50 protein-coding genes and 1 tRNA gene (2 of these 51 running past the window's edge) are annotated in these 56,710 nt (G+C 62.8%); 26 read left to right on the forward strand and 25 right to left on the reverse strand.

Going from position 1 to position 56,710, the window contains the following annotated elements:
* Together purL and MHM97_RS04420 are read right to left on the reverse strand one after the other, a co-directional pair.
* Window positions 1-1,135, reverse strand: partial view of a phosphoribosylformylglycinamidine synthase subunit PurL gene (purL, locus tag MHM97_RS04415; RefSeq protein ID WP_239319910.1) — the 5' portion only. 1,031 nt of this gene lie to the left of the window's left edge; 1,135 of the gene's 2,166 nt are visible here — the first part of the coding sequence; the start codon lies at window positions 1,133-1,135; the stop codon falls past the left edge of the window.
* A 500-nt stretch (window positions 1,136-1,635) separates the two neighbouring features.
* Entirely contained in the window at window positions 1,636-2,541 is a 906-nt protein-coding gene (locus MHM97_RS04420; RefSeq protein ID WP_239319912.1) for a LysR family transcriptional regulator, read from the reverse strand.
* 150 nt (window positions 2,542-2,691) lie between these two features.
* On the opposite strand from MHM97_RS04420, the gene MHM97_RS04425 reads away from it, so the two are divergent.
* From MHM97_RS04425 to MHM97_RS04475, 11 genes are all read left to right on the forward strand, one after another.
* On the forward strand, window positions 2,692-6,129 hold the full coding sequence (locus MHM97_RS04425) for an indolepyruvate ferredoxin oxidoreductase family protein (protein WP_255729223.1): 3,438 nt from the start codon (window positions 2,692-2,694) through the stop codon (window positions 6,127-6,129).
* A gap of 140 nt (window positions 6,130-6,269) precedes the next feature.
* Window positions 6,270-7,148 (forward strand): lysophospholipid acyltransferase family protein, encoded by an 879-nt coding sequence (locus tag MHM97_RS04430; protein ID WP_239319926.1) that lies wholly within the window; start codon window positions 6,270-6,272, stop codon window positions 7,146-7,148.
* 30 nt (window positions 7,149-7,178) lie between these two features.
* Window positions 7,179-7,988: a glutamate racemase gene (locus MHM97_RS04435; RefSeq protein WP_239319928.1), complete on the forward strand. Its 810-nt coding sequence runs from the start codon at window positions 7,179-7,181 to the stop codon at window positions 7,986-7,988.
* Window positions 7,989-8,073: 85 nt separating this feature from the next.
* Window positions 8,074-9,102 carry an N-acetyl-gamma-glutamyl-phosphate reductase gene (argC, locus tag MHM97_RS04440; RefSeq protein ID WP_239319930.1) on the forward strand — a complete coding sequence of 343 codons (1,029 nt, stop codon included), beginning with the start codon at window positions 8,074-8,076 and terminating at the stop codon, window positions 9,100-9,102.
* A 13-nt stretch (window positions 9,103-9,115) separates the two neighbouring features.
* Window positions 9,116-9,559 carry a cytochrome c maturation protein CcmE gene (gene ccmE / locus MHM97_RS04445; protein ID WP_239319931.1) on the forward strand — a complete coding sequence of 148 codons (444 nt, stop codon included), beginning with the start codon at window positions 9,116-9,118 and terminating at the stop codon, window positions 9,557-9,559.
* 143 nt (window positions 9,560-9,702) lie between these two features.
* On the forward strand, window positions 9,703-10,311 hold the full coding sequence (locus MHM97_RS04450; protein ID WP_239319932.1) for a holin-associated N-acetylmuramidase: 609 nt from the start codon (window positions 9,703-9,705) through the stop codon (window positions 10,309-10,311).
* A 10-nt stretch (window positions 10,312-10,321) separates the two neighbouring features.
* Complete coding sequence (locus MHM97_RS04455) at window positions 10,322-10,858, forward strand: holin family protein (RefSeq protein ID WP_239319933.1); 537 nt, start codon at window positions 10,322-10,324, stop codon at window positions 10,856-10,858.
* A gap of 72 nt (window positions 10,859-10,930) precedes the next feature.
* A complete protein-coding gene (locus MHM97_RS04460) occupies window positions 10,931-12,895 on the forward strand; it encodes a heme lyase CcmF/NrfE family subunit (protein WP_239319935.1) in 1,965 nt (654 codons plus the stop codon).
* Complete coding sequence (locus tag MHM97_RS04465) at window positions 12,892-13,359, forward strand: cytochrome c-type biogenesis protein (protein WP_239319938.1); 468 nt, start codon at window positions 12,892-12,894, stop codon at window positions 13,357-13,359. The genes MHM97_RS04460 and MHM97_RS04465 overlap by 4 nt, the downstream gene beginning before the upstream one ends.
* Window positions 13,360-13,562: 203 nt before the next feature.
* On the forward strand, window positions 13,563-14,093 hold the full coding sequence (locus MHM97_RS04470) for a DUF2087 domain-containing protein (RefSeq protein ID WP_239319952.1): 531 nt from the start codon (window positions 13,563-13,565) through the stop codon (window positions 14,091-14,093).
* Window positions 14,094-14,165: 72 nt separating this feature from the next.
* Entirely contained in the window at window positions 14,166-14,945 is a 780-nt protein-coding gene (locus tag MHM97_RS04475; RefSeq protein ID WP_239319954.1) for an enoyl-CoA hydratase-related protein, read from the forward strand.
* Window positions 14,946-15,028: 83 nt separating this feature from the next.
* Here the strand turns inward: MHM97_RS04475 and MHM97_RS04480 are convergent, their stop codons facing one another.
* From MHM97_RS04480 to gltX, 3 genes are all read right to left on the reverse strand, one after another.
* Window positions 15,029-16,078: a calcium-binding protein gene (locus MHM97_RS04480; protein WP_239319956.1), complete on the reverse strand. Its 1,050-nt coding sequence runs from the start codon at window positions 16,076-16,078 to the stop codon at window positions 15,029-15,031.
* A 277-nt stretch (window positions 16,079-16,355) separates the two neighbouring features.
* The gene (gene gltA / locus MHM97_RS04485) at window positions 16,356-17,651 is read right to left on the reverse strand and encodes a citrate synthase (protein WP_239319967.1); all 1,296 of its coding nucleotides are present in this window, start codon (window positions 17,649-17,651) and stop codon (window positions 16,356-16,358) included.
* A gap of 140 nt (window positions 17,652-17,791) precedes the next feature.
* The gene (gene gltX / locus MHM97_RS04490) at window positions 17,792-19,192 is read right to left on the reverse strand and encodes a glutamate--tRNA ligase (RefSeq protein ID WP_239319969.1); all 1,401 of its coding nucleotides are present in this window, start codon (window positions 19,190-19,192) and stop codon (window positions 17,792-17,794) included.
* Between the two features lie 79 nt (window positions 19,193-19,271).
* Here gltX and MHM97_RS04495 point away from each other — a divergent pair, with 79 nt between their 5' ends.
* The gene (locus MHM97_RS04495; protein ID WP_239319971.1) at window positions 19,272-21,293 is read left to right on the forward strand and encodes a ComEC/Rec2 family competence protein; all 2,022 of its coding nucleotides are present in this window, start codon (window positions 19,272-19,274) and stop codon (window positions 21,291-21,293) included.
* A 68-nt stretch (window positions 21,294-21,361) separates the two neighbouring features.
* On the opposite strand, the gene lexA is transcribed toward MHM97_RS04495, so the two are convergent.
* From lexA to MHM97_RS04530, 7 genes are all read right to left on the reverse strand, one after another.
* Entirely contained in the window at window positions 21,362-22,060 is a 699-nt protein-coding gene (gene lexA / locus MHM97_RS04500; protein ID WP_239319973.1) for a transcriptional repressor LexA, read from the reverse strand.
* A 146-nt stretch (window positions 22,061-22,206) separates the two neighbouring features.
* Complete coding sequence (locus MHM97_RS04505) at window positions 22,207-23,379, reverse strand: molybdopterin molybdotransferase MoeA (RefSeq protein ID WP_239319975.1); 1,173 nt, start codon at window positions 23,377-23,379, stop codon at window positions 22,207-22,209.
* 3 nt (window positions 23,380-23,382) lie between these two features.
* Window positions 23,383-23,853, reverse strand: a complete 471-nt coding sequence (gene moaC / locus MHM97_RS04510; protein WP_239319978.1) for a cyclic pyranopterin monophosphate synthase MoaC — start codon at window positions 23,851-23,853, stop codon at window positions 23,383-23,385.
* Window positions 23,854-23,865: 12 nt separating this feature from the next.
* Window positions 23,866-24,675 carry an indole-3-glycerol phosphate synthase TrpC gene (trpC, locus tag MHM97_RS04515; RefSeq protein ID WP_239319980.1) on the reverse strand — a complete coding sequence of 270 codons (810 nt, stop codon included), beginning with the start codon at window positions 24,673-24,675 and terminating at the stop codon, window positions 23,866-23,868.
* On the reverse strand, window positions 24,668-25,372 hold the full coding sequence (locus MHM97_RS04520) for a uracil-DNA glycosylase (RefSeq protein WP_239319982.1): 705 nt from the start codon (window positions 25,370-25,372) through the stop codon (window positions 24,668-24,670). Before MHM97_RS04520 ends, trpC begins: the two co-directional genes overlap by 8 nt.
* Complete coding sequence (gene trpD / locus MHM97_RS04525) at window positions 25,372-26,394, reverse strand: anthranilate phosphoribosyltransferase (RefSeq protein WP_239319984.1); 1,023 nt, start codon at window positions 26,392-26,394, stop codon at window positions 25,372-25,374. Before trpD ends, MHM97_RS04520 begins: the two co-directional genes overlap by 1 nt.
* Window positions 26,391-26,972, reverse strand: coding sequence for an anthranilate synthase component II (locus tag MHM97_RS04530; RefSeq protein WP_239319985.1), 582 nt, complete (start codon window positions 26,970-26,972; stop codon window positions 26,391-26,393). Before MHM97_RS04530 ends, trpD begins: the two co-directional genes overlap by 4 nt.
* Before the next feature lie 194 nt (window positions 26,973-27,166).
* Here MHM97_RS04530 and MHM97_RS04535 point away from each other — a divergent pair, with 194 nt between their 5' ends.
* Complete coding sequence (locus MHM97_RS04535; protein WP_239319995.1) at window positions 27,167-28,723, forward strand: divergent polysaccharide deacteylase family protein; 1,557 nt, start codon at window positions 27,167-27,169, stop codon at window positions 28,721-28,723.
* 82 nt (window positions 28,724-28,805) lie between these two features.
* Here the strand turns inward: MHM97_RS04535 and trpE are convergent, their stop codons facing one another.
* The 5 genes from trpE to fabI form a co-directional block, all read right to left on the reverse strand.
* Entirely contained in the window at window positions 28,806-30,317 is a 1,512-nt protein-coding gene (gene trpE, locus MHM97_RS04540; protein ID WP_239319997.1) for an anthranilate synthase component I, read from the reverse strand.
* A gap of 21 nt (window positions 30,318-30,338) precedes the next feature.
* Complete coding sequence (locus MHM97_RS04545; RefSeq protein WP_239319999.1) at window positions 30,339-32,174, reverse strand: peptidylprolyl isomerase; 1,836 nt, start codon at window positions 32,172-32,174, stop codon at window positions 30,339-30,341.
* A gap of 158 nt (window positions 32,175-32,332) precedes the next feature.
* Window positions 32,333-33,508 carry an aminotransferase gene (locus MHM97_RS04550; RefSeq protein ID WP_239320001.1) on the reverse strand — a complete coding sequence of 392 codons (1,176 nt, stop codon included), beginning with the start codon at window positions 33,506-33,508 and terminating at the stop codon, window positions 32,333-32,335.
* Between the two features lie 150 nt (window positions 33,509-33,658).
* On the reverse strand, window positions 33,659-34,189 hold the full coding sequence (gpt, locus tag MHM97_RS04555) for a xanthine phosphoribosyltransferase (protein ID WP_239320003.1): 531 nt from the start codon (window positions 34,187-34,189) through the stop codon (window positions 33,659-33,661).
* Between the two features lie 5 nt (window positions 34,190-34,194).
* Entirely contained in the window at window positions 34,195-35,001 is an 807-nt protein-coding gene (gene fabI, locus MHM97_RS04560) for an enoyl-ACP reductase FabI (RefSeq protein WP_009179101.1), read from the reverse strand.
* A gap of 144 nt (window positions 35,002-35,145) precedes the next feature.
* On the opposite strand from fabI, the gene pdxH reads away from it, so the two are divergent.
* From pdxH to MHM97_RS04585, 5 genes are all read left to right on the forward strand, one after another.
* Window positions 35,146-35,751: a pyridoxamine 5'-phosphate oxidase gene (pdxH, locus tag MHM97_RS04565; RefSeq protein WP_239320005.1), complete on the forward strand. Its 606-nt coding sequence runs from the start codon at window positions 35,146-35,148 to the stop codon at window positions 35,749-35,751.
* A 129-nt stretch (window positions 35,752-35,880) separates the two neighbouring features.
* Window positions 35,881-36,423, forward strand: coding sequence for a cold-shock protein (locus MHM97_RS04570; protein WP_239320007.1), 543 nt, complete (start codon window positions 35,881-35,883; stop codon window positions 36,421-36,423).
* Window positions 36,420-36,893 carry a DUF192 domain-containing protein gene (locus MHM97_RS04575; RefSeq protein WP_239320010.1) on the forward strand — a complete coding sequence of 158 codons (474 nt, stop codon included), beginning with the start codon at window positions 36,420-36,422 and terminating at the stop codon, window positions 36,891-36,893. Before MHM97_RS04570 ends, MHM97_RS04575 begins: the two co-directional genes overlap by 4 nt.
* Window positions 36,894-36,936: 43 nt before the next feature.
* Window positions 36,937-37,013, forward strand: a tRNA-Pro gene (locus MHM97_RS04580).
* A gap of 809 nt (window positions 37,014-37,822) precedes the next feature.
* Window positions 37,823-41,476 carry a vitamin B12-dependent ribonucleotide reductase gene (locus MHM97_RS04585; RefSeq protein WP_239320012.1) on the forward strand — a complete coding sequence of 1,218 codons (3,654 nt, stop codon included), beginning with the start codon at window positions 37,823-37,825 and terminating at the stop codon, window positions 41,474-41,476.
* A gap of 323 nt (window positions 41,477-41,799) precedes the next feature.
* On the opposite strand, the gene MHM97_RS04590 is transcribed toward MHM97_RS04585, so the two are convergent.
* Entirely contained in the window at window positions 41,800-43,347 is a 1,548-nt protein-coding gene (locus tag MHM97_RS04590; protein ID WP_239320015.1) for a trimethylamine methyltransferase family protein, read from the reverse strand.
* 468 nt (window positions 43,348-43,815) lie between these two features.
* On the opposite strand from MHM97_RS04590, the gene MHM97_RS04595 reads away from it, so the two are divergent.
* The 4 genes from MHM97_RS04595 (at window position 43,816) to MHM97_RS04610 (ending at window position 48,408) form a co-directional block, all read left to right on the forward strand.
* Window positions 43,816-44,352 (forward strand): hypothetical protein, encoded by a 537-nt coding sequence (locus tag MHM97_RS04595; RefSeq protein ID WP_239320017.1) that lies wholly within the window; start codon window positions 43,816-43,818, stop codon window positions 44,350-44,352.
* A 291-nt stretch (window positions 44,353-44,643) separates the two neighbouring features.
* Window positions 44,644-46,017: a cysteine--tRNA ligase gene (gene cysS, locus MHM97_RS04600; RefSeq protein WP_239320019.1), complete on the forward strand. Its 1,374-nt coding sequence runs from the start codon at window positions 44,644-44,646 to the stop codon at window positions 46,015-46,017.
* Complete coding sequence (gene cimA, locus MHM97_RS04605; RefSeq protein ID WP_239320021.1) at window positions 46,014-47,642, forward strand: citramalate synthase; 1,629 nt, start codon at window positions 46,014-46,016, stop codon at window positions 47,640-47,642. The genes cysS and cimA overlap by 4 nt, the downstream gene beginning before the upstream one ends.
* Window positions 47,632-48,408 (forward strand): squalene/phytoene synthase family protein, encoded by a 777-nt coding sequence (locus tag MHM97_RS04610; protein ID WP_239320023.1) that lies wholly within the window; start codon window positions 47,632-47,634, stop codon window positions 48,406-48,408. Before cimA ends, MHM97_RS04610 begins: the two co-directional genes overlap by 11 nt.
* Window positions 48,409-48,430: 22 nt before the next feature.
* Here MHM97_RS04610 and MHM97_RS04615 read toward each other — a convergent pair whose 3' ends face one another.
* Window positions 48,431-49,654, reverse strand: a complete 1,224-nt coding sequence (locus MHM97_RS04615) for an MFS transporter (RefSeq protein WP_114963614.1) — start codon at window positions 49,652-49,654, stop codon at window positions 48,431-48,433.
* Between the two features lie 78 nt (window positions 49,655-49,732).
* Between MHM97_RS04615 and MHM97_RS04620 the strand changes: the two genes are divergently transcribed.
* Window positions 49,733-50,365: a DNA-3-methyladenine glycosylase family protein gene (locus tag MHM97_RS04620; protein WP_239320329.1), complete on the forward strand. Its 633-nt coding sequence runs from the start codon at window positions 49,733-49,735 to the stop codon at window positions 50,363-50,365.
* A complete protein-coding gene (locus MHM97_RS04625; protein WP_005659799.1) occupies window positions 50,362-51,027 on the forward strand; it encodes an alpha/beta hydrolase in 666 nt (221 codons plus the stop codon). The genes MHM97_RS04620 and MHM97_RS04625 overlap by 4 nt, the downstream gene beginning before the upstream one ends.
* A 2-nt stretch (window positions 51,028-51,029) precedes the next feature.
* Here the strand turns inward: MHM97_RS04625 and MHM97_RS04630 are convergent, their stop codons facing one another.
* Window positions 51,030-51,713: an rRNA large subunit pseudouridine synthase E gene (locus tag MHM97_RS04630; RefSeq protein ID WP_239320032.1), complete on the reverse strand. Its 684-nt coding sequence runs from the start codon at window positions 51,711-51,713 to the stop codon at window positions 51,030-51,032.
* Between the two features lie 245 nt (window positions 51,714-51,958).
* Between MHM97_RS04630 and MHM97_RS04635 the strand changes: the two genes are divergently transcribed.
* Window positions 51,959-52,543, forward strand: coding sequence for an HNH endonuclease (locus MHM97_RS04635; protein ID WP_239320034.1), 585 nt, complete (start codon window positions 51,959-51,961; stop codon window positions 52,541-52,543).
* A 50-nt stretch (window positions 52,544-52,593) separates the two neighbouring features.
* Here MHM97_RS04635 and MHM97_RS04640 read toward each other — a convergent pair whose 3' ends face one another.
* Genes MHM97_RS04640 through rocF form a run of 3 tightly spaced genes read right to left on the reverse strand, consistent with a single transcriptional unit; the run spans window position 52,594 to window position 55,492 of the window.
* Window positions 52,594-53,640, reverse strand: a complete 1,047-nt coding sequence (locus MHM97_RS04640) for an ornithine cyclodeaminase (RefSeq protein ID WP_239320036.1) — start codon at window positions 53,638-53,640, stop codon at window positions 52,594-52,596.
* A complete protein-coding gene (gene ctlX, locus MHM97_RS04645; RefSeq protein ID WP_239320037.1) occupies window positions 53,637-54,566 on the reverse strand; it encodes a citrulline utilization hydrolase CtlX in 930 nt (309 codons plus the stop codon). The genes MHM97_RS04640 and ctlX overlap by 4 nt, the downstream gene beginning before the upstream one ends.
* On the reverse strand, window positions 54,563-55,492 hold the full coding sequence (gene rocF / locus MHM97_RS04650; protein ID WP_239320039.1) for an arginase: 930 nt from the start codon (window positions 55,490-55,492) through the stop codon (window positions 54,563-54,565). Before rocF ends, ctlX begins: the two co-directional genes overlap by 4 nt.
* A gap of 109 nt (window positions 55,493-55,601) precedes the next feature.
* On the opposite strand from rocF, the gene MHM97_RS04655 reads away from it, so the two are divergent.
* A complete protein-coding gene (locus MHM97_RS04655; RefSeq protein WP_239320041.1) occupies window positions 55,602-56,033 on the forward strand; it encodes an Lrp/AsnC family transcriptional regulator in 432 nt (143 codons plus the stop codon).
* A 19-nt stretch (window positions 56,034-56,052) separates the two neighbouring features.
* Here MHM97_RS04655 and MHM97_RS04660 read toward each other — a convergent pair whose 3' ends face one another.
* Entirely contained in the window at window positions 56,053-56,517 is a 465-nt protein-coding gene (locus MHM97_RS04660) for a disulfide bond formation protein B (protein WP_239320042.1), read from the reverse strand.
* A protein-coding gene (locus tag MHM97_RS04665) for a YqaA family protein (RefSeq protein WP_239320044.1) crosses the window boundary here: on the reverse strand, window positions 56,514-56,710 show its final stretch. Its footprint extends 382 nt past the window's final position; only the last 197 of its 579 coding nucleotides appear in the window; its start codon lies beyond the right edge, outside the window — the gene reads right to left on this strand; the stop codon is at window positions 56,514-56,516. The genes MHM97_RS04660 and MHM97_RS04665 overlap by 4 nt, the downstream gene beginning before the upstream one ends.

A 56,710-nucleotide genomic window follows, 5' to 3' on the forward strand; every position in this document is an offset into this window, starting at 1 on the left:
TCCACGGGCGGTCATATTCCGGCGCGGAGGAGGAGAGTTTCGACAGCGGCAGGTCGGCCTTGACCTCGCCGTTGTGCATGATGAGGAAGCGGTCTTCGGCAATGGTCTCACCCACGATGGCAAAATCGAGGTCCCATTTCTCAAAGACGGCTTTGGCCTCGGCCTCCAGCTCGGGCTTCAGCACCATCAGCATGCGCTCTTGCGATTCCGAGAGCATCATCTCGTAGGCGGTCATGTGCTCTTCACGCTGCGGAACCTTTTCCAGATCCAGACGCACGCCAAGGCCGCCTTTGTCGCCCATCTCAACAGCAGAGCAGGTCAGACCCGCCGCACCCATGTCCTGAATCGAGATCACGGCACCGGTCTGCATCAGCTCCAGCGTCGCTTCCATCAGGCGTTTTTCGGTGAAGGGGTCGCCAACCTGCACGGTGGGGCGCTTTTCCTCGATGGTGTCGTCGAATTCGGCCGACGCCATGGTCGCACCGCCCACACCGTCGCGGCCGGTCTTGGCGCCGAGGTACACAACCGGCATGCCCACACCAGAGGCGGCGGAGTAGAAGATCATGTCGGTCTTCACAAGGCCCGCGGCAAAGGCATTCACCAGACAGTTGCCGTTGTAGGCCGGGTGAAAGCGCACTTCGCCGCCGACGCAAGGCACACCAAAACAGTTGCCGTAGCCGCCGACGCCCTCAACCACGCCGTTTACCAGCTGGCGGGTCTTGTGATGCGCAGGCTCGCCAAAGGACAGCGAGTTCATCGAGGCGATCGGCCGCGCGCCCATGGTGAAGACATCACGCAAAATGCCGCCAACACCAGTGGCGGCACCTTGGTAGGGTTCGATGTAGGAAGGGTGGTTGTGGCTTTCCATCTTGAAGACGACCGCGTCGCCATCGCCAATGTCCACGATACCGGCGTTTTCGCCCGGACCACAGATCACCTGCGGGCCGGAGGTCGGCAGGGTGCGCAGCCATTTCTTGGAGGATTTATAGGAACAATGCTCGTTCCACATGGCGGAGAAAATGCCGAGCTCGGTAAAGGTCGGCTCCCGGCCGATGATCTCCAGGATCAGATCGTACTCATCGGGTTTCAGTCCGTGGTTTTCGATCACTTCAGTCGTAATGGCTGGTTCCTGCATGGCGCTTAGATGGCCCCCCGGGTCGCTTCATGTTGTCGGCCTTTTAGAGCAAGGCCAACGGCGGGGAAAGGGGGCATGATACAGCATCGTGCCGATGCAAGCTGTGCCCGGAAATTGGGCAGGCGGGCCGTTGCCTGCCTGTCGGCACATCACATGGGGCGCGCGTCGTCTTATTGCGTCGGAAAAGCGATATTTTGTCTGGCCCCATCGGCGTGCCGCGGCCTAGATCATGTCCAACACCACGCGACAGCCGATTGCGGCACATGCGGCGCGCGGGAAAAATTTGGGCAAGATCCTCTGCGGCCAAAAAAAAGGCCGAGCACTAAGCTCGGCCGTAGTCCAACAGGGAGGTATGAAGTGCGGCGTGTGCCGCGTCTTCATGAGGGTCATTTAGGGTGCCTGCCGCGATGCCGCAAGGGTTTTGAAACACTTGTTAAATCAAGCCTGCCATGCGCTATGTGCATAGCTGGGCGGCTGCATGCATGCCGCCACGGCAGGTATCAGATTTTTCCAAGTTCTTTCATGTGTTTACGGTGTGCGATGATCTCATTCTGCACAAAGTCCCGAAAGGCGGAAACACGCTGCGAATGGCGCAACTCTTCCGGGTAGGCGAGGTAGACGGGCACACCATTGGTGTCCTCATTTGGCAACACCTGCACCAGATCGGGGAAATCCTCGGTCACATAGTCCGGCAGCACCCCGATGCCGAGATCCTGCAACACCCCCTGCAACACGCCGAAATAGTTGTTCACGGTCAAAAGCGACTTGGGGTTATGGGTCATCAGCTTCTGCACCATGACGGTGGCAGAACCCACCTGCGCCGAGCGCAGGCTCTGGCAGATCAGGCGGTGGTCGCAGATTTCCTCGATCGTTTCCGGCCAGCCGAACTTGTCGATATAGCCCCGCGACGCATAAAGCCGCATCTGCACCGTCATCAGCCGTTTGCGGATCAGGTCGGCCTGGCTGGGTTCCTTCATGCGAATGGCGACATCGGCCTCCCGCATCGGCAGGTCGAGCACCCGTTCCTCCAGCATCAGGTCGATCTTGAGGTTGGGATATTGTTCGTAGAGCTTCGCCAGACGCGGCGCCAGCCAGAGCGTGCCGAACCCGGTGGTGGTGGTCACCCGCAATTCGCCGAACACGCCTTCTTCGCTGTCTCGGATTCGCGCCGAGGCGGTTTCCAGGCGTTTGGCCATGGTGCGGGTGGCATCAAACAGCAACTCGCCCTGTTCGGTGAGAATCAGCCCCCGCGCGTGGCGGTGAAACAATGTTGCGTTCAGGCTCTCTTCGAGACCCCGGATCTGCCGCGACACCGCAGATTGGGACAGATTGAGGCGATCCCCCGCATGGGTCAGGCTGCCCGCGTCCGCAACTGCATGAAAGATCCTGAGTTTGTCCCAATCCATTGATTTTACTCTTTCTGCCTCTTTTAGACAAACTACCTTAGGAACAGCCTAAGTTTCAAACCTTACCGGAGTTTGACACGGATTCTTTCAAATACGGCTATACAGGTCAGCATCTATGACCTATTATTGGATCCAAAATGCAAGCAAGTCATGGTTGAGGAGGACCGGATGAGCACGCAAAAGATCTCGCTCAATGACCGTTACGATCTTGAAAAATCGCCGATTCTGCTGAATGGCACCCAGGCGCTGGTGCGTCTGATGCTGATGCAGAAGGCGCGCGACGTGGCCGCCGGCCTGAACACCGCCGGTCTGGTGACTGGCTATCGCGGCTCGCCGCTTGGCGCTGTCGACATGCAGATGAAGCGCGCGGAAAAGCTGCTGACGCAATCTGACGTGACGTTCCAATATGGTCTCAACGAGGATCTTGCCGTCACCGCGCTCTGGGGCGCGCAACAGGCAGAGATCCGTGGCGAGGGCAAATACGACGGTGTCTTTGGCCTGTGGTACGGCAAGGGGCCGGGGGTCGACCGCTCCGGCGATGCGCTGCGCCATGCCAATATGGCGGGGTCTTCGAAACATGGCGGGGTTTTGGTCGCCATGGGCGATGACCACACCGGCGAAAGCTCCACCGTGCTGCATCAGTCGGAATGGTCCCTGCTGGATTGCTACCTGCCGATCGTCAGCCCGGCAGGGGTGCAGGAAATCCTCGACTACGGCATCTATGGCTATGCGCTGTCACGGTTTTCCGGCCTCTGGGTGGGGCTCAAGACGATGAAGGACACCATCGAGGTGACCTCGGTTGTCGACGGCGATCCCGACCGGATGCAACTGGCCGTGCCGCAGTTCGACATGCCGGCGGATGGTCTGAACATCCGGCTGGATGATGACCGCTTCCGTCAGGAAGACCGTATCATCGACTACAAACGCTTTGCCGCCGAGGCCTTCAGCCATGCCAACAAGATGGACAAGCGCATGTGGGGCAAGCCCGGCGCCAAGATCGGTTTTGTCGCTGCGGGCAAGAACTGGCTGGATCTGGTTCACGCGCTAAGTCTCTTGAATGTCGACGAAAACATGGCCGAACGCCTCGGGATCACCACCTACAAGGTGGGTCAGACCTGGCCGATGGACATGAAAGGGTTCCACGACTGGGCCGAAGGGCTCGATCTGATCGTGGTGGTCGAGGAAAAGCGTAAGCTGATCGAGATCCAGATCAAGGAAGCGATCTTTGACGACCGGCGCGGGCGTCGGGTCTACGGCTGGTACAAGGGCGGTGCGGGCACCATGCACCGCGAGGAGCTGTTCCCGACCAAATATGCACTCGACCCCATCATGATCGCCGAGAAACTGGGCAATATCCTGATCGAGGAGGGCCGCGATACCGAGGCGATCCGCGCCGGTCTGGCCCAGCTCGATGATGCGAAACGGGCCGACAATGCCGAGGAAATCGCCGCGCGCCTGCCGTATTTCTGTTCCGGCTGCCCGCATAACTCCTCCACCAAACTGCCGGATGGCTCCCGCGCCTATGCGGGGATCGGCTGTCACTTCATGGTGCAGTGGATGGACCGCGAAACCGTCGGGTTCACCCATATGGGTGGCGAGGGGGCGAACTGGATCGGCGAGGCGCCGTTTTCCAAGAGAAACCATGTATTTCAGAACCTTGGCGACGGAACTTACAACCACTCCGGGGTGATGGCGATCCGCGCGGCACTCGCCGAGGGCACCAATATCACCTACAAGATCCTCTATAATGACGCGGTGGCGATGACCGGCGGCCAGCAGGCTGAAGGCGGCCTCACCGCGCCGCAGATCGCCCATGAGCTGACCGCCATGGGGGTCAAGACCATCGCCGTGGTCTATGACGAAAAAGAGGACGTGGTCGCCAGCCAATTCCCCTCCGGCATGCGGATGCATGAGCGGGGCGAGCTGATGAAGGTCCAGCGCGAGTTCGAGGAGGTGGGCGGCGTCTCCGCCATCATCTACATCCAGACCTGCGCGGCCGAAAAACGCCGTCGCCGCAAGAAGGGCCTGTTCCCGGATCCGGATCAGCGCGTGTTCATCAACTCTGATGTCTGCGAGGGCTGCGGCGATTGCGGGGTGCAGTCGAACTGCGTGTCGATCGTGCCGAAAGAGACCGAACTGGGCCGCAAGCGCGCGATTGACCAGTCCAGCTGCAACAAGGATTTCTCTTGTCTCAACGGGTTTTGCCCGTCGTTCCTCACCGTCGAGGGCGCCAAGATCAAGAAGAGCGCAACCGCCAGCCTGGAGCTGCCGGAACTGCCCGACCCGCAACTGCCCGCGATCGACGGCACCCATAACGTGGTGATCACCGGCGTTGGCGGCACCGGCGTGGTGACCATCGGTGCGGTGCTGGCGCAGGCCGCGCAAATCGACGGCAAGGGCGCGGGCATGATGGAAATGGCCGGCCTCGCGCAAAAGGGCGGCGCGGTGCATATCCATTGCCGCATCGCCGAGCAGCCTTCGGACATCAGCGCCATCCGCGTGGCCACCGGTGAGGCGCACGCGCTGATCGGCGGCGATCTGGTGGTGAGCGCGGGGGCCAAGACCCTTGGCCTGACCTCCACCGGGCGCACGGGCGCGGTTGTGAACAGCCACGAGATCATCACCGGGGAATTCACCCGCAACACCGATTTTGCGTTGCCAAGCGACAGGTTGCAGGTCGCGCTTCAGGCGCGATTGCGGGACCGGGTGGATCTGTTTGATGCCTCCGAACTGGCGCGCATCAGCATGGGAGATTCGATCTTTTCCAACATGATGGTCTTTGGCGCCGCCTGGCAGCGGGGGCTGATCCCGGTGTCCTATGAGGCGCTGAAACAGGCGATCGAGCTGAATGGCGCTGCGGTAGAGAAAAACCTCCGCGCCTTTGATATCGGACGCTGGGCGGTGCTCTATCCCGAGGACGCTGCCAAACTGCTGGCGCCGAGCGTCGTTGCGCTGCCCAAGACGCTTGATGAGAAAATCGCCTATCGCCGGGCGCAGCTGGTGGACTACCAGGGCGAGCGGCTGGCGAAACGCTACGAGAAACTGGTGGCGGGTGTCTCCGATCCGCGGCTCAAGGAAGCGGTGGCAAAAGGCTATCATAAGCTCCTGTCCTACAAGGATGAATACGAGGTTGCCCGCCTGCTGCTGAGCAGCCGGGAAAAGGCGGCGGCGGAGTTTGATGGCGATCTGAAGATCTCTTACAACCTCGCGCCGCCGATCCTGGGCGGCAAGGATGCCAATGGTCGTCCGAAAAAGCGCAAGTTTGGCCCCGGTACGGAACGGTTGTTGCGGATCCTGGCCAAGCTGAAGGGACTGCGCGGCACGCCGCTGGATGTCTTTGGCTATACTGCCGAGCGCAAGATGGAGCGGGCGCTGATCAAGCAATATGAGACCGATATGAAGGAATGGCTCGCCCAATCCGACGCGGTGGACATGGATGCGCTGGTGGCGCTGGCGGAGCTGCCGTTGCAGATCCGTGGCTTTGGCCCTGTCAAAATGAAGAGCGAACAGCAGGCTGCCAAGCGGCGCGAGGAACTGCTGGTGGCGCTGAAACAGGGGCCTGCGCCGCTGAAGGCTGCCGCCGAATAGTGGCCCCCACGCCACTGTGTCTTGGGGATGGCGTCATGAATGTGTTACCAAGGCTGGGCAATATGCGCGCCCGGCCTTAGGTAGCCGGGCACCTGCACCGCAGGCAGCGCATTCCCTGTCTTTACGGAGACCTCAAAGACATGCTTGAGCGTCGTCATATCGCTCGCGATATTTCCTATTCGCACTCGGCCGAGACACGGCCGGGTCGGATCATGATCCGCCTGATGGAAAACACCACCGGTCGTTTGCGGCTGATAAAGCGCGCCCGGGGCTATGATTCCGAGGTCGCCTCCGGGCGCAGTTTCTGGGACGTGATCGTCGAACGCTACGGTCTCAGCCTTGATGTGGTGGGCGGCAGTCTCGACAATATCCCGCGCGACAAGCCGGTGATCCTGATTGCAAATCATCCCTACGGTATCCTGGACGGGCTAATGATGGGGCACATCCTGTCGCGCACGCGGGGGGATTTCCGCATTCTGGCGCATCAGGTGTTTCGCAAGGCCGAGGATCTGAACAAGGTCATCCTGCCGATCGATTTTGCCGAGACCAAGGAGGCGATGAAGGCCAACCTCGAGACCCGGCGCGAGGCGCTGTCGTATCTGGGGCAGGGCGGTGCCATCGGGATCTTCCCCGGCGGGACGGTGTCCACCGCGGCGAAACCCTTTGCCCATCCGATGGATCCGGGCTGGCGCGGCTTTACCGCGCGGATGGTGGCCAAATCCGATGCGGTTGTGGTGCCCTTGTACTTCGACGGGCACACCTCGCGGCTGTTCCAGATTGCCTCGCATCTGCATTACACCCTGCGCATGGGCCTCCTGATCAAGGAGTTCAAGAAACGCGTCGGCACCCCGGTCCGGGTGGTGGTCGGCGATCCGATCGGCCGCGATGTGCTGGACCCGCTGGCCAAGGACTCCAAAGCAATGATGGATTTCCTGCGCAAAGCCACGTATGAGCTGTCTCCAACACCGCTCAAATCCTATGACTACGGGTTCGAGTTCGAAGAAAAACACCGGGCCTGAACGGGTCCGCACACCCAAAGGCAGTGTGACATGGCAGTTGGTATTTTTGATTCCGGTCTTGGTGGTCTGACGGTTCTGGACGCGGCGCAAAAGCGCCTGCCGGATGTGGATTTCCTCTACTATGGCGACAACAGCCACGCGCCTTATGGGGTGCGCGATGCCGAAGACATCTATCAGCTGACCCACAAGGCCGTGCACGACATGTGGGATCGCGGCTGCAATCTGGTGATCCTGGCCTGCAACACCGCCTCGGCGGCGGCCCTGCGGCGCATGCAGGAGGCGGGCGTGCCCGAGGGCAAGCGGGTGCTTGGCGTGTTTGTGCCCTTGATCGAGGCGCTGACCGAACGCCAGTGGGGCGACAATTCGCCCCCGCGTGAGGTGGCCGTGAAACATGTGGCGCTGTTTGCAACCCCCGCCACCGTGGCAAGCCGCGCGTTTCAGCGCGAGCTGGCGTTTCGCGCCATTGGCGTCGATGTGGAGGCGCAGGCCTGCGGTGGCGTGGTCGATGCCATTGAAGAGGGCGACATGATCCTGGCTGAGGCGCTGGTCAAAAGCCATGTCGACGCGCTGTTGCGCAAGATGCCCCGTCCCGAGGCGGCGATTCTGGGCTGTACCCATTATCCGCTGATGGAGGACATCTTTCAAAAGGCGCTGGGGCCGGATGTGCAGGTGTTCAGCCAAGGCCGTCTGGTGGCCGACAGCCTCGCGCATTATCTTGAGCGTCGCCCCGATATGATCGGCGGCGGTGCCGCAGGCTATGTGACCACGGGCGATGCCGGACGTGTCAGCAGCCGCGCGACGCAGTTCTTGCGACGAGAAATCACTTTTGACGCGGCCTGAGGGGTTATACCCTCACGTCCAACCTGATTTCCTGTCTGCGACTGACGCAGGCCCTCCTGATACATGAACAATTCGAGGTCTCGACATGACCCATAACGTGGCAATCCTTGGTGCGTCCGGCTACACCGGCGCAGAGCTGATCCGGCTGATCTCTCAGCACCCGAACATCACCATCAAAGCCCTCGCCGCCGAGCGCAAGGCAGGCATGGAGATGGCAGATGTGTTCCCGCACCTGCGTCATCTTTCTCTGCCAACCCTTTGCAAAATCGAGGAAATCAACTTTTCGCAGATCGATCTGTGCTTCTGCGCGCTGCCGCATAAGACCAGCCAGGAGGTGATCGCCAAACTGCCGGGCGATCTGAAAATCGTCGATCTTTCGGCGGATTTCCGGCTGCGCGATCCTGACGCCTATCAGAAATGGTACGGCAACCCGCATGCGGCGCGGGAGCAGCAAAAAGAGGCGGTCTATGGCCTCACCGAATTCTACCGCGACGAGATCAGATCGGCGCGGCTGGTGGCGGGCACCGGCTGCAACGCCGCAACCGGGCAGTTCGCCTTGCGGCCGCTGATCGCAGCGGGCGTCATCGATCTGGATGAGATCATTCTCGATATGAAATGCGCGGTCTCCGGCGCCGGGCGGGCGCTCAAGGAAAACCTGCTGCACGCGGAACTGAGCGAGGGCTACAACGCCTATGCCATTGGCGGCACCCACCGGCATCAGGGCGAGTTCGATCAGGAATTCTCTCTGCTGGCGGGGCGTCCCGTGCAGGTTCAGTTCACACCGCATCTGCTGCCCGTGAACCGGGGGATCTTGGCGACCACATACGTCAAAGGCGATGCGCAAAAGATCCACGAGACCTTTGCCAAGGCCTATGCCGACGAGCCCTTTATCGAGCTTCTGCCCTTCGGCGAGGCCCCTTCGACCCACCATGTGCGCGGCTCGAACTTCGTTCATATTGGGGTGACAGGGGATCGCATCGACGGTCGGGCGATTGTCATCGTGGCGCTTGATAACCTGACAAAAGGTAGCAGCGGTCAGGCCTTGCAGAATGCGAACCTGATGTTAGGTGAAGAGGAAACAGCTGGGCTGATGATGGCACCGCTGTTCCCCTGAACAAGAGGTCCAGATGAAGTCCCTGAAGAAGCAGCGGCGAATCCAGATCATAGCGCTTGCGACCGCGGCCCTGATCGGGTCCACGGCGCTCATCGGATATGCGATGCGCGATGGTATCAACTACTTCCGCTCGCCCAGTCAGGTGATGGAGACGCCGCCCGAACCGACCGAGACCTTCCGCATCGGCGGTTTGGTCGAAGAAGGCAGCCTGCAACGCGGCCAAGGCGAGGCGGTTCTGTTTTCCGTGACCGATGGCGGGGCCAGCGTGCCGGTGACATTCACCGGGGTGTTGCCGGATCTGTTTGAGGAAAATCAGGGCATGGTGGGCACCGGGCGTTATATCAACGGTGTCTTTGAAGCCTCTGAAATTCTTGCAAAACATGATGAGACCTACATGCCCAAAGAAGTGGTGGATGCCCTGAAGGAACAGGGTGTCTACCGCGAGGACGAGAGCTGATTTTCTCTCGGCATGCCTCTGGTTTTACAACGCGCCCGGCGGTCTTCGCACGGGCGCGTTGCGTATCTGGCGCACGCCGCGCCCACCTGATCTCAAGGCCCGAACGCTAGTCTTCCTGCCAGTTCCCGATTGGAGGATCTGGCATGGATGTCGCAAAAATCGCCCGAGAGATTGTCGCCCGTGAAGGGGGCTATGTGAATGACCCCGACGATCCCGGCGGGGCGACCAAACATGGCGTCACCATTCACACGCTGCGCCGGCTTGGCCTTGATCTGACCGGTGACGGCGCGGTGGATCGGCGCGACGTCAAGGCGCTGGATCGCGCGCAGGCCGAAGAGATTTTCCTGCGCGAATACTTCCGCCGCCCACGTCTGCATCTGCTGCCAGAGCCGCTTCAGGCCAGCGTCTTTGACATGCATGTCAACGCAGGTGCTAACGCGGTGCGCATCCTTCAGCGGCTATTGTGCGACATGGGGTATGACGTTGCGGTCGACGGGGCGATGGGGCCGCAGACGGCCAAGGCGGCGCAGGCCGCAGGGCAGGTCAATATGGAGGCGCTGGTCAACGCTTATGGGATTGCGCGTCGGAACTACTACTTCGACCTTGCCGATCGTCGCCCGCGCAGCCGCAAATATGCCCGCACTCGCGCAGGCGGCAAGGGCGGCTGGATTCGCCGCGCCGAAGACTTCATCGCGCCGCGCTATCACATGACCCCGGCAGAGTTTCAGTCCCGCACAGCGCATTGGTCGTGAAGGAGGTTCCATGTTTTCAACGCTTTGGGAGATGCTCTTTGGCAATCGGCGCAATGTGATCCGCGAGACCGCAGAGGTCTTTCGCGAAAACAGCGAACAGGCGGCGGTGCGGGCGCATGACCTGCAAGGCGCGGCACTGGCGCAGTTTGCAGCCGAATTTGCGGGCGAGAAAAGCGGCTTTGATCGCTTCATGGATGGGGTCAACCGTCTGCCGCGCCCGATGCTGGCGCTGGGGACGCTGGGGCTGATGGTGGCGGCGATGGTGGACCCGCTGTGGTTTGCGGCCCGCATGCAGGGCGTAGCCCTCGTGCCCGAACCCCTGTGGTGGCTCTTGGGGATCGTTGTGTCGTTTTACTTTGGCGCGCGCAGTCAGGCCAAGACACAAGCCTTTCAGGAAGGCATCGCACGCAGCCTGGCACGGGTGCCGCAGGCGGTTGAGAATATCGAACAGCTGAACACAGCCGCGCAATCTTCTGATAAAAAACGAGAAAACGACAGCGCGGATAATCCGGCGCTTGCGGACTGGCATCGCGCGCGCGGGGATTGAAGACCCCCTGCGGCGCGGGGACGCGGGCGAATGTGATTGGCGCTGATCTGCGAGACCGATATAGAAGCAGGTATGATTACAGAGCTCGGTCACTTCGCCCTTATCCTAGCCTTCATGATCGCCATTGTTCAGATGGTTGTGCCCCTGATTGGTGCGCACAAACGCTGGCCCGGATGGATGGCTGTGGCGGAACCCGCCGCGCAGGCGCAGTTCCTGTTTACCGCCTTTGCCTTTGGCGCGTTGACCTGGGCCTTTGTGACCTCGGACTTCTCGGTGCGGCTGGTGACGCTCAACAGCCATTCCGCAAAGCCGATGATCTACAAGATTTCCGGCACCTGGGGCAATCACGAGGGCTCCATGCTGCTGTGGGTGCTGATCGTGAGCCTCTTTGGCGCAACGGCCTCGGTGTTTGGTGGTGGCTTGCCGCCGACACTCAAGGCGCGCGTGCTAAGCGTGCAGGCGGCGATCGGGGTGGCGTTCTTCGCATTTATCCTCTTTACCTCCAACCCCTTTCTGCGGCTGGCAAATCCGCCGTTTGACGGGCAGGATCTGAACCCGCTGTTGCAGGATCCGGGCCTCGCCTTCCATCCGCCGTTTCTGTACCTGGGCTATGTGGGTCTCTCGATGGCGTTTTCCTTCGCGGTGGCGGCCTTGATCGAGGGGCGCGTTGATGCGGCCTGGGGACGCTGGGTGCGCCCCTGGACCCTGGCGGCGTGGATTTTCCTGACCATCGGCATCGCGCTTGGGTCGTGGTGGGCCTATTACGAGCTCGGCTGGGGCGGTTTCTGGTTCTGGGATCCGGTCGAAAACGCCTCCTTCATGCCGTGGCTCCTCTCGGCGGCGCTGCTGCATTCGGCGATCGTGGTGGAAAAGCGCGAGAGCCTGAAGAGCTGGACCATCCTTTTGGCGATCCTCGCCTTCGGGTTCTCGCTGATTGGGACATTTATCGTCCGCTCCGGTCTGCTCACCTCGGTGCATGCCTTCGCCAATGATCCGGAGCGCGGCGTGGTGATCCTGGCGATCCTCGCGGTGTTTACCGGCGGCGCGCTCTTGCTCTTTGCGCTGCGGGCGCAGGCGATGGAGGCCAAGGGCGTGTTTTCCATGGTCAGCCGCGAAAGCGCGCTGGTGGCCAACAACCTGCTTCTGGCGGTGAGCTGCTTTGTGGTCTTTGTTGGCACGCTTTGGCCAGTGGTGGCCGAGATGGCGTTTGACCGCAAACTCTCGGTCGGGGCGCCGTTCTTTGATGCGGCCTTTCCGCCCTTCATGGTGGCGCTGGGTCTGTTGCTGCCGATCGGGTCGGTGCTGCCGTGGAAACGGGGCAAGGGCGCAAAGACCCTCTGGGCGCTGCGGTATGCCATGGTGCTGGCGCTGGCGATCGCGGGTCTCACCTGGGCCGTTCAGTCCGGCGACAGCCTGCTGGGGCCGGTCGGGGCCATGCTCGGGGCCTGGGTGGTCAGCGGTGCGGCGCTGGATCTGTGGAACCGCGCCGGGCGCAAGGACAAGCTGGCCCGCCTGATGCGCCTGCCGCGCGCCGATTGGGGCAAGTCGGTGGCGCATGCCGGGCTTGGGGTCACGATCTTTGCGATTGCGGGCCTCACCGCCTGGCAGGTCGAGGACATTCGCGTCGCCAATATCGACGAGCCCTTCCGCGTCGGCCCCTATGACATGGTCCTCAGGGCGGTCGAAGAGGGGCGCGGCCCGAACTATTTCACCACCATGGGCGTGGTCGAGGTGACCCGCAACGGGCGCGAGATCGCCACCCTGCGGCCTGAAAAGCGCGTCTACCCGGTGGCGCAGATGCCCACCACCGAAGCGGCGATCGACTACCGGTTCACCCGTGATCTCTATGTGGTGATCGGTGATGCGCAGGCGGGCGGCGGCTTTACCATGCGGACCTATATCAAGCCCTTTGCCAACTGGATCTGGGGCGGCTGCCTGCTGATGGCCCTTGGCGGGCTGCTGAGCCTGTCGGACCGCCGGTTCCGCGTTGCCGCCGGGGCGCGCAAGACGACCGCAGAAGGGGTGCCGGCAGAATGATACGTCTGATCAAAGCCCTGGCGGCGGTTCTGCTCCTGTCGGTCACGCCGGCCTTTGCCGTGCAGCCGGACGAGGTTCTGGACGACCCGAAACTGGAACAACGCGCCCGCGACCTGTCCAAGGGGCTGCGCTGTCTGGTGTGCCGCAACGAGAGCATTGACGAGTCCAACGCCGATCTGGCCCGCGACCTGCGCCTGTTGGTGCGCGAGCGTCTGGTGGCGGGGGACAGCAACGAAGAGGCGATCGACTTCATCGTGGATCGCTACGGCGAATATGTGCTGCTGAAACCGACGGTGCGCGGGGCCAACTGGATTCTCTGGGCGGCGGGGCCGATGATGCTGGTGCTGGCACTGCTGGTTGCGCTTTTGTATCTGCGCAAACGCGCCACGGCGGCGGGCGGGGCCGAGACTGACGACCTGTCAGCCGATGAACAGGCGCGCCTCAAGGAAATCCTCAAGGACTGACGCGTGATGCCGGGACGCGGGCGGATTGCCTGATCCGGTACATTTTGCTAAAGAGGCCTTGGTCCGCAGTTCACCAAGGCTCCGCCACGCGCTAAACCTGCGTTATACATCATGTCATCGGACTCCTGATCGGGGTGCCTCTGGACAAGGGCGGACATCCGTATGGCCTGAGCCATGCCCGGCATCCTGCATAAATGGAGGACATGATGTCCAAGGATGTGATCCGTCTGACCATTCCCGATGTGTCGGATTTCGCCAAACAGCTGCGCAACGCCCTCAGCGAGGCACCAGGCCATGTGGAGATGCTGAACCATGTGGCCCGCGCCGCAGGGTATCGCAATTTCCAGCACCTGCGCAGCCAGAACCCGCCCACGCCAGAGATTGACCACAAGCGCATCGCGCGGGCGGCGCGCTATTTCGACGGTCGTGGACGTTGGGAAAGCTGGCCAACAAAACGCGGGGTGCGCGAGCTGTGCCTCTGGGTGATCTGGGCGCGACTGCCGGCCCGCGAACGCTGGAGCGAGCGGCAAATCTCGGCGCTGATTGACGAGCACTGCAGCTTTCACGATGCGGCCCAGATCCGGCGCAGCCTGATCGAGATGCAGCTTTTGACCCGCAATCGCGATGGGTCGGACTATGCGCGGGTTGAAACACCGATGGATGCACATGGCGCGGCGCTGCTGTCCTTGCTCGCAGAGCGGCAGAAAACGCAAGAAAAGCCAAAGATTGGCTGACGCGGCGTTTGTCTTTTCGCAGGCGGATGCTTAGGTCAACATGCGCATAACTCGAACAGGGATATTTCACGCATGGACTACCGCGACATTCAGTATTCGCTTGCAGACGGGCTTGCGACCGTGACCTTGAACCGCCCGCAGAGCATGAATGCGCTCACCAGCCAGATGCGGGCGGAAATCACCCATGCGATGAAAGCGGCCGCAGCCGAGGCGCGTGCGGTGGTGCTGACCGGGGCGGGCAATGCGTTTTGCACCGGTCAGGATCTCAAGGACGCCTCCACCGGTGGCAACCAGATCGATCTGGAGCGCACGCTGCGCGATGAATATGTGCCGATGCTGGAGGCGATCTACAACTGCCCGGTGCCGACGCTCTCTGCGGTGAACGGTCCGGCGGCCGGGGCCGGGGCCAATCTGGCGCTGGCCGCCGATGTGGTGATTGCCACCGAGAGCGCCTATTTCCTGCAGGCCTTTGCCAAGATCGGGCTGATGCCGGATGCGGGCGGCACGTGGTTCCTGCCGCGCCAGATGGGGCTGGCCAAGGCGATGGGCGCGGCGCTGTTTGCCGACAGGATCTCGGCGCGTCAGGCCAGTGACTGGGGCATGATCTGGGAAGCGGTGCCGGACGCGGAGTTCGAGACCCATTGGAACGCGCGTGCGGCCTATCTGGCCAGCGGCCCGTCCAAGGCCTTTGGCGCCATCAAACAGGCGCTGCGCGACTCCACCACCAACAGCCTGTCCGACCAGCTGTCGCTGGAGGCGCATTTGCAGGGGGAGCTGGGCCGCAGCCGCGATTTCATGGAGGGCGTTACCGCATTTATGGAAAAGCGCAAACCGGGGTTTGAAGGGCGCTGACCGCGCGCAAGCCACTCTGTTACCAAAAAAAAGCCGCCCGATCCGGGGCGGCTTTTTCATAGGTTGGTCCGTCTGGCGCAGCGTTAGGCGTTGGCCTGAAGCAGCTGCACATGGGTGGCGGGATCAAATCCGTCGCCCGCGTTTTCCAGATAGGCGATGACCTCACCTCCGACCAGAATCTCCACATCGGCGCTGCCATCGGAGTTGGTGACGGTTTCATAGCTCAGATCCGGCGGGGTCAGACCGTCGTAGCGGTAGACAATGCTGTCATCCCCGACGTTGAAGTCGCGAATAACCGCAGCCTCTCCGGCGTCCATCCAGTCGCCGATCCCAAAGACATCGAGCCCCTCGCCGCCGGTCAGATCATCTCCGGCCCCGGCAAGCAGGACGTCATTGCCATCCCCACCCCTCAGCACATCGGCGGTGCCATCATCGACGACATCCAGACCAAAGGTGCTGGGAGTGGATTCGTTTTCAAGAAAGACCTGCCGCAGCGTGATCGGCGAGGACAGCGACGGACCGGTGACCAGCGTGCCCCCATTCAGCGCATCATCCCCGGCGCCACCGTCGAGCGTATCGGCGCCGATACCCCCATGCAGCCCGTCACTGCCATAGCCGCCAGAGAGGCTGTCGTCGCCGGAATCGCCCGACATGTAGTCCTGACCGAGGCTGCCGCTCATGGTGTCGTCGCCCGAACCGCCGACCATCACATCAAGGCCACCGCCCCCGGTCATGCGGTCATCACCGAAGCCGCCTTCGAGGATGTCGGCATCAGCGCCACCGGAGATGAAATCATCGCCGTCGCCACCATAGAGATCGTCGGTCCCAGCATCGCCGTAGAGCGCATCATCGCCGGTTTCGCCACGCAGATCGTCCGCGCCTGCGTCGCCATTGATGGTGTCGTCGCCTTCACCGCCTTCGCTGCGATCATCGCCGTCGCCCAGGGAAATCAGATCGTGCCCGTCGGTCCCGATCAGCAGGTCGCTGAGCGACGAGCCTTCCAGCGTGCTGTCCGGCACCCGTTCGTTGGCGGCGGTGTCTTCGGTGTTGTCATCGCTGTCGTCACCGTCACCATCCAGGGCCACAAAGGCGCCAACGGCTGCCAGGGTTCCCATCATCGCAAGTAGAAACATTCCATGCCCTCGTTCGGTAATCACAGGTCAGCGCATTGCTCGCCATTCTTGAATGCGGCAAACACATGGCAACCTGCGGGTATATGGTCCGTTTTAAGGCCGGAATTTGAAAAGTAACGTATTTAATTGAAGATTGGTTAAAACTGTCTGTTTCGGCATCCGCGACAATAGTCCCGGATGCGATCTCTGTTCTCTGCGAGATTTGCATGCCACTGAAAACAATAAAAAAACCGCCCGGCAACTGCGGGCGGTTTTTTAAGGTTTCTTTTGCTACGGCTCAGCGGTTTTCGATATCGACGTAATCGCGCTGTGTCTCACCCAGATACAATTGGCGCGGACGGCCGATTTTGTTCTGCGGATCGCCGATCATTTCCTTCCACTGCGAGATCCAGCCAACGGTGCGCGACAGCGCAAAGATCGGCGTGAACATGGAGGTCGGGAAGCCCATCGCCTCGAGGATGATGCCCGAGTAGAAGTCGACGTTCGGGAACAGCTTCTTCTCGATGAAGTAAGGATCGTTGAGCGCGGTCTGCTCCAGCTCCTTGGCCACCTGCAGCAGCGGGTTGTTCTCGACGCCCAGAAGCTCCAGCACCTCGTCGGCGGATTGCTTCAGCACCTTGGCGCGCGGGTCGGTGTTCTTGTAGACGCGGTGGCCAAAGCCCATCAGGCGGAACGGATCGTTCTTGTCCTTGGCGCGTTCGATGAACTCCGGGATACGGTCGACGGAGCCGATTTCCTTCAGCATCTCGAGGCAGGCCTGGTTGGCGCCGCCATGTGCGGGCCCCCAGAGGCAGGCGATGCCGGCCGCGATACAGGCAAACGGGTTGGCCCCGGAGGACGACGCCAGACGCACGGTCGAGGTCGAGGCGTTCTGTTCGTGATCCGCATGCAGGGTAAAGATGCGGTCCATCGCCCGACTCAGGATCGGATCGACCTCGTAATTCTCTGCCGGAACAGAGAAACACATGTGCAGGAAGTTGGCCGCGTAATCCAGGTCGTTGCGCGGATACACAAACGGCTGGCCGATGGAATACTTGTAGGCCATCGCCGCAATGGTCGGCAGCTTTGCGATCAGGCGGATGGCCGCCACTTCGCGCTGCCACGGATCGGAGATGTCGGTGGAATCGTGGTAGAAGGCCGACATTGCGCCCACAACACCCACAAGGGTCGCCATCGGGTGCGCATCGCGACGGAAGCCACGGAAGAAGTTGTGCATCTGCTCGTGGACCATGGTGTGACGGGTCACACGGGTCTCGAAATCCTCAAGCTGGGTCGCGGTCGGCAGCTCACCATAGAGCAGCAGATAGCAGACCTCCAGATAGTGGGATTTTCCCGCCAGCTGGTCGATCGGATAGCCACGGTGCAGCAACACGCCTTCGTTGCCGTCGATATAGGTGATGGTGCTGTCACAGCTCGCGGTGGAGGTGAAGCCCGGGTCATAGGTGAAGACGCCCGCCTGAGCGTAGAGTTTGCGGATGTCCAGAACATCCGGCCCGGCGGTGGGCTTGAAAATGGGCAGATCGTAGGTCTCACCATTCAGGCTCAGCTGGGCCGTTTTTTGTGAATCTGTCATAGATGTCCCTTCCTGTTACAGGCGCAGAGAGGGCGGGTGGCCCGTTCCGCGCAGCGGGGCGCCGACGTCGACTGGCGACGCAGGCGGAATCCTATCCGAACGGGCTTACCCGGATCTGACCATCAGATCCCATCGGGCAATCAGCCTGTTACGTCCTTGAGCCGGGCCAGCGTTTCATCCCGGCCCAGGCAGATCATCATGTCGAAGACCGAAGGCGTTACCGCGCGGCCTGCAAGCACAGCCCGCAGCGGGCCGGCCAATTTGCCAAACTTCGTGTCCTTGGCCGCGGCAAATTCATTCAGGGCGGCCTCAAGTTCGTCTCGCGACCAGCTAGCATTTTGCAGATGCGGCGTCAATTCTCCCAGTATACCAAGGGATACTGAATCAAGCGCTTTTTCCGCCTTCGCATCCCGGTCCAGCGGACGTGAAGCCAGCACAAAATGGGCTTTTTCAAGGAGTTCCGGAAAGGTCTTTGCCCGGTCCTTGAGGCAATGCATCGCCGCTTCAAGCCCGCGTGACTGTGCGTCACTCAGGGCGGGTTTACCGGCGGCCTCCAGATAGGCTTCGATTTCCTGCCGCAGCGCAGCATCCTCAGCGATTGCAATATGTTGGCCGCAGAGGTTCTCCAGCTTCTTGGTGTCAAACCGGGCCGGGCTCTTGCCGATTCCGCTCAGGTCGAACCACTCTTTGGCCTGCGCGTCGGTGAAGAATTCGTCATCGCCATGCGCCCAGCCGAGCCGCGCCAGGTAGTTGCGCATGCCCGCCGCCGGATAGCCCATCGCCTGGTATTCCTGCGCGCCGAGCGCCCCGTGGCGTTTCGACAATTTTTTACCATCCGGTCCATGAATGAGCGGGATATGCGCCCAGACCGGCACCTGCCAGCCCATGGCCTCGTAGATCATCATCTGGCGGGCGGCGTTCATCAGGTGGTCATCGCCGCGGATCACATGGGTCACGCCCATGTCGTGATCGTCGACGACAACGGCCAGCATATAGACCGGCGTGCCGTCGGAGCGCAGAAGGATCATGTCATCCAGTTGCGCATTTTTGAGGGTCACATCGCCCTGAACCTCGTCGCGAATGACGGTCTCGCCGTCCTTGGGCGCCTTGATGCGGATCGCAAAGGGGGCGTCCGGATGTTCGGATTCGGCGGCGTCGCGCCAGGGCGAGCGGAACAGGGTGGATTTGCCCTCGGCCTTGGCGGCCTCGCGGAAGGCGGCGATTTCGTCCTGCGTGGAGAAACACTTGTACGCCTTGCCCTCGGCCAGAAGCTGATGCGCGACCTCTGCGTGACGCGCCGCGCCCGCGGCCTGGCTCACCACCTCGCCGTCGTGATCAAGCCCGAGCCAGCGCATGCCTTGCAGGATGGCGGCGGTGGCCTCCGGGGTGGAACGCTCCCGGTCGGTGTCCTCGATCCGCAACAGGAACTTGCCGCCACGCCCGCGTGCATAGAGCCAGTTGAACAGCGCGGTGCGCGCGCCGCCGATGTGCAAAAAGCCGGTGGGCGAGGGGGCGAAACGGGTGACGACCGGTTGGGACATGTGGGGTATTTACCTTTTGGAAACCTTGAGGGTTCAACGTTTGACGCCTGTGTACCGAGCCAGAAGGCAGGGAGCAAGCGTGCGCATTCTCGGCGCCCTTGATACAATGCTACAGCTCCAGCGGGGACATCTGTTTCCCTGGGTGCCGGTGTGTTTTGGCCTTGGCATCGGGCTCTATTTCCGCCTCGCACAGGAACCCTCCGTGTCGATCTATGCGGGCGTGCTTGGCGTCTCGCTGGGGCTGGGTCTGTGCGCGCGGCGCGGCGATGGGCTGGGACTGCTGGCGGCGGCGCTGGTTCTGGTCGGCCTCGGCTTTTGCTACATGGGCGCGCGCGCGCATCAGGTCGGCGCGCCGGTACTGTCGTTTCGCTATTACGGCGCGGTGGAGGGGCAGGTGCTCAAGGTCGACAGATCCGCCTCTGACGCCATGCGGATCACGCTGGGACATGTGCGGCTGGATGATGTGTCGCCTGCGCGCACGCCGGGACGGGTGCGGATTTCGCTGTTTGATGGCACCGCGCCGGAGCCCGGGTCCTGGGTGATGACCACCGCGCATCTGTCGCCGCCGCAAGGCCCGGCCGAGCCCGGCGGCTTTGATTTTCGGCGTCACGCCTGGTTTCTGGGGCTCGGGGCGGTGGGCTACAGCCGCGTGCCCGTATTGCGCAGCGCCCCGCCGGAGATGCTCCCGATCGCCAGCCTGCGCGTCCGGGTGTCAGACTGGGTGCGCGCCGCACTGCCAGAGCGCACCGGCGGCGTAGCAGCCGCCCTTGTTACCGGTGATCGCGCCCATGTGCCGCGCCAGGTGACCGAAGACTTGCGCGCCAGCAATCTGGCGCATCTGCTGGCCATATCCGGTTTGCACATGGGGCTGTTTGCCGGCGTGATCTTTGCCAGCCTGCGGCGGGCGTTTGCGCTGTGGCCCTCTGTTGCGCTGCGGTGGCCCGTCAAGAAGATCTCCGCTGCCGTCGCCCTGCTGGCGAGCTTTGGCTATCTGCTCTTGTCGGGGGCCAATGTCGCCACCGAACGGGCGTTCCTGATGGTGGCGGTGATGCTGGTGGCGGTGCTTCTGGACCGGCGGGCCATTTCCGTGCGCGCGGTCGCCTTTGCGGCGGTGCTGGTGTTGCTGCGCCGCCCCGAAAGCCTGCTGAGCGCCGGGTTCCAGATGAGCTTTGCCGCCACATTGGCCCTGGTGGTGGTGTTTCAGGCGGTGCAGCCGGTGTTTCGTCCCGGGCGCGGGGGCGCGTTGGGCAGTGCCGCACGCTGGATTGCCGCGCTGGTTGTCTCCTCGCTGGTAGCGGGGTTGGCGACGGCCCCCTTTGGAGCGGCGCATTTCAACATGATCTCGCATTACGGGCTGATTGCGAATCTCGCGGCCGTACCTGTGATGGGCGCGGTGGTGGTGCCGGGCGCGGTGCTGGCGATCTGCCTGGCGCCGTTTGGAGCCGGCGCAGTTGGATTCTGGATCATGTCGCAGGGGATCAGCTGGATTTTGACCGTCGCTGACACCGTTGCCGGCTGGCCCGGTGCCCGCGGGCAGGTGGTTGCGCCAGAGCCGTGGATGTTGCCGGTGCTGGTCATGGGCGCATTGCTGGTGCTCTTGTGGCAGGGGCGGTTGCGCTGGGTTGGACTTGCGCCCATCGGCGTGGCGCTGTTCTTCTGGCCCTCTTCGCCGCGCCCCGCGGTTCTGATCTCGGCCGATGGCGGTCTGGTCGGCGTGATGACATCCGAGGGGCGCGCCCTGTCGCGCCCGCGTGGCAAGAGTTTCGTCGCCGGGATCTGGCTGGAAAACGACGGCGATGGTGCGGATCAGGCGCAGGCCTTTGCCCGGATGGCGTCCGGGCAGACGGAGAAGGTACTTGAGTTTCAAGCGGTTGGGCGCCGGTTTGTGCATGTCCTGGGCAAAACCGGCCTCAGCCAATGGCAAAAGAGTTGCGCGCCGGAGGAGGTGATCGTGCTCTCGGTCGAGGCGGAGCCCCCGGAGGGGGAATGCCTGTGGCTCACGCCCCGGGCCCTGCGCGACACCGGCAGCATCGCCTATACTCAAGACGGCGAGAGGATCACGGCCAATGCAGGCGTGCATCGGTTATGGTCCGCGCGGTAACAAAAAACGCCCGGCAGCAAGGCATGCAACCGGGCGTTTTCAAGCCTGTTTGAGCGGGTGTGCCCCGATCAATAGGTGCGGATCAGACCCACAAGGCGCCCCTGGACCTTCACCTGATCCTCCGCATAGCTGCGGGTCGGATAGGCCGGGTTGGCGGCGTGCAGTTCGATCATGCCGCCCTTGCGCTCATAGCGTTTGAGCGTCGCCTCATGCCCTTCGACAAGGGCCACGATAATATCGCCATTATCGGCCGCATCGGTTTCGCGGATCACAACCACATCGCCATCGTTGATGCCCGCATCAATCATGGAATCGCCGCGCACCTCCAATGCGTAATGCTGACCGGCGCTGGACAGCATCGCATTGGGCACCGCCACATGGGCCGCGGCCTGGCTGATCGCCTCGATCGGCACACCGGCGGCGATGCGCCCCATCACGGCGAGTTCCGTGGCGCCGGAATCCGCCACCGGTTTCAGCTCCGCTTGTGGCGCGTCCTGATCCTTGCCCCCCTCGATCACCGTGGGCTGGAACCCGTCTGCGCTGCCACCGAGGCTGTCGGGCAGGCGGATCACCTCGATCGCGCGGGCGCGGTGGGCGAGGCGACGGATAAAGCCGCGTTCCTCCAGCGCCGTGATCAGGCGGTGAATGCCGGATTTGGAGCGCAGATCCAGCGCGGTTTTCATCTCGTCAAAACTGGGCGGGACGCCGTCCTTTTGCAGACGGTTGTGAATAAACTCCAAAAGCTGAAGCTGCTTTTTCGTCAGCATAGCTGTCCCCTCTGCACGATGCCTTTTGTTTATGTTCTATTCATGTTCCCGTTTTGTGTCAACCGCTCGGGTCATAACGGGAACATAAAAAGCTCAGGTAAGCTGCGATACAGACAGGGATTTCGCCTGAAGCCCTGAGCCGCGCGTCAGAGGGAGAGGAAATCGACAGGCTCACCGATTTCGCGGGCCGGGTCATGCGGCGGGCGCACGATCAGGGCTTCGGCCTGGGCCAGAACCGAGAGCAGAGAGCTGTCCTGACTGTCAAAGGCCTGCAGGCCCGTGTCCTGCCATGTGGCGCGCATATAGTGCTGACGGGGTCCGTTGGCGGGCAGGGCCGCTGCCAGTGGCGCGGTGGAGAGCTTCTCTGCCGCTGTTGGCAGGCCCAGCATGGCCTGCAGCATCGGCACCACAAAGACCCGACCGCAGATCATGGCGGAGACCGGATTGCCCGGCAGCCCCACCATCGCGCCCGCCCCCATGCGCCCCGCCATCAGCGGTTTGCCGGGGCGCATCGCAACCTTGTAGAACGCACGCTCCATGCCGAGGCTTTCGGCCACCCCCGCAACCAGATCATGATCACCGACCGAGGCTCCACCGATGGTCACGATCAGATCTGCATCTTGCGCCAACCCAAAGGCGGTACGCAGCGAGGCATCGGTGTCGCGCGCGATCGGCAGCATACGCACCTCGGCGCCGTGCTCTTCGAGCATCGCCTTAAGGCCAAAGGTGTTGGAGACGATGATCTGATCCGGGCCAGGCACCTCGCCGGGCATCACCAGCTCATCCCCGGTGGACATCAGCGCCACCACGGGGCGACGGCGCACCGGCACCTCGGCAATGTTCATCGCCGCCAGGAGCGCGATATCAGCAGGGCGCAACAAGCGCGGGGCGTCGACGGTCTGACCGGTGCGAAAATCACGGCCCCGATCGCGGATATTGGCATTGCCCCCCGGATCATCGGTGATGGTGATGAGATCGCCCTTACGGTCCACATCTTCCTGAATGACCACAAAACTTGCGCCGTCCGGCACCGGCGCTCCGGTAAAGATCCGCACCGCCTGACCCGCACCGACCCGGCCCTGAAACCCATGTCCGGCAGCGGCCTCGCCGATCACCTTGAACATCGCATGCAGCTCCACCTCGGCGGCATTCACCGCATAGCCATCCATGGCGGAGGCATCAAAGGGCGGCTGATCGCGCCCTGCGGTGACGGACTGTGCCAGCACACGGCCCGCCGCTTGCGCCAAGGGGACGGTCTCGACATCTACGGCAGAGACAAGATCAAGCAGCGCGGCGCGGGCCTCGGAGACGGAGATCATCGGTTACGCCTCGTAACGGCCGGATTTGCCGCCGTCTTTCAGCAGCACGCGGATGCCGCCGATTTCCATTGCCTTGTCCACCGCCTTGGCCATGTCATAGACCGTGAGGCAGGCGGTGGAGACGGCTGTCAGGGCCTCCATCTCGACACCGGTCTGGCCGGTGGTCTTGACGGTGCCCTCAACCCGCACGCCCGGAAGGTCGGGGTCGAGGGTCAGCTCCACTGTGACCTTGGTGATCGGCAGCGGATGGCAGAGCGGGATCAGCTCGGCTGTTTTCTTGGCCCCCATGATCCCGGCAAGACGCGCAACCGACAGCACATCGCCCTTCTTGGCGCGGCCTTCGGCGATGATGTCATAGGTCTCCTGCGCCATGCGAATATGGCCCTCGGCAACGGCGATGCGGGCGGTCACATCCTTGTCGGAGACATCCACCATATGGGCGTCGCCCTTCTGGTCAAAATGGGTCAGGGACATGGGCAGAGCTCCTCAGACGCCGGGCACAAGCGGGTTGGCGAGCAGTTCTCGGGTGGCGGCGGCCACGTCCTCCCGCCGCATCAGGCTCTCACCAATCAGGAAGCTGCGCGCGCCGTAGCGGGCCATATCCGAGAGATCCTCGGGCGTGGACAGGCCGCTTTCGCAGACGATGGACCGTTCCGGCGGCACCAGACGCGACAGGTGGCGGGTGGTGTCGAGCGTGGTCTCAAAGGTCTTGAGGTTGCGGTTGTTGATGCCCATCAGACGCGATTTCAGATGGCAGGCGCGTTCCAGCTCCTCTTCGTTATGGACCTCCAGCAGCACATCCATGCCCCAGTCAAAGGCGCAGGCTTCCAGTTCTGCCGCCTGGGCGTCGCTCACCGATGCAAGGATGATCAGGATGCAGTCGGCCCCCAGCGCGCGGGCCTCGGCGACCTGATAGGTGTCATACATGAAATCCTTGCGCAAACAGGGCAGGTCGCAGGCGGCGCGGGCCTCCACCAGATAGTCCTTGCCACCCTGAAAGCTCGGCGTGTCCGTCAGCACCGACAGGCAGGCGGCACCGCCATCGGCATAGGCTTTGGCAAGCGTGGCAGGGTCGAAGTCGGCGCGGATCAACCCTTTGGAGGGGCTGGCTTTCTTGATCTCGGCAATCAGCCCGTAGCCCTCGTGGGTGGCCTGGATCAGACGGTCCGCAAAGCCGCGCACCGGATCGGCACTGCGGGCCTCGGCCTCCACATCGGCAAGCGGTTTGGCGGCCTTGTCGGCGGCCACTTCTTCGAGTTTGTAGGCTTTGATTTTATCGAGGATGGTCTCAGACATCGAAGAGGCTCCCTTGAGAACTGCGTGGGGCGGCCCACGAAATAGGCTGCTCGCCGCGGGCGGAGAGCCAGTCATTGATCCGTGTAAACGGACGCGATCCAAAAAAGCCGCGCCGCGCCGACAGGGGCGAAGGATGGGCCGTCTTCAGGATCAGGTGATCGCCGGGACGGATGTGTTTTGCTAGCGCCTGCGCCTGGTTGCCCCAGAGGACATAGGCCGTCGGGCGGCGAGAGCTATGATCCAGCACCTGATGTGCAAGCTCCTGCCAGCCGAGTTTCTTGTGGCCATTGGCGTCGCCCGCAGGCACCGAGAGCACCGTATTGAGCAAAAGCACGCCCTGCGCGGCCCAAGGGCGCAGATCGCCGGTGTCTGGGCAGCAGCCGATGTCGTCGCGCATCTCCTGATAGATATTGCGCAACGATCGGGGCAGGGGTGTCACATCGGGTTCGACCGAAAAGGACAGCCCATGGGCGTGACCCGGCGTGGGATAGGGGTCCTGACCGAGGATCACCACGCGGGTGGCCTCTGGCGGGGTCAGTTCAAGGGCGGCAAACCGCTGATGCGCAGGCGGCAGGATCTGCCGCGTGTCTTCCGCCAGCTTTACCTCGATCAAGGGCCACTGGGTCTGAAAGAACGGCAAGTCCGCCCAGCCCCCGACCGCAGGTCGCAGGGCTGAGGCGTGGTCTTGCGGGGCCATCAGGCGGCCTCCGAGGTGATCCGTGCAACCGCCGTGACCTTGCCGAGGGCGGCACCGCTGTCGATGCTTTCGGCGGCACGTTCCGCGCCTTCCTTGAGCGAGGACACCGTGCCCGCAACCACCTGCGCGGCGGCGGAGTTGAGCAGCACCGCGTCACGATAGGCCGAGGGCGCACCGTTCAAAAGCGCGCGAAACGCCTCGGCATTCTCGGCGGGGGTGCCACCCACGATCGCCTCAAAGGGATGTTCGGGCAGACCGGCTTCTTCGGGGTGGATCTCGAATTCGGAAATGCTGCCGTCTTCACCAAGCCCCGCAACCCAGCTGACGCCGGTGATGGTCAGCTCGTCGGTGCCGTCCGATCCATGCACCAGCCATGCCTTTTCAGAGCCGAGCTGTTGCAGGGTTTCCGCCATCGGGCGGATCAGGTCGCGGCTGAAGGCCCCGGTGAGCTGGCGTTTGACACCCGCCGGATTGGTCAGCGGGCCGAGGATGTTGAAAATCGTCCGCGTGCCCAGTTCCTGACGGGTGGGCATCACATGGGCAATCGCCGGGTGATGCATAGGCGCCATCATGAAACAGATGCCTGCTTCTTTCAGTGATTTTTCAACCACTTTCGGGCCGACCATGACCTGTATACCCATTTCGGTCAGCGCATCTGCCGCACCGGATTTCGAAGACAGATTGCGATTGCCGTGTTTGGCCACAGGCACGCCGGTGCCCGCCACCACAAAGGCCGTCGCGGTGGAGATATTAAGCGTGCCCTTGCCATCGCCACCGGTGCCGACAATGTCCATCGCCCCCGCAGGCGCGGTGACCTTGTTGCATTTGGCGCGCATCACGGCGGCAGCGGCGGCATATTCATCCACCGTCTCGCCCCGGGTGCGCAGGGCCATCAGCAGGCCGCCGATCTGGCTTGGGGTGGCCTCGCCATTGAACAGCGCGGCAAAGGCGGTTTCGGCTTCGGTACGGGTCAGGGCGCGATCTGCGGCCAGACCGATCAGAGGTTTCAGCGCATCACTCATGCCGGGACCTTCATCTCATTCAGGAAATTCTGCAGGAGCGCATGCCCATGCTCGGAGGCGATGGATTCCGGGTGGAACTGAACGCCGTGGATGGGCAGCTCTTTGTGCTGCAGGCCCATGATGGTGCCGTCTTCCAGCTCTGCGGTGATTTCCAGACAGTCCGGAAAGCTCTCGCGCTCCACCACCAGCGAGTGATAGCGGGTGGCATCGAACGGCGACGGCAGCCCCTTAAAGAGACCCGTGTCGGTGTGATGCATCTTGCCCATCTTGCCATGCACGATCTCATGACAGCGCACCACCTTGCCCCCAAAGGACTGACCGATGGTCTGATGACCAAGGCAGACGCCCAACAGCGGCGTGCGGGTTTCGGCGGCGGCTTCGGTCAACGCGAGGCAGATGCCCGCCTGATCGGGGTCGCAGGGGCCGGGGCTCAGCAGGATGCCGGCGGGCTTCATCGCCATGGCGTGCTGCACATCCAACGCATCGTTTCGCCAGACCTCGATCTCGGCGCCCAACTCGCCAAGATAATGCACGAGGTTGTAGGTGAAGGAGTCGTAGTTGTCGATAAGCAGCAACATCTTGGGACGCTCTTTTAAGGGTGGCGGGCGGGGGCCGCGCCGAGATATAGTGAACGGAACCATACATGTTCAGGGATGCGCGGCAGCGTCAAGAGCACATCCGAAATGCCGACGGGCATGAGGAGCAGGTGCCAACTGCCGAGGCCCCGGCATAAGGGCAAAAGAACGGGCACAGGCGAGAGGGCGAAACAGGCATGCGAGGATTTCTGGGAGGCGTGAGCGTTGGGGCGCTGGTCGCAACGGCAGGAGCAGCCGTGTGGTCGCTGTCGACCCCCTTGCCCCCGGGCGTGGACGTCTCCGGCGACACGCCAGCACCCATTCTGGCCCCGCGGGACAACGGCACCGTGCCCCAGGAGACGCCCGGGTCCGATGCGGATCTGGTGGAGACCGCCCCGGCCGCTCCCGATCAGGGGCAGGCGACCGAATCCGAAACGGCGGTCGAAATCGATACCGAATCTGCCGATCAGCCGGATGTGTCGACCGAGGTCACCGGACCCGACGCCTCTGATCCCGCGCCACAGGACGCAGAACCGCCCGCCGTGCAACCGGAACAGGATGCGCCGGTGACCGGCAGCGAGGGGGCCGTGGCCCTGGCGCCGCCCGTCGCCGATACCGATCCGCAGCCCGACACAGGCACCGCAGCCGCACCGCCGTCATCGGATGAAGTGGGCGCTCCGTCTCTGGATACGCCGGACGCGGAGACCGGCCTGCCGGGTCTCGATGCGGGGACAGCGGATGTGGCGCCGCAGATCGAAACGGCGACGCCCTCGGTACAGAGCCCGGACATCGGCACCAGCCCCGGCCTGACCCCGCCTGATAGTTTTTCCGGGACAGCGCCGGTGCCGCCCGTTCCGGCGCCGGGCACAACCGCTGATGCGGACGAGGCTGCGGGTGAGGCACAGCGCATCGCCGATCTGCCGCAGGCCTCTGACGCGGCCGAACCCGCGGATGATGAGACCTCCGGCGCAGCCAGCAGGCCCCGGATCGGCACGCCGGTGGTGCCGCTGACAGAACGGGATGCAGCGACCACGGCAGAAGCCGACACCGCCGCGCCGGAGGCAGATGCGCCGCCGTTTGTCCGCAACGGCGAACCCGCAACCCCGGCGCCGGGGCTGCCATTGATGTCGATCATCCTGGTCGAGGAAGAAGGCGCGGTCGGGGCCGAAGCGCTGGCCGAGTTCCCCTATCCGCTGACTTTTGCCATCGACCCGGCCGACCCGGAAGCCGCCGCGCGGATGCAGGCGCGCCGGGCCGCCGGTTTCGAGGTGATGGTACTGGCCGATCTGCCGCGCGATGCCGGGCCACAGGATGCGGAAACCGCGCTGCCGATCTGGTTCGACCGACTGCCAGAGTCGGTTGGGCTGCTCGAAGGCGTGGACAGCGGGGTTCAGGGCAACCGGCCGCTGGCGGATCAGGTCTCGGCCATTGCGGCGGATCTTGGCTATGGGCTGGTGTTGCAGGACAATGGCCTGAACACGGTGCAGAAAATGGCGTTGCGGGACGGGGTGCCCGCGGGTGTGGTGTTCCGCGACTTTGACGGCGCCGGGCAGGATCCGCGCGCGATGCGGCGGTTCCTGGATCAGGCCGCCTTCCGTGCCGGGCAGGAGGGCGCGGTCATCATGCTGGGCCGTCTGAAGCCGGACACGATCTCGGCCCTGCTGATCTGGGGCCTGCAGGATCGGGCCAGCCGGGTCGAACTGGTACCGGTCTCCGCCAGCCTCAAACGCCTGCTGGAGCCGGTTTCGCAATAAGCCGTCCCTCAGATGGTATAAAACAAAACGCGCTCCTCGATCATCTCGGGAGCGCGTTTTTCATTTTGCAGCCCTGGTTTTTTCAGCGGTTGCCGTCGCCGGTGAAACGTGCAGCATCTGCCGCCGCGCGGCGGATTGCGTTGGATTTATGCACGGTCTCCATATACTCCGCCTCCGGATCGCTGTCGTAGACAACGCCGCCCCCGGCCTGAATATAGAGCTTCTGATCCTGCACGATCGCGGTGCGCAGCGCGATGCACATATCCATGTCGCCCCCGGCACTGAAATAGCCGACACCGCCACCATAGATGCCGCGTTTTTCCGGTTCCAGCTCGTCGATGATCTCCATCGCGCGTACCTTGGGCGCACCGGACACCGTGCCCGCAGGCATGCCCGCAAAAAATGCATCCAGCGCGTCCTTGTCCTCGTGCAGCTCTCCGACCACGTTGGAGACGATATGCATCACGTGGCTGTAACGCTCGATGATGAACTCTTCGGTGGGGCGCACGGTGCCGATCTTGGCGACGCGGCCCACATCGTTGCGGCCCAGATCCAGGAGCATCAGATGCTCGGCCAGCTCTTTCTTGTCCGCGAGCAGATCCTGTTCCAGCGCCTTGTCCTCTTCGGGGGTGGCCCCGCGCGGACGGGTGCCAGCGATGGGGCGAATGGTGACCTCGTTGCCAAAGACCCGCACGAGGATCTCGGGGCTGGCGCCGATCACCTGAAAGCCGCCGAAGTTGAAATAGAACATGAACGGCGAGGGGTTGGTGCGCCGGAGCGAGCGATACAGCGCAAAAGGCGGCTGCGGAAACTCCTGCGTCCAGCGCTGTGCGGGCACCACCTGAAAGATGTCCCCGGCGCGGATGTAGTCCTTGGCCTTCTCGACGGCGGCCATGTAGCCGTCCTTGGTAAAGTTAGAGACCGGCGGGGCCACCTCGCGCGCCTCGCCCAGATCGCGGGTCTCGGCGGGCATGGCGCGTTCGAGATCGCGCACCGCATCCATCACGCGCTCTGCCGCTTGTGCATAGGCCGCACGCGCCGATTGCCCGTCGCTGACCCACGCGGGAGACACCACCGTGACCTCGCCTTTGACGCCGTCCAGAACTGCCACCGCAGAGGGCCGGATCATTACCGCATCGGGCAGGCCCAGCGGGTCCGGGTTCACATGGGGCAGATGCTCCACATGGCGGATCATGTCATAGCCCAGATAGCCAAACAGCCCCGCTGCCGCCTGTGGCAGATCATCGGGCAGGTCGATGCGGCTTTCGGCCAGCAGCGCGCGCAGCGTGTCGAGCGGATTGCCCTCGACCGGGGTAAACCCGTCGGGGTCAAAGCGGGCGGCGCGGTTGATTTCGGCCTGTTCGCCCCGGGAGCGCCAGATCAGGTCTGGCTTCATGCCGATGATGGAATAACGCCCGCGCACCTCGCCGCCGGTCACCGATTCCAGCATGAAGGCATCCTTCTGCGCGCCGGTGAGTTTCAGCATCAAGGAGACGGGCGTATCCAGATCGGCGGCAAGCCGCGTGTAGACCACCTGGTTTTCGCCGGTCTCATAGGCTTTGGCGAAGGTCTCGAAATCGGGGATCAGGGCCATCAGAGCGCGCGCCTCTCGAAGTTATTGAAAGCTGGCGTGAACGGAATTCACGGCCTGCTGGTTGACCTGGGGCTGGGCGCGCGTCTGCACCGCCTGCATGTAGATCTGGAAGATCTCGTTGGACAGCGACTGGTCCAGCTGCTCGCTCAGGGCCTGCGACAGGAACTGCATGTCCTCGCTGTCATCCGGCGGCAGTGTGTCATCCAGGCGCACGACCACGGTGCCCTCGGCATCGGAGACCACGCGCAGCTCTCCCGCTTCCATCTCGAACACCTGGTTCATGAGATCAACCGGGGTTTGATCGAGGTAGGCCGTGCGGGTCAGGCCGGTCTGTTCGATCACCTCGCGCTCCTCGGGGAACTGACCGTCGGCTGCCTCGGTTGCGGCCATGATCTCTTCGGCCTGGGTGCGCAGCGCCTGCGCGATCCGGTCCTGCTTGAAGGCCTCGGCAACTGCCGGACGCGCGGCGTCGAACGGTTGCGGACGCGGGGCCAGAACCTCGTTAAGGCGCAGGGCAAACAGGCTGCCGTCCTCCAGGAAGCCAACCTCCGGGAAATCCTCCAGCGTCACCGCCTCTGCCGCGTTACGGAAGGTGTCATAGGCGGCGATGTCGTCGGTGGTGTCGGTGGTCCAGTCGATCTGTCCCAGAACCAGGCCGGTTTCCTCTTCGGCCAGCTCTTCCAGCGTGGCACCGCCGGCAAGCGCGTCGTCGATCCCTTCGGACCGGGTCTCGATCACGCGGCGGGCGCGGTCCAGTGCCAATTCTTCGCGCAGCACCGGCAGCGCATCTTCAAAGCTGGTGTATTTTGCCTCCAGCATGCCGTTCACGCGATAGAGCGCGGGACCGAGGTCGGAGGGCAGGGGGCCGGCGACATCGCCGATCTCGACCGCAAACACGCCTTCACCCGCGTCCCCCAGATCGCTTTCTGCCACGTCACCCATGTCGATGTCCGACAGCGACAGGCCCCGGTCCTCGACCAGGGATTCGAAAGTGGTGCCGCCAATGTCCAGTTGCGCCTTTGCGGTCTCCGCGGCGTCTTGATCGGCAAACACGAGACGTTCGACCAGGCGGCGTTCGGGAACGTTGAATTCGGCGTCGCGTTCTTCGTACAGCGCGCGCAGGGCGGTTTCATCCACCTCGACCTCGTCCACCAGCGCATCGGGGCGCAGGGCGACATAGGTGATGACCTTGGTGCGCGGCAGGGTGAAATCCTCGATATTGCTCTCGTAAAAGGCTTTGAGTTCCGCCTCGGTGGGTTCCACCGTGGTCAGGACCACATCGGCCTCGGTCAATTGCACGTAGGAGAAGCTGCGGCGCGCGCCGATGTAATCGGTGAGGGTCTCGCCCAGAACAGCGGGCATGCGGGTGCCGCCGACGATCGCGCCCTGCAACAGGGTGCGGGCGGTTTCGGCACGCATGTCCTCTTCGAATTCGGTTTCGGACAGGCCGGCATTGTCCAGCGCAAAGCTGTAATTGTCGCGGCTGAAGCTGCCGTCGGAGCCCTGGAACGCGCCAATCTGCGTGATTTCCTGAAGCAGCACCTCATCGCCGACCGACAGGCCGAGGGTCTGGAGCTCATTGTCGAGCGCGGCCGAGGCCACCAGACCGGAGAGAACACCGCGATCAACGCCCATGGAGATCAGCTGCGACAGCGGGATGGACTGGCCCGACTGGGCCTGAATGGCGCGCTGTTCCTGCTGCAGCGCACGGGCGTAATCATCGACGCTGACCTTGGCCTCGCCAACGGTGGCCAGCGTGCGGGTGGTGCCGGATACGTTGATCGCGCCAAAGCCGGCAAGCCCCACGAACAACAGACCCATGAGGATCCAAACGAAGGTCTTTGAAAGGTTTTTCATGCCTGCGGCCCTTTATGTCGTCTTTTGGCGGCGCGCTGCGGCATCGCATGCCGGGCGGCCTTTAGGTCTGCCGAGCGGATCGGCTCTTGTCTGTTGCGGCCCTGAATACGCGTCTGCCCGCTGAGGAGCAAGCATGCATGGCGCCGCGCGGATCGCACTTAGCCGGAGAACCCGGCAAGGCGATCAATCACCTCGGATATGCCGCTGCGATCCACATTGGCAAAGGCGATGCGGAACTGACGCTGCCCCTCTGGTGAGCCGTCCGGGGTGAACATGCTGCCCGGCAGCATCAGAACGCCGATCTCCTGCAACATCTTTTGCGCGAGCTGGTCCGAGGTGGTGTCGAACGGGTGCTGCACATAGGCAAAATAAGCGCCCAGTCCCAACAACTGCCAACCCTGCGCGGCCAGGGGCGCGAATCCCTCTGCGATGGCGGCGCGGCGGTCGAGGATCTCTTCCCGCTCCGCCGCCAGCCACGGGGCGAGGTTCTCGATCCCCCAGGCCGCGCCGATCTGACCGACCTGAGCGGGGCAGATGGTGACGGTGTCGAGGAATTTCTCCATCTCCAGCAGTCGTGCGGGGCTGGTGGCAATGGCGCCGACGCGGTGTCCGGTCAGGCGATAGGCCTTGGAGAAGGAATAGAGATGCACCAGCGTGTCCGGCCAGTCCGGGCGCTGAAACAGCCCGTGCGGCGCGCCGGTGCGGCTGTCGAAATCACGGTAGGTTTCATCCACGATCAGCGTCAGCCCGTGCCGCTGTGCCAGGTCGTAGAAGGCATCGAGCAGCTCTGCCGGATATTCCACGCCACAGGGATTGTTGGGCGTCACCAGCGCGATGGCGCGGGTGCGATCCGTGATCAGCGTCTCGGCCCGGGCGACATCGGGCAGCATGCCCGTCCCGACCGGCAAGGGCTGGGTCTCCACCCCCTGCATATCAAGCCACATCTTGTGGTTGAAGTACCAGGGCGTCGGCAGGATCACCGCGTCGCCCTCGGCGCAGAGACTCTGAATGGTAGCGGCAAAGGCCTGGTTGCAGCCGGAGGTGATTGCGACCTCCTCGGCGCTGACCTGCGCCGCGTAGTGGCGGCTGATCTGCGCCGCCAGCGCCACGCGCAGATCCGGGTTGCCCAGCACCGGACCATAAAGATGGGCGCTGTCCTGATTCAGGACGGCCTCTGCCATGGCGCGGCGCAACCCCTCCGGCGGCGGATCCGCGGGCGCGGCCTGGCTGAGGTTCAACAAAGGTTGGTCGTCCGAGAACTCCACCCCCGACAGCCAGCGGCGGGACTCCACGATCGGCGAGACGAAAGTGGCGGCGGTTCTGGCCAGCGGCATGGGATCATCCTTCACAGTCAAAACGTTCGCGGCATTAGCGCGATTTCGCAGGGCAGTTGCAAGGGGTGGGCAGAGGTCGGCACCAAAGAAAAAACGCGCCCCGAAAGGCGCGCTTTGTCAACAGTGGCGGGGCCGCCTGGATCAACCGGATCAATCGGTGCCGCGATAGGGCTCGACATATTGCAGCGCCATATCCCACGGGAAAAAGATCCAGGTGTCCTGGCTGACGCCGGTGATGAAGGTATCGACCTGCGGCTCGCCCTGCGGTTTTGCATAGACGGTTGCCAGATGCGCCATGGGATAACGGCTGCGCACCAGTTCCAGAGTTTTGCCGGAATCAACCAGATCGTCGACGATCAGGATGCCGGTACCATCGCCCATGATGTCGGGATCCGGGCTCTTCAGCACTTCGGCCTCGCGGCGCTGATCGGCCTTGCCGCCGCCGGAGTGATAGGATTTGACGCTGATGGTATCGACGGTGCGAATGTCGAGTTCGCGCGCCACGATCATCGCCGGCGCCATGCCGCCGCGGGTGATCGCCACAACCGCGCGCCAGTGGCCCTCATCGGGCCCGAGCCCGTCCAGACGCCACGCCAGCGCGCGGCTGTCACGGTGGATCTGGTCCCAGGAGATGTGAAACCCCTTTTCATGGGGCAGGCGGTTCGGGTCCTTGGTGCTCATCTGGGTCAGCCTTTCTCGATGTCCGGGGCGTCCACGGCCTTCATGCCGACCACGTGATAGCCCGCATCCACATGCAGGTTCTCGCCGGTCACACCCGAGGCCAGATCCGACAAGAGATACAGCGCGGATTTGCCCACGTCATCGGTGGTCACGTTGCGGCGCAGGGGCGAGTTGTACTCGTTCCACTTCATGATGTAGCGGAAGTCGCCAATGCCGGAGGCCGCCAGCGTCTTGATCGGGCCGGCAGAGATCGCGTTGACGCGGATGCCGTCCTTGCCCAGATCCTCGGCCAGGTATTTCACCGACGCCTCCAGCGCGGCCTTGGCCACACCCATGACATTATAGTGCGGCATCACCTGTTCGGCGCCATAGTAGGTCAGCGTCAGCATGGAGCCGCCCGCGTCCATCATCTTCTCCGCGCGCTTCGCAACGGCGGTGAAGGAATAGACCGAGATGTCCATGGTCATCTGGAAGTTGGCGCGGCTGGTGTCGACATAGCGGCCCCGCAGCTCGCTCTTGTCAGAAAAGCCGATGGCATGCACGATAAAGTCGAGCTTGCCCCATTTTTCCTCAAGCGCGGCAAACAGCGCGTCGATCGACGCCTCATCCGCAACATCGCAGGGCAGCACGATGTCGCTGCCCAACTGGCCCGCCAAAGGGTCGACCCGCTTCTTCAGCGCTTCACCCTGATAGGAGAACGCAAGTTCCGCTCCGGCCTCGGCGCAGGCTTTGGCAATGCCCCACGCGATGGATTTGTCATTGGCCAGGCCCATGATGAGGCCTCGTTTTCCGGCCATCAGTTGACTAGACATGCAGGTTCTCCGCCTGTGATCGGTTAATAGAACGTCCTTTAGCCCGCTGCGTCAAAGGCATCAAGGGCGGACACTGCTGTCCAGTCTTTCAATCGGGCACAAAGGTCACTAAGTTGACGCGCAACCACGCAGACAGGAACCAAGATGTCAGACCGAGAAGGACTCTTCGCGGGGGAAGACCCGTTCGAAATCGCGCGCCGCTGGTTGGCGGAGGCCGAAACCACCGAACCCAACGATCCCAATGCGATCGCGCTGGCCACCGTGGATGCCAACGGCATGCCCAATTCGCGGATGGTGTTGCTTAAGGAAATCGAAAGCTCCGCCTTCGTGTTCTACACCAATTACGAGAGTGCCAAGGCCCAGGAGATCGCCGCCACAGGCACCGCCGCCTTTGTGATGCACTGGAAGTCCCTGCGGCGCCAGATCCGGGTGCGCGGACATGTGGAAAAAGAAGATGGTCCGCAGGCGGATGCCTATTTTGAATCGCGCTCTCTGAAGAGCAGGCTGGGCGCCTGGGCCTCGCAGCAATCACGTCCGTTGGCCTCTCGAAGCGCTTTGATGGCGGAGGTAGCAAAGGTGACCGCCACCAAGGGACCGAATCCCAAACGTCCCCATTTCTGGGGAGGTTTCCGACTCACCCCGATCGAGATCGAATTCTGGGCCGATGGCGCGTTCCGACTGCACGACCGCTTTGTCTGGAGACGCGAAGATAGCGCAAACGACTGGAATATAACCCGCTTGAGCCCATGACGTCATTTGGCGTCATGACTTTACATTCCCTGTAACTTCGGAATTTTTTTGCACTTGAATTCTGGTGCCGAAATCGCGCAGTTAGTTGGGCAGCACGGAAATAAACAAACAAACCGGTGGAATTCGCAAATGGCCGAAGATTTGAGCAGTTTGCAACAGGTCCGTGGACTAGTGAAATGGTTTGACCCGACCAAAGGGTACGGCTTCATCGTCTGTCCAAATGGCGGCCCCGACATTCTCTTGCACGTCAATGTTCTGCGGAACTTTGGCCAGAGTTCCGTTGCCGATGGCGCCGGGATCGAGGTTGTCACGCATCGCACGGACCGTGGCGTTCAGGCCGTCGAGGTCATCTCCATCACCCCGCCCGAGCGTGACGACACGCCGGTGCTGAGTGATCTGGCGGAGCTGGATGCGGGCGACATCTCCGCGCATCTGCTGGAGCCTGCGCGGGTGAAATGGTTCGACAAGGCCAAGGGATTTGGCTTTGCCAATGTCTTTGGGCGTGACGAGGATGTCTTCCTCCACGTCGAGATCCTGCGCCAGTCCGGCCTGTCCGATCTGCAATCGGGCGAGGCGCTGGCGATGCGGGTGATCGAAGGCAAGCGCGGCCGCATGGCGGTCGAGGTTCTGGCCTGGGAAGCCGCCGCGTCAGAGCTGAAGGACGATCAGTGATACGCGGAGCGATCACCGCCCTCGGGATCGCTCTGCTCACCAGCGGCGCCGCGCGCGCCGACAGAGCCTGCGCGCCGGACCGTGTGGATCTGCGCGGCGAATGGGGGCAGGCAAGCTTTACCGTTGAACTGGCTGCAACCCCGGATGCGCGGGCGCAGGGGCTGATGCATCGCGCCGAGATGCCGCCGCGCGCCGGCATGCTGTTTGTTTACGAGCATCCGCAACGGGTTGCGTTCTGGATGAAGAACACGCTGATCCCGCTCGACATGATCTTTGTCGGTGCCGACGGGGTCGTCGATCACATCCATGAGAACGCCATTCCGGGCGATCTGACACCGATCCCCGGCGGAGATGAGGTCATGGTCGTGCTGGAAGTGAACGCCGGTGTTGTGGCCGCATATGGCATTTCCGTCGGCAGCCAGATGCGGCACGAAGTTTTTTCATCAGAAACGGTAAAATGGCCCTGTTAGGGCTTTTCAAATCCCAACAGCATCGCTAGGAAGGCGCACGGTCCGGGGCGTGGCGCAGTCTGGTAGCGCACCTGTTTTGGGTACAGGGGGTCGTGAGTTCGAATCTCGCCGCCCCGACCATTTTCTTCCTTTCCCATATCCCATCTGTCCCGCGGTTCTCTCCGCGGCAACGGCGGCGTGGTGGCGCGACAGGTGCAGCCGCGCGCCCGCAGCCGGCACCAATCCGGGCAGGCGCTGGCGGCAGAGGCGGCGCGATTCCAGAATCACCTCACCACCTCGACAGCTGCTCCTGGGCGCCTCGCTAGATTTGGTGTTTACGCTTTGTTAGGGATCTGACGCGAGGGCGCGTCAGTTGCTGCTGTTTTCGGCGGCAGTGTTTTGCGATCCGACAGCGCTTGGCCGGATACCGGTGTTTCACAGCCACAGCGTGTCGCGGATGTTCATCACCGCTCTGAGGCAGGCCCGCGACGCGGATGGTGCGGGCATCGGTTCATCGGTCTGGATGATGTGCTGCGAGCAACCCTCTCGCATCGCGACAGAATTCACCCTTCGTTAACCACGACACGCGGCAGGGGGTGTTGGTGCGGCGTCATGTGTGAATCACACCGGGGCGCATGACCCGTGAAACCGTAAAAAGGGTCAACTAAATTCTGTTCCGTTAAAAGTGAAATTTTGCGTTGACCCTCTGGGGCATCTTACGCGAGATTGTGGGTGTCGCTGGGGGCGCCACTAAATCTTGTAGAAATTAGGCCGTGTCCCCCACCTCAGTGCTTCGTGCAAAACCGTTAAATTCGGGCCGGTGAAGGGCCTGCGAGTGCGGGGAGACCCCGTGCCGCAATGCGGTATTTGCATGCGCCAGGGGGCGACGAACGGGGCCGGTGCAACAGCGCCAGATCTTTGACAACGGGACTATTGGGACAGGTGTAGCCATGAAAATCGAACGTCGTTTCACAGAGGCAGGGCAGGATGCTTACGCGTCTTTGGATTTCATCGGAGCGACGTCCGAGATCCGCAACCCGGACGGCACCATCGTGTTCCGACTGGAGGGCATCGAGGTGCCATCGACCTGGAGTCAGGTGGCCAGTGACGTCATCGCGCAGAAGTACTTTCGCAAGGCTGGTGTCCCGTCCCGCCTGAAGAAGGTCCGCGAGAAGGGCGTGCCGGAATTCCTGTGGCGCTCGGTCCCGGCGGATGACGATGTGGAACTCGGCGGCGAGACCTCCTCCAAACAGGTGTTTGACCGTCTGGCCGGTGCCTGGACCTATTGGGGCTGGAAGGGCGGCTATTTCTCCTCGGAGGAAGACGCACGCGCCTATTTTGACGAGATGCGCTATATGCTGGCGACCCAGCGCGCCGCGCCCAACAGCCCGCAGTGGTTCAACACCGGCCTGCACTGGGCCTATGGCATCGACGGCCCGGCGCAGGGCCACCACTATGTGGATTACAAGACCGGCAAGCTGACCAAATCCAACAGCGCCTATGAACACCCGCAGCCGCATGCCTGCTTCATCCAGTCCGTGTCCGACGATCTGGTGCAGGACGGTGGCATCATGGATCTCTGGGTGCGCGAGGCGCGGCTGTTCAAATACGGCTCCGGCACCGGCACCAATTTCAGCCACCTGCGGGCCGAGGGCGAGAAACTCTCTGGCGGCGGCAAATCCTCGGGCCTCATGGGCTTTTTGAAAATCGGCGATCGTGCCGCTGGTGCGATCAAATCAGGCGGGACAACCCGTCGAGCAGCGAAGATGGTGATCGTGGATGCCGATCACCCGGATATCGAGCAGTTCATCGAATGGAAGGTGATCGAGGAACAGAAAGTCGCCTCCATCGTGGCCGGTTCCAAAATGCACGAAAAGATGCTGAACGGCATTTTTCAGGCTCTGCGCACTTGGGACGGTCTCGCTGAGGACGCCTATGATCCGGCCGAGAACACCGCTCTGAAATCAGCGATCCGCGAAGCCAAGAAGGTCGCAATTCTAGAGACTTATATCAAACGCGTGCTGGATTATGCCCGTCAGGGCTATGACAGCATCGAGTTTCCGACCTATGACACCGATTGGGACTCCGAGGCCTATTCGTCCGTGTCGGGCCAGAACTCCAACAACTCCATCCGCGTGACCAACGCATTCCTGCATGCGGTCGAGAAAGACGCCGATTGGGAGTTGATCAACCGCACCGACGGTAAGGTCGCCAAGACCGTGAAGGCGCGCGATCTGTGGGAGAAGGTCGGCCACGCCGCATGGGCCTGCGCCGATCCGGGCATCCAGTTCCACGACACTGTCAACGAGTGGCACACCTGCCCCGAAGACGGTGAGATCCGCGGCTCAAACCCTTGTTCCGAATACATGTTCCTGGACGACACTGCCTGCAACCTGGCGTCGCTGAACCTCCTGACCTTCTATCAGGGCGGCGTGTTCCAGGCCGAGGATTTCATGCACGCCAGCCGTCTGTGGACGCTGACGCTGGAAATCTCGGTGATGATGGCGCAGTTCCCATCGAAGGAAATCGCGCAGCTGTCCTATGATTTCCGCACGCTGGGTTTGGGCTATGCCAACATTGGCGGGCTGCTGATGAACATGGGCTACGGCTACGACAGCGACGAGGGCCGGGCGCTCTGCGGGTCCTTGACCGCGATCATGACCGGCGTGGCCTATGCGACCTCTGCCGAGATTGCCTCCGAACTGGGGCCGTTCCCGAGCTACGCCCGCAATGCCGACCATATGCTGCGGGTGATGCGCAACCACCGCAATGCCGCTTACGGCGCGACCGAGGGCTATGACAAGCTCACCGTGAAGCCGGTACCGCTGGATCTGCACAACTGCCCCGATGCGCGCCTCACGGAACTGGCGATGAGCGCTTGGGACGAGGCGGTGACCCTTGGTGAGAAACACGGCTATCGCAACGCGCAATCCACCGTGATCGCGCCCACCGGCACCATCGGTCTGGTGATGGATTGCGACACCACCGGGATCGAGCCGGACTTTGCGCTGGTGAAGTTCAAGAAGCTCGCAGGTGGTGGGTATTTCAAGATCATCAACCGCTCGGTGCCCTCGGCGCTGGAGGGCCTCGGCTATTCTTCCGCGCAGATCGAAGAGATCGTCTCCTATGCGGTCGGTCATGGCTCCATCGGCAATGCGCCGGGCATCAACCATACCTCGCTGACCGGACATGGATTTGGCCCCAATGAGCTGGCCAAGGTCGACGCCGCACTCGAGAGTGCCTTTGACATCCGGTTCGTGTTCAACCAGTGGACTTTGGGCGAGGAGTTCTGCACCGGCGTGCTGGGCATTCCGGCCGATAAGCTCAATGACACCGCCTTTGACCTGCTGCGCCATCTCGGGTTCACCAAAGCCGACATTGATGCCGCGAACGATCACGTCTGCGGGACCATGACGCTAGAGGGCGCGCCGCACCTCAAGGAAGAGCATTATTCGATCTTTGATTGCGCCAACCCCTGCGGCAAAAAAGGCAAGCGTTATCTGGGAGTTGACAGCCACATCAAGATGATGGCCGCCGCACAGAGCTTCATTTCCGGCGCGATCTCCAAGACCATCAACATGCCCAATGATGCCACCATCGAGGACTGCCAGCGGGCCTATGAGCTGAGCTGGTCTCTGGGGGTAAAAGCAAATGCGCTCTATCGTGACGGGTCGAAACTGAGCCAGCCGCTGGCTGCGGCCCTGGTTGAGGATGACGACGAGGCCGCCGAGATCCTGGAAACAGGTTCGGTGCCGGAAAAGGCCGCAACCCTGGCCGAGAAGATCGTCGAGAAAGTGGTCATCAAGGAGGTGATGAAATCCCATCGCACCAAGATGCCGCAGCGCCGCAAAGGCTATACGCAAAAGGCGGTTGTCGGCGGCCACAAGGTTTACCTGCGCACCGGCGAATATGAGGACGGCAACCTCGGCGAGATCTTCATCGACATGCACAAGGAAGGCGCGGGCTTCCGGGCGATGATGAACAACTTCGCCATCGCGGTCTCGGTTGGTCTGCAATACGGGGTGCCGCTTGAAGAATTTGTCGATGCCTTCACGTTTACCAAGTTCGAACCCGCCGGCATGGTTCAGGGCAACGACTCGATCAAGAACGCCACCTCGATCCTCGACTATGTGTTCCGCGAACTGGCGGTGAGCTACCTCGACCGAACCGATCTGGCGCATGTGAAACCCGAGGGCGCGAGTTTTGATGATCTGGGTCGTGGCGAAGCGGAAGAAGGGGTCTCCAACCTCTCCGAGCTGAGCGATGGCGCGGCCTCGAAATCGCTGGAGGTGCTGAAGCAGATTTCTTCCAGCGGCTATTTGCGCAAGCGCCTGCCGCAGGAACTGGTGGTGCTGCAAGGCGGCCAGACCAGCGTCGCGGTGACTGCGCTGGATGGCAGCGCCGATCCGGTGGCGGCCTTGCAGAAACTGGTGCCGGAGACCTCCGACGCCCCCGCGCCGACGGGCGGCATGGATGCACGCACCAAGGCCAGGATGCAGGGCTACGAAGGCGACCCATGCGGTGAATGCGGCAACTACACGCTGGTGCGCAACGGCACCTGCATGAAATGCAACACCTGCGGCTCCACCTCGGGCTGTAGCTGAAACAACGGGTCGGGCGTGCTCCGCGCGCCGGACCCAGACACCGCATCCGAGGGCACACACCACCTGGGGGATGCGCAGGGGACAGGGCGTCGCAACCGCCGTCACGTCCCCGACGAAACAGGGCAGGTCACCTAGCGTGACCGCCTCATTGGATCGAAGGCGCGTTCCGGGCCTTTGACCCCTGTCTGGAGTGGGTGCGCTCACTCCACACGCCGAGAAGGACCAGGCAAGAAAAAACACCGGGCGGTCAATGAGAAGAGCCTGATCGGCGAAACTGCCCCCCTCTGAACCGGAGGGGGGCTTTTTGCTTTTGAACCGGGGCCTCAGGCGGGCAGGTGGATCTTGAACCGCGCCCGGATCGCCTGATCGACCTCGGGCGGGAACCGGGCGGCGGCGCGCTCTGCCAGGATGCGCTCCTTGCGGGTGGTGGCACTGGCGACAAGATCGGGCTTTTCACGCTCGGCCCATTCCTTGGGCGAGGTTCGGTCCCCAAGCGCGGGGTAGACATAGTCCTTCTGCATCCGGCTCAGGGTTTGGCCGGTGCCGAGGTAGTGGCCCGCGCCGCCGAGGCAGACTTCGGCGATCTGGTCCAGTGCGAGGGTTTCATCGGTGACCTCGATGCCGCGCACGCAGCGCATTGCCTGACCGATCAGATCATCGCCGATGATCAGGCTTTCGTGGCAGAACCCCAGCAGGGAGGCATGCATGCCGGCGGATTCATAGACCATATTGAGCCCCGACAGACCCGCCATCACGTTGGAGCACATCTGCTCCCACCCCGCTTGCATGTCCGGCAACTTACTGTCGGCAATCCCTGCCGCAGCGCCGCCGGGCAGATCGTAGAACCGGTGCATCTGGGCACAGCCCGCGGTCAGCAGCGCCTGTTCGCCAGAGCCGCCGGTCATCGCCCCGGTGCGCAGGTCCAGACCAAAGGGCCAAGTGCCGAAAATTGCGGGATGTCCGGGGCTTAGCGTATTGACATAAACCATCCCGGCGAGGCATTCGGCCACCGCCTGCACGATCGCCCCCGCCACGGTGGAGGGCGCGGTGGCCCCGGCCATGCCTGCCGATAGCAGCAGCACCGGCATGCCGGCGCGGATACATTCCTCCATCACCAGACAGGCTTCGGTGGCGAATTTCATCGGCGGCACGACAAAACAGTTGGAGTTCGACACGAAGGGGCGGGCGCGCCATTTGTCCTCGCCGCCGGCAATCATGTGCAGAAGCTCCATCGCCAGGGCGACGTAGGACGGATCGGTGAAAGAGGTGCCCACATGTTTGAAGGTGCCTGAACAGCAGGCGTAGATGGTGTTGAGATCCATCTCCAGATTGTCGGCGATGTCGCGGCAGACCATCGGCCGCTGCACAAAGCTGATATTGTCCAGCTGCGCGCAGATCCGCGCCGCATCATGCAGATCCTGAACGGTGCTGTCGCGATAGGCGCGGCCCTGCGCGTCCACCAGATGCACGGCGGCCCCTGCGGTGCCGTAGTGGACCCGCGTGCCCCGCAGGTCGAGATCGCTCTGACCGTCGCGGCTGAACAGGGTGACAGCGCGATTGGCAACGGCCAGCTTGTCCTCGACCAAGGCGCGCGGAAACCGCAGACGCCCGTCGTCGCCCAGTTGGCACCCGGCCTGGCACAGGAGGTCGATGCCGCTTTGCGGCGCATCCGCAAGTCCGATCTGTTCCAGCGCATCAAGGGCGGCGTGGTGGATGCGCAGGAGTTCGGCATCGGACAGGAGGTTCAACCGGCCTCCCTCCAGACCGGGGTGGATGGCGCGCATCTCCGCGCTGAGGGGGGCGGCGCGTGCGGCGCGCCGGGCCGCACGCCCACCGGAGCGCGCTGCGGTTGAGGTTTGAGCAGATGTCATGATTTTGTCTCTGTTATCTGAATGTTGAACCCTTGGGGTGAAAACATCACAGACCAGAGGGGCGCCCCCGCGCCGCAAGGCCGCGCGCCGCACCGATGGTGCGCGACACAAGCTGGATCATGCACAGTGGTTCCTGCATGCGCGGCCTCCCTTTGGATCAGGCTAGCCGGGGATTTGCGGGCGATTCTGTCTCGGCAACGACGCATGGCGCAAAAACGACAGGATTCTCGACCGTGCCGACCTCCAGCCCGGGGGCCGATCAGGGGCGATCGGAAAAACCGCATCAAATTAAGAATAACCCCGCAGAAGAACGCGACGCGCGGACCGGAAACCCGTCGGAGACGGCCGTCGCGCGCGAGACTTGAACGAAGTGTTAAGCATAATGTGGGAGGCTCAAGACAAGGGAGACCAGCGCAAAACGACGCGTTTACTACCGGCGCCAGTGGCGCTGATCGAAAGGGCACCGCCATGGGGAACCATGTACCCACCCGCCACCGAAGTGGCCGCTTCCATCACCTCTGCGGGTGTCTGTTGCTCGCCTGTACACCCGCCGTGGCGGGAGAGGCGGACAGCAACTGGGCGGGCCGGTTTCTAGGTGGTTTTGCCCTCTCGCAGCAGGCCATCGTCGCCGCACCTGTCATGCAGCCCGGCTTTGCCGCCCCTTCGCCTGCGCCGCAGCCCTTGCCGTCGCCTCGGGCGGGCACGGCGGGTTCACGCAGCGTCGGCACCGCGCGTCTGTGGCAACATGCGCCCGCCGTCGACCTGTCGCTGTCGCCACAAGTGGGCGCGCCGTCCCTTGCTCCTGCGGGCCAGAGCGGCCTGCACCTGCTTGCACCGCTCCCCGAGGGCGGCCCGGAGACCGGATTTGGCCTCGGCTGGGGCGTCGAAGTCTCGCCGCGGGTCTATGTGCAGGGCGGTGTTCTGGGCAGTGAGGATCCGGGCGGCAGCTACTCGCTCTCCCGGGAAAACCGCTACCTGTCGCTGAGCGCATCCTTCCGGTTCTGACCCGGCGCGGTGCTTGCCTTTGCAATCTGCGCGGGGCCCCAAAAGGCCATCCTTTCGACCCAAGACAGATCCGGACGGGATAGGGCTTGGCCAATGGGGATCGCTGTGCTATCGGATTGCCATGGCACGTATCGAAACCATCATTACCATTTGTATCGCCTGCTGATCTTCAGCGGGCTGGTTTCTGTCGTTCTCTTTCATGTGACAAGTTGCTAAGCCCGCGCTGCGCGCAGTGCGCATGCTGAGGTATGTGGGGGTCGCCCAAGCCGAGGTGTTGTCGAAGGAGCTGATATGACGACGATCAAATTGCACAACTCAAAGACCCGCAAAAAAGAGGTCTTTACCCCGATTGATCCGGACAATGTGCAGATGTACGTCTGTGGACCCACGGTCTATGACCGGGCGCATCTTGGCAATGCACGGCCTGTGGTGGTGTTTGACGTGCTGTTCCGGCTGCTGCGCCATGTCTACGGCGCTGAGCATGTCACCTACGCGCGCAACTTTACCGACGTCGATGACAAGATCAACGCGCGTGCGGCTGAAAGCGGGCGCGAGATCGGCGAGATCACCGCCGAGACCACCCAGTGGTTTCTGGACGATATGGGCGCGCTTGGGGCGCTGGAGCCCACGCATATGCCGCGCGCGACGCAGTATATCCCGCAGATGGTCGAAATGATCGAAGATCTGATCGCGCGGGGGCATGCCTATGCTGCCGAGGGGCATGTGCTGTTCGCGGTGGACTCCTGGCGCGAGGGCTACGGTCAGCTTTCGGGCCGCTCCGTTGACGATATGATCGCGGGCGCCCGCGTTGAGGTGGCGCCTTACAAGAAAAACCCGATGGATTTTGTGCTGTGGAAGCCTTCGGATGCGGAACAGCCCGGCTGGGACAGCCCTTGGGGGCGCGGACGCCCGGGCTGGCATATCGAATGCTCCGCCATGAGTCATGATCTCTTGGGCGAGAGCTTTGACATTCACGGCGGTGGCAACGATCTGATGTTCCCGCATCACGAGAATGAGATCGCCCAGAGCTGCTGCGCCAATCCCGAGGGCGAGTTTGCCCGCTACTGGCTGCACAATGAGATGTTGCAGGTCGAGGGCAAGAAGATGTCCAAATCCCTGGGCAATTTCTTCACCGTGCGCGATCTGCTGGAGCAGGGCATTCCGGGCGAAGTGGTGCGGTTTGTGTTCCTGCAAACCCATTACCGCAAGCCGATGGATTGGACCGAGAAGAAGGCCTCCGAGGCGGAGGCGACGTTGCGCAAGTGGCGGGCGCTGACAGCGGGCATCGAGCCCGCCGCCACCGCTGCTGCCGCAGTCCTGGACGCACTGGCGGATGATCTCAATACCGCCGGGGCAATTGCCGAGATGCACAAGTTGGCGGCGGCTGGCGATGCGGCGGGATTGCTGGCGGCGGGGCAGTTGGTGGGCCTCTTGAGTGATGAGATGGGTGACTGGGCTGCAGCGCCGTCGGTTGATCTCTCGGCGCATGAGGCGCGACTGTTCGCGGCGCGTCAGACGGCCATGGAAACCAAGGATTTTGCCGAGATGGATCGCCTCAAGTCGGCCTACACGGAGGCAGGGCTGGAGGTGCGTATGTCGAAAACCGGTGTGGAACTTGTGCCCGGCACAGGGTTTGACGCGGCCAAGCTGGAGGGGCTGGAATGACGGAACGGCTCTACCTTTATGACACCACCCTGCGCGACGGGCAGCAGACGCAGGGGGTGCAGTTCTCCACGTTAGAAAAAAAGCAGATCGCCCAGGCACTTGATGACCTAGGTGTAGACTACATTGAGGGCGGCTGGCCCGGTGCCAATCCGACCGACAGTGCCTTTTTCGATGAGGCGCCGGATACGCGCGCGACGCTGACGGCCTTTGGCATGACCAAGCGGGCAGGGCGCTCGGCAGAGAATGACGATGTGCTGGCGGCGGTGATGAACGCGGGCACCAAGAGCGTCTGTCTGGTGGGGAAGTCGCATGACTATCACGTGACTGCGGCGCTTGGCATTTCTCTGAAAGAGAACCTTGATAATATCGCGCAGTCTGTGGCGCATATCGTGGCGCAAGGGCGCGAGGCGCTGTTTGATGCCGAGCATTTCTTTGACGGCTACAAGGCCAATCCAGACTATGCGCTGGCGGCCTGTCGCGCGGCGCTGGAGGCGGGCGCGCGTTGGGTTGTGCTGTGCGACACCAATGGCGGCACGCTGCCGCATGAGGTTCATCGCATCGTATCCGAGGTGATCGCTGCGGGGCTGCCGGGCGATCATCTGGGCATTCACACCCATAACGACACCGAAAATGCGGTTGCCTGTTCGCTGGCGGCGGTGGACGCGGGCGTGCGCCAGATCCAGGGCACGCTCAACGGTCTGGGCGAGCGCTGTGGCAATGCCAACCTAACCACGCTGATCCCGACGCTTCTGTTGAAGGAACCCTATGCCAGCGCCTATGAGACCGGCGTGCCGCAGGGGGCGCTGGCGCGGCTGACGACGGTGAGCCGGATGCTGGATGAGATCCTCAACCGGGTGCCGCAGAAACAGGCGGCCTATGTGGGGGCCTCGGCCTTTGCGCATAAGGCTGGGCTGCATGCGAGCGCGATCCTCAAGGACCCCTCGACCTATGAGCATATCGACCCTACGGTGGTGGGCAACGGTCGCGTTATCCCGATGTCCAATCAGGCCGGGCAGTCGAACCTGCGCCGCCGTCTGGCGGAGGCGGGCCTGACAGTTGAAAAAGGCGACCCCGCGCTTGGCCGTATTCTGGAGCGGGTGAAGGAACGCGAAACCGAAGGCTATTCCTACGACACGGCGCAGGCGTCCTTTGAGCTGCTGGCGCGCGAAGAACTGGGCCAGATGCCGCAGTTCTTTGAGGTCAAGCGCTACAAGGTCACCGTGGAGCGGCGCAAGAACAAGTATGACCGCATGGTGAGCCTGTCCGAGGCCGTTGTGGTGGTCAAGGTCGATGGCGAAAAGCTCCTCTCAGTGAGTGAATCGCTTGATCCCTCGGGCAGCGACCGTGGCCCGGTGAACGCCTTGGCCAAGGCGCTGCGCAAGGATTTGGGGCGCTATTCCAAGGTGTTGGACGACATGCGGCTGGTCGACTTTAAGGTGCGTATCACCCAGGGCGGCACCGAGGCCGTGACCCGCGTCATCATCGACAGCGAAGACGGCAAGGGCCGGCGCTGGTCCACTGTTGGCGTCAGCCCGAACATATTGGATGCGTCTTTTGACGCGCTGCTCGATGCGATGAACTGGAAGCTGCTGCGCGATGCGGCCGAGGCCGCGGATGCAGTTTGACGATGACCTGATCGCCTGCGCCGAGGCGGTTCAGAAGGGCGATCCGGATCGCTTTCTGGCCGCAATGGCCGCCCCTGTCGAGGCGCGGCCGCTGCTGTTTGCGCTCTACGCCTTTAACATCGAGATGTCGCGCGCTCCCTGGGCCAGTCAGGAGAGCATGATCGCCGAGATGCGGGTGCAGTGGTGGCGTGATGTCGGTGCGGAGATTGCGTCCGGCGGGCAAGTGCGCAGGCATTATGTGGCGACACCGCTGGCGCGGCTGGTCAACCATGAAGCCGCGCAGATGATTGACGCGATGGCGGAGGCGCGGCGCTGGGACATCTACCGCGATCCGTTTGAGGATGAGGCAGCCTTTGACACCTATATCGACGCCACATCGGGCGGTCTGATGTGGATGGCGGCCGCCTCGCTGGGGCCAGCAGACGAGGGTGTTGTGCGCGACTATGCCTATGCGGCGGGGCTTGCGGCCTATCTGCGTGCGATCCCGGAGCTTGAGGCCCAAAAACGGGTGCCGCTGTTGGATGGCACCAACGCCGGGCTGATCCAACTGGCGGAACGGGGATTGGACCGGCTTGCCGCTGCCAGACGAGGGCGGCAGGCGATTTCCTCTGCGGCAAGCAGTGCCTTGCTGCCCGGCTGGCAGGCCGGTGCCATATTGCGACAGGTCCGGGCCGAGCCCGCACGCGTGGCGGCAGGCGCGCTTGGCCGTAGTGAGTTTCGCAGGCGGGTCTCGCTGATGTGGCAGGCGGGCACCGGGCACTGGTAGCGCGCCAGGGTGCAGTCCGCGATCAGGCGGTGGCGGATTTGGGCTTCAGCACCAGCCAGATCAAGGCACCGCCCGCCAGCACGAGGAAGGGGGCCATGGCCATATTGACGGCGGCCCAGCCCTCGACCGGATTGCCGCCCGAACAGTTCATCAAACCACCGGATGCAACGGAGGCGACGGTCACGCCGCCAAAGACCAGCAGGTCGTTGAGACCCTGCATCCGACCGCGCTCATGCGCCTCATGCGCGCCAGCGAGCATGGTGGTCGCGCCGATAAAGCCGAAGTTCCAGCCAACGCCCAGCAGGATCAGCGCGATAAAGAAGTTGCCCAGATCCACGCCCTGCAAGGCGACAGCGCCCGCACCTGCGAGGATCACCAGCCCCGCGCCAACGACCTTTTCCACGCCGAAACGCGCGATCAAGTGCCCGGTAAAGAACGACGGCACATACATCGCCAGAACATGCGAGGTGACCACATCCGCAGCGGTGTTCTGGCTGAAACCACAGCCGACAACCGCCAGCGGCGTGGAGGTCATCACCAGGTTCATCAGCGCATAAGACACCATGGCGCAGATCACCGCGACGGCGATGGTGGGGGTTTTCAGCAGCTCCCAACGGCTGCGACCGATGGGGGCATCTTCCTTCGGTGCGGGCGGGCGCGGAATGCGCAGAAAGGCAAAGAGGCCGACACCCAGCACATTTACAGCGATCACCGCCAAATAGGTGCCGAGGAAGGGAATGACGAAGGCATCACTGGTGGCCTTGACCAGTTGCGGGCCGACAATCGCCGACAACAGGCCCCCGGCCATCACATAGGAAATCGCCTTGGGGCGAAAGCTGTCAGATGCGGTATCGGCAGCGGCAAAGCGGTAAAACCCCTGCGCGCTCATATAGACACCGGTCAGGGCGCTGCCCACCAGAAACACCGGGAACGAGCCAAGGTAGAGACCATAGCCGCCGATCAGCCCCCCCAGCGCACCGCCGGTGGCACCAATGGCAAAACCGGCGCGGCGTCCGTACCGCTGCATGATCGCCGAGATTGGCGTGGCCGAGAGCATCGAGCCCGCAACGATCAGCGAAATCGGCAGGGTCGCCAGACAGGGGTTGGTCGCCAGGGATTGACCGGCCAGTCCGCCCACGATGAAGATCATCGGCATCTGCGCGCCCAGAAAGGCCTGCGCGAGCACAAGAATCAGAACATTGCGCTTTGCAATATGGTCGTCGGGGGCAGGAGCGGTCATAGTCATGGCAATGGCGTAGCCCTGAACAGGTGAAGGAACAAGCAGCGTGCAGTGCACCAATACAATTTTCGCGCGGGGCACCAGATGACGGTTGGCCGCATCATCGAGACCCCGGCCTGCGTGGCTGAAGGCGCCGCGTGGCTGTCTGCGCAGGATCCACGCTTTGCCGATGCGCTGGCGCTCACGGGGCCACTGCCGCTCCGGCGCAAGCCCGATGGGTTTGCGCAGCTTCTGAGCGCCATTGTCAGCCAGCAGGTCTCGGTGGCGTCGGCCAATGCGATCTGGAACCGCCTGCGCGCGGCAAAGCTCACGGGGCCGCGCAAGATCCTCTGGGCCAGCGATGAGGATCTGCGCGCGGCGGGCCTGAGCCGCCAGAAGATCCGCTATGCCCGTGCATTGGCTGAGGCGCGTATAGATTTCAAGTCCTTACGGGATGCTCCTACAGCAGATGTGGTGGCAGAACTGACACAGGTTTCGGGCATCGGAGTCTGGACGGCAGAGATCTACGCGATGTTCTCCCTTGGGCGGGCGGATGTCTTTGCCCCCGGCGATCTGGCCCTGCAGGAAAGCGCGCGGCTGTTGTTTGACCTGCCAGAGCGCCCCAAAGAGCGTGCCCTGCGCGACATGGCCGCGGCGTGGTCGCCGTGGCGGTCGGTTGCGGCGCGGCTTTTGTGGGCCTATTACCATGTGGCAAAGGACAGGGAAGGGATCCGATGACTCGCGTTTTGACTGCCGGCCGCAAAGAGCCGCTCTCCGGTGACACCCGCTCGGCTGTGGTGTTTTTGCACGGCTATGGGGCCAATGGGGCGGATCTCCTGGGTCTTGCCGACCCGCTGGCCGAACATTTGCCGGACACGTTGTTTGTCGCCCCCGATGCGCCCGAGGCCTGCGCCGGTGCCCCGATGGGGTTCCAGTGGTTCCCAATTCCGTGGATTGACGGTTCCTCGGAAGAGGAGTCGATGCGCGGCATGATGGCAGCGGTGGATGACCTCAACGCGTTCCTGGATGCCTTCATGGTGGATGAGGATCTGCTGCCGGAGCAGGTGGTTTTGCTGGGCTTCTCGCAAGGCACGATGATGGCGCTGCATGTGGCCCCGCGTCGCGAAGACCCCGTGGCGGGGATCGTGGCGTTTTCCGGTCGTCTGCTGTCGCCGGACACCTTCAGCGATGAGGTCGTGAGCCGGATGCCGGTGCTGCTGGTGCATGGGGACGAGGACGACGTGGTGCCGCCGCAATCGCTGCCGCAGGCTGCCGAAGCGCTGCAAGAAGCGGGCTTTCAGGATGTGTTCGCCCATGTGATGAAGGGCACCGGCCACGGGATCGCGCCCGATGGGCTGAGTGTGGCCCTGGCCTTCATGCGCGACAAACTGAGCCTGTAATCCTAGCGCGTTGATTTTGAACGTGGTTTGCGGCGCTTTGAGGGAGACCTTGAAGCGCCGTTTTCTGTATTTTGTGCGAGTGGTTTGCGGCGGGGCGGCTTTTGCGAGGGTTTTGGCGGGCCGGGCACGCGCGGCGGGTCCAAGTCGTCCCATTTGCCCTGCGCCAGCCCCTCCAGTGTCCAAGCGCCAATGGCGTAGCGGATCAGCCGCAAGGTCGGATGCCCCACTGCTGCCGTCATGCGTCGGACCTGCCGGTTCTTGCCTTCGGTGATCTTCAACTCGAGCCACGCGGTGGGCACGGATTTGCGTTCCCGGATCGGCGGCGTGCGGGCCCAGAGCTGAGCAGGCTCATTGATCAGGCGTGCCTTGGCAGGGCGGGTCATTCCGTCTTTTAGTTCAACCCCTTGGCGGAGTGAGTTCAACGCGTCCTCATCGGGGAGACCCTCGACTTGCGCCCAATAGGTTTTTTCCAGCTTGTGCTTGGGGTCGCTGATCCAGGCCTGCAGACGGCCATTGTCGGTGAGCAGCATCAACCCTTCACTGTCGCGGTCCAGACGCCCGGCGGGGTAGACGCCGGGGCAGTCGACATAATCGCTCAGCGTGGCACGCGGACTGCCTTCGCTGCCGCGATCGGTGAACTGCGGCAGCACATCAAAGGGTTTGTTGAAACGGATCAAGCGGCTCATGGGGTTGGCTCTACGGGCAGGTGAGCTGTGGTGCAAGCCTGTGCAGATGCCGCGCTGCGGAATGCCTGTTTTGCGGGCTGTGGATAACTGTCACGCCGCTGTAACGGAATCATCCTATCTCACACGACATCTGGTGGCGCTTTGGGGCTTGTCAGGCTCCGGCCACGATATATAGTTAATCTCAAGCTGGGGCGGGTTCCCCGCTCTGGTGCCGATACGAGGCAAGCAGGGCGAGGAAGACGTTGATGGACGGAGACTTCAGGACAGAATTCGTAAGGGAGCCGGGGGCTCTGAAACAACATCCAGCGCTGGTGTTGAACGCGGATTATCGTCCTTTGTCATACTACCCCTTGTCACTCTGGCCATGGCAGGACGCCGTCAAAGCCGCATGGCTCGACCGGGTTGCCATCGTGGCCGAGTATGACGAGGTTGTGCGCAGTCCCAGTACCGAAATTCGAATACCGTCGGTCGTGGTACTGAAGGATTTTGTCAAACCCCAAAAGCGCGTGGCCTTCACGCGCTTTAATTTATTCTTGCGGGACGAATTCTGCTGCCAGTACTGCGGGGCCAAGGGCGATCTGACCTTTGACCACGTGGTGCCACGCGCGGCGGGCGGCGTGACCAGCTGGGAAAATGTGGTGGCGGCCTGTTCGCGCTGCAATCTCAGGAAAGGCTCCAAGCCGCTGCACCGTGCGGGCATGTCCCTGCGTAAGCCCCCGCGCCGTCCCGGGGCGGAGGAACTGCGCAATACGGGCCGCAAGTTCCCGCCCGGATATCTGCATGAAAGCTGGATGGACTATCTCTATTGGGACAGTGAGCTAGAGGCCTGAAGTCTTTGGAATAAAATCAAAAGCGCGCCCCGAGAGGCGCGCTTTCTGCGTCAGACCTTGGCGCGCTGCACCATGCCAAAGAGGTCGCGTGGATCATCCGGGTCTGCCAGCATGTCGAGATCGATGAAGTAATCCGTGCCCTTGATGCGGTCACGAATGTAGCGCAGGGCCGAGAAGTCCTCGATCGCAAAGCCGACACTGTCGAACAGCGTGATTTGACGATCCCCGGTGCGTCCCGGTTTGTGACCGGAGATCACTTCCCACAGTTCCGTCACGGCGAAGTCCTCGGGCATCTGCTGGATCTCGCCCTCGACGCGCGTTTGCGGCGGATACTCCACAAACACGTCCGACCGGTTGAGGATGCCGGGCGCAAGCTCGGTCTTGCCGGGGCAGTCGCCGCCGATGGCGTTGATATGCACCCCGCTGCCGACCATGTTGTCGGTCAGGATGGTGGCATATTGCTTGTCCGCGGTGCAGGTGGTGAGGATCTGTGCGCCCTCGATCGCCCCTTCCGGGGTTTTGCAGATGGTGACATCCACCCCAAGCCCCGCGAGGTTCTGCGCGCATTTCTCGGTTGCCGCCGGGTCCTTGTCATACAGGCGGACGGCCTTGAGACCGATGATCGCCTTCATCGCCAACGTCTGAAATTCCGACTGCGCGCCATTGCCGATCATTGCCATGGTATCCGCGCCCTTGGGGGCGAGATGTTTGGCCACCATGGCCGAGGTCGCCGCGGTGCGCAGGGCGGTGAGGATGGTCATCTCTGTCAGCAGCACCGGATAGCCGGTATAGACATCGGCGAGCAAGCCAAAGGCCGTCACGGTTTGCAGCCCCTCGGAGGTGTTCTTGGGGTGGCCGTTGACGTATTTGAACCCGTAAGCCTCGCCATCGGAGGTGGGCATCAGTTCGATCACACCGACGTCGGAGTGGCTGGCGACACGGGGGGTCTTGTCAAACAGCTCCCAGCGTTTGAAATCGGCCTCGATATAGTCGGCCAGATTGCGCATCATATCCTCGATGCCAACATGATGAATGAGGCGCATCATGTTGTCTACGCTGACAAAAGGAACAAGGGCCTTATCGGAAGGTTGGGTCATTGCATGGTCCTTTGACGGGGGCTGAGGTGAATGCCGGCGAGCATGCAGCGCACCGACCCACCGGCCGTTTCAAGTGTGGGAATGGAGAGCGGCAGCAGCTCTGCCGAGCGTTCGATCACCGCCCGCTGGTCCGGGGTCAGTGCCTGTGCCGCGCGGGCGGACAACGCCAGCACGCGCCGGTGCCCGGTCAGTTCGAAGGTATTGCCGAGAAAGTTCTGGATCTGCGCGGCAGACAGGTCGATGACGCTGCGCCCGCTTTCTTCGAGCCGCTGCCGAACCTCGGCGCGGCGGGTGGCGTCGCGGATCATGTCCAGGCAGATCAGCGCATAGTCGGTGCCGATGCCCATCAGGACATTGGTGTGATACACGTCGCGCCCCTGATCGTCGCAGGCCTCGAACACCATCGGTTCATAGTTGAAATGGGTGCAGAACCGCTCCAGCAGCACCGGATCGGCGCGGTTTGATTTGACCGTATAGGCAATGCGCCCGATGTGATCGAGCACCATGGCACCGGTGCCTTCGAGCGACAGAGCATCCTGCTCCAGGCCGGAATAATCGATCACGTCCTGAACGCGGTACTCCCGCTTCAGCATCTCGATCACGTCCCAGCGCCGCTCTCGGCGCCGGTTGGCCGCAAACATCGGGTAGACCGCCACATGACCACCGGCGTGGGTGGAGAACCAGTTGTTGGGAAAGACGGAATCCGGGGTGTCGCGGCTGGTGTCCTCGAACACATGGACCGTAACGCCTGCGTCGCGCAGCGCAGCGACCGCGCCGTCGAATTCGGTGATCGCGCGGGCGCTGATGGTGTCGGCATGGGCATCGGCCTGCGCCTGAAACGCATTGTCCCCTCGGGTTTCCGGGTTCGGCGTAAAGTGATGAGGACGCACCATCACCACCGCCGCAGGAGCCTGAAGCATGCTCATGCGTTGTAGCTCCGGGTTGGGCGGTCAAACACGCGCCGCCCCATGGCAGAGGCACAAAGATCGACCATCAGATGCGCGGTGCGGCCACGCTCATCCAGGAAGGGGTTCAGCTCCACCAGATCCATCGATGTCATCAGGCCGCTGTCATGCAGGATTTCGCAGACCAGATGACCCTCGCGCACGGTGGCGCCGCCTGGAACAGTGGTGCCAACCGCAGGTGCGACGGCGGGATCGAGGAAATCCACATCCAGCGAGACATGCAGCACGCCGTTCTGGGCGGCGACCTTTTCCAGAAAGGCGCTGAGTGGACGTGCGATGCCGTTCTCATCAATATCGCGCATGTCGTGGCGGTGAATGCCGACCTTCTCCATCGCCTCGCGCTCGGCACTGTCGACGGACCGCAGACCGATCATGCAGACATTTTCCGGCGGCACCGGATTGGGCACCGGCGGAAAGCCCTCAAACGGTGCCTGACCGGTGAAATAGCGCACCGGACAGCCATGCAGGTTGCCGGAATCGGTGCTGTCCAGCGAGTGATAGTCGCTATGGGCATCGAGCCAGAGCACAAACAGTGGGCGCCCTTGGCTTGCGGCGTGGTTGGCGACACCGCGCACGGTGCCCAATGCCAGAGCGTGATCGCCGCCGAGGAAAATCGGCATGCCGCGCGCCATGGCGGCTTCTGCGGCTTCGGACAGGCTCTCGGTCCAGGCGCGGGTCAGATTTGGCTCGTGCAGGGGGCCGCTGCCATCATCGGGGGCATGCGGGGCAGGGGTGACATTGCCGATATCCTCGACCGTGTGGCCGAGGCTTTCGAGGGCGGGGGCGAGCCCGGCAGTGCGATAGGCATCCGGCCCCATCAGGCAGCCGGTGCGGCGCTTGCCGCTGTCGACGGGCGCGCCGACGAGAATACAGTGTCGAGAGGACATCCGAAATCTCCTTGATTGAGGGTCTCTTTGATATTTCTCCGTTTTGAGGTGGAAAACAGAGAGCAAATTGACCATAAGGAGAAGAGACAACGCAAAACGGACGTAGATTATGGACAAAACGGATGAACGCCTGATCTCGGCACTGCGCCATGACGCGCGGGCCTCGCTCTCCGATCTGGCCATGCAGTTGGAACTGTCGCGCACAACGGTGCGCACCCGGATCGAGCGGCTTCAGTCGCGCGGTGATATCCTGGGGTTCACGGTGGTGCTGAAGGAGGACGTGCTGCGCGATCCGGTCCGCGGGCTGATGATGATCGGCATCGAGGGGCGCGGGGCGTCGCGGATCACGCGCCAGCTGCAGGGGCTGCCCGAGGTGCGTGCGATACACACAACCAACGGGCGCTGGGACCTGATCGTGGAGCTGGGGACCGAAACGCTGGAAACCCTCGACGAAGCGCTGGCCAAGATCCGCATGTTCGACGGGGTGGTGTCCAGCGAAACCAATCTGTTGCTGGCCACCAAGAAAGACAGTCGCGCTTGACCGTCTGCGCGCCTGACCGTCAGCGCGCGTGACGGGCTGCCGCGACCCAAATCGCGGCCAGAACCAGCGAGATTACCGCGTTCCATCCGGCCATGGACAGGCCGAACAGCTCCCACGGGATGTCGTCACAGCGCACCAGCGGTGCCGACATGATCTGCGACATCAGCTCATCCGCGCTGAGACCGTCGATCGCGCCGGATGTGCAGGTGGTCGGACCTTCCCACCAGCCCTGTTCGACGCCGGCGTGAAACGCTCCGATCGCAGCCGTCGTCAGGGCCGCCAAAGCCCCCAGGTAGGGCAGCACCGCACCGGGGATCAGAACCGCAAGAACACCGAGCCCAACCGCCGCCCCATGCGGGTAGCGTTGCCAGATGCACATCTTGCAGGGGGCAAGCTCGCCAATGTACTGAAACCCGAAGGCGCCAAGCAGCAGCGCGGCGGACCCACCGGCGGCGATCAGGGTGAGAAAACGGCTGAATGTCATAGATACCTCAGTGCAAGAAAGCCGCCCAACAGCAGCAGACAGAAGACGGTGAACACCAGCCCCAGACGCTTTTCAATGAAATCGCGCACGGGCGCGCCGAATTGCCACAACAGTCCCGCCACGAGAAAGAACCGCAGCGCTCGCGCCAGGATCGACGTGGCGACAAAAGTGGCGATCGGCATGCCGGTCCAGC

This window comes from Epibacterium sp. Ofav1-8 (assembly GCF_022348185.1).
Classification (GTDB): domain Bacteria; phylum Pseudomonadota; class Alphaproteobacteria; order Rhodobacterales; family Rhodobacteraceae; genus Epibacterium.

What these genes read in the sequence shown, in the direction of transcription:
- MHM97_RS04420 (WP_239319912.1), bottom strand. Translation starts at nt 2,541, where the DNA reads ATGGATTGGGACAAACTCAGGATCTTTCATGCAGTTGCGGACGCGGGC.
- MHM97_RS04425 (WP_255729223.1), top strand. Translation starts at nt 2,692, where the DNA reads ATGGTTGAGGAGGACCGGATGAGCACGCAAAAGATCTCGCTCAATGAC.
- MHM97_RS04430 (WP_239319926.1), top strand. Translation starts at nt 6,270, where the DNA reads ATGCTTGAGCGTCGTCATATCGCTCGCGATATTTCCTATTCGCACTCG.
- MHM97_RS04435 (WP_239319928.1), top strand. Translation starts at nt 7,179, where the DNA reads ATGGCAGTTGGTATTTTTGATTCCGGTCTTGGTGGTCTGACGGTTCTG.
- argC (WP_239319930.1), top strand. Translation starts at nt 8,074, where the DNA reads ATGACCCATAACGTGGCAATCCTTGGTGCGTCCGGCTACACCGGCGCA.
- ccmE (WP_239319931.1), top strand. Translation starts at nt 9,116, where the DNA reads ATGAAGTCCCTGAAGAAGCAGCGGCGAATCCAGATCATAGCGCTTGCG.
- MHM97_RS04450 (WP_239319932.1), top strand. Translation starts at nt 9,703, where the DNA reads ATGGATGTCGCAAAAATCGCCCGAGAGATTGTCGCCCGTGAAGGGGGC.
- MHM97_RS04455 (WP_239319933.1), top strand. Translation starts at nt 10,322, where the DNA reads ATGTTTTCAACGCTTTGGGAGATGCTCTTTGGCAATCGGCGCAATGTG.
- MHM97_RS04460 (WP_239319935.1), top strand. Translation starts at nt 10,931, where the DNA reads ATGATTACAGAGCTCGGTCACTTCGCCCTTATCCTAGCCTTCATGATC.
- MHM97_RS04465 (WP_239319938.1), top strand. Translation starts at nt 12,892, where the DNA reads ATGATACGTCTGATCAAAGCCCTGGCGGCGGTTCTGCTCCTGTCGGTC.
- MHM97_RS04470 (WP_239319952.1), top strand. Translation starts at nt 13,563, where the DNA reads ATGATGTCCAAGGATGTGATCCGTCTGACCATTCCCGATGTGTCGGAT.
- MHM97_RS04475 (WP_239319954.1), top strand. Translation starts at nt 14,166, where the DNA reads ATGGACTACCGCGACATTCAGTATTCGCTTGCAGACGGGCTTGCGACC.
- MHM97_RS04480 (WP_239319956.1), bottom strand. Translation starts at nt 16,078, where the DNA reads ATGTTTCTACTTGCGATGATGGGAACCCTGGCAGCCGTTGGCGCCTTT.
- gltA (WP_239319967.1), bottom strand. Translation starts at nt 17,651, where the DNA reads ATGACAGATTCACAAAAAACGGCCCAGCTGAGCCTGAATGGTGAGACC.
- gltX (WP_239319969.1), bottom strand. Translation starts at nt 19,192, where the DNA reads ATGTCCCAACCGGTCGTCACCCGTTTCGCCCCCTCGCCCACCGGCTTT.
- lexA (WP_239319973.1), bottom strand. Translation starts at nt 22,060, where the DNA reads ATGCTGACGAAAAAGCAGCTTCAGCTTTTGGAGTTTATTCACAACCGT.
- MHM97_RS04505 (WP_239319975.1), bottom strand. Translation starts at nt 23,379, where the DNA reads ATGATCTCCGTCTCCGAGGCCCGCGCCGCGCTGCTTGATCTTGTCTCT.
- moaC (WP_239319978.1), bottom strand. Translation starts at nt 23,853, where the DNA reads ATGTCCCTGACCCATTTTGACCAGAAGGGCGACGCCCATATGGTGGAT.
- trpC (WP_239319980.1), bottom strand. Translation starts at nt 24,675, where the DNA reads ATGTCTGAGACCATCCTCGATAAAATCAAAGCCTACAAACTCGAAGAA.
- MHM97_RS04520 (WP_239319982.1), bottom strand. Translation starts at nt 25,372, where the DNA reads ATGGCCCCGCAAGACCACGCCTCAGCCCTGCGACCTGCGGTCGGGGGC.
- trpD (WP_239319984.1), bottom strand. Translation starts at nt 26,394, where the DNA reads ATGAGTGATGCGCTGAAACCTCTGATCGGTCTGGCCGCAGATCGCGCC.
- MHM97_RS04530 (WP_239319985.1), bottom strand. Translation starts at nt 26,972, where the DNA reads ATGTTGCTGCTTATCGACAACTACGACTCCTTCACCTACAACCTCGTG.
- MHM97_RS04535 (WP_239319995.1), top strand. Translation starts at nt 27,167, where the DNA reads ATGCGAGGATTTCTGGGAGGCGTGAGCGTTGGGGCGCTGGTCGCAACG.
- trpE (WP_239319997.1), bottom strand. Translation starts at nt 30,317, where the DNA reads ATGGCCCTGATCCCCGATTTCGAGACCTTCGCCAAAGCCTATGAGACC.
- MHM97_RS04545 (WP_239319999.1), bottom strand. Translation starts at nt 32,174, where the DNA reads ATGAAAAACCTTTCAAAGACCTTCGTTTGGATCCTCATGGGTCTGTTG.
- MHM97_RS04550 (WP_239320001.1), bottom strand. Translation starts at nt 33,508, where the DNA reads ATGCCGCTGGCCAGAACCGCCGCCACTTTCGTCTCGCCGATCGTGGAG.
- gpt (WP_239320003.1), bottom strand. Translation starts at nt 34,189, where the DNA reads ATGAGCACCAAGGACCCGAACCGCCTGCCCCATGAAAAGGGGTTTCAC.
- fabI (WP_009179101.1), bottom strand. Translation starts at nt 35,001, where the DNA reads ATGTCTAGTCAACTGATGGCCGGAAAACGAGGCCTCATCATGGGCCTG.
- pdxH (WP_239320005.1), top strand. Translation starts at nt 35,146, where the DNA reads ATGTCAGACCGAGAAGGACTCTTCGCGGGGGAAGACCCGTTCGAAATC.
- MHM97_RS04570 (WP_239320007.1), top strand. Translation starts at nt 35,881, where the DNA reads ATGGCCGAAGATTTGAGCAGTTTGCAACAGGTCCGTGGACTAGTGAAA.
- MHM97_RS04585 (WP_239320012.1), top strand. Translation starts at nt 37,823, where the DNA reads ATGAAAATCGAACGTCGTTTCACAGAGGCAGGGCAGGATGCTTACGCG.
- MHM97_RS04590 (WP_239320015.1), bottom strand. Translation starts at nt 43,347, where the DNA reads ATGACATCTGCTCAAACCTCAACCGCAGCGCGCTCCGGTGGGCGTGCG.
- MHM97_RS04595 (WP_239320017.1), top strand. Translation starts at nt 43,816, where the DNA reads ATGGGGAACCATGTACCCACCCGCCACCGAAGTGGCCGCTTCCATCAC.
- cysS (WP_239320019.1), top strand. Translation starts at nt 44,644, where the DNA reads ATGACGACGATCAAATTGCACAACTCAAAGACCCGCAAAAAAGAGGTC.
- cimA (WP_239320021.1), top strand. Translation starts at nt 46,014, where the DNA reads ATGACGGAACGGCTCTACCTTTATGACACCACCCTGCGCGACGGGCAG.
- MHM97_RS04610 (WP_239320023.1), top strand. Translation starts at nt 47,632, where the DNA reads ATGCAGTTTGACGATGACCTGATCGCCTGCGCCGAGGCGGTTCAGAAG.
- MHM97_RS04615 (WP_114963614.1), bottom strand. Translation starts at nt 49,654, where the DNA reads ATGACTATGACCGCTCCTGCCCCCGACGACCATATTGCAAAGCGCAAT.
- MHM97_RS04620 (WP_239320329.1), top strand. Translation starts at nt 49,733, where the DNA reads ATGACGGTTGGCCGCATCATCGAGACCCCGGCCTGCGTGGCTGAAGGC.
- MHM97_RS04625 (WP_005659799.1), top strand. Translation starts at nt 50,362, where the DNA reads ATGACTCGCGTTTTGACTGCCGGCCGCAAAGAGCCGCTCTCCGGTGAC.
- MHM97_RS04630 (WP_239320032.1), bottom strand. Translation starts at nt 51,713, where the DNA reads ATGAGCCGCTTGATCCGTTTCAACAAACCCTTTGATGTGCTGCCGCAG.
- MHM97_RS04635 (WP_239320034.1), top strand. Translation starts at nt 51,959, where the DNA reads ATGGACGGAGACTTCAGGACAGAATTCGTAAGGGAGCCGGGGGCTCTG.
- MHM97_RS04640 (WP_239320036.1), bottom strand. Translation starts at nt 53,640, where the DNA reads ATGACCCAACCTTCCGATAAGGCCCTTGTTCCTTTTGTCAGCGTAGAC.
- ctlX (WP_239320037.1), bottom strand. Translation starts at nt 54,566, where the DNA reads ATGAGCATGCTTCAGGCTCCTGCGGCGGTGGTGATGGTGCGTCCTCAT.
- rocF (WP_239320039.1), bottom strand. Translation starts at nt 55,492, where the DNA reads ATGTCCTCTCGACACTGTATTCTCGTCGGCGCGCCCGTCGACAGCGGC.
- MHM97_RS04655 (WP_239320041.1), top strand. Translation starts at nt 55,602, where the DNA reads ATGGACAAAACGGATGAACGCCTGATCTCGGCACTGCGCCATGACGCG.
- MHM97_RS04660 (WP_239320042.1), bottom strand. Translation starts at nt 56,517, where the DNA reads ATGACATTCAGCCGTTTTCTCACCCTGATCGCCGCCGGTGGGTCCGCC.